General features: G+C 57.3%; 49 protein-coding genes (2 of these 49 running past the window's edge). 36 read left to right on the top strand and 13 right to left on the bottom strand.

Annotated elements, in window-relative coordinates:
* Positions 1-1024: the 3' portion of a lipoprotein-releasing ABC transporter permease subunit gene (locus R5R33_RS17425; RefSeq protein WP_318953966.1), read on the top strand. 245 nt of this gene lie to the left of the window's left edge; 1024 of the gene's 1269 nt are visible here — the last part of the coding sequence; the start codon falls outside the window, past its left edge; its stop codon occupies positions 1022-1024.
* A gap of 131 nt (positions 1025-1155) precedes the next feature.
* On the opposite strand, the gene R5R33_RS17430 is transcribed toward R5R33_RS17425, so the two are convergent.
* Positions 1156-1692, bottom strand: a complete 537-nt coding sequence (locus R5R33_RS17430; RefSeq protein ID WP_318953967.1) for a DUF2062 domain-containing protein — start codon at positions 1690-1692, stop codon at positions 1156-1158.
* A 447-nt stretch (positions 1693-2139) separates the two neighbouring features.
* On the opposite strand from R5R33_RS17430, the gene R5R33_RS17435 reads away from it, so the two are divergent.
* The 12 genes from R5R33_RS17435 to R5R33_RS17495 all read left to right on the top strand — a co-directional run bounded on the left by R5R33_RS17435 (position 2140) and on the right by R5R33_RS17495 (position 15573).
* Positions 2140-2865: a GntR family transcriptional regulator gene (locus R5R33_RS17435; RefSeq protein WP_318953968.1), complete on the top strand. Its 726-nt coding sequence runs from the start codon at positions 2140-2142 to the stop codon at positions 2863-2865.
* Between the two features lie 21 nt (positions 2866-2886).
* Positions 2887-3765, top strand: a complete 879-nt coding sequence (gene prpB / locus R5R33_RS17440) for a methylisocitrate lyase (protein WP_318953969.1) — start codon at positions 2887-2889, stop codon at positions 3763-3765.
* A 143-nt stretch (positions 3766-3908) separates the two neighbouring features.
* On the top strand, positions 3909-5033 hold the full coding sequence (gene prpC, locus R5R33_RS17445; protein ID WP_318953970.1) for a bifunctional 2-methylcitrate synthase/citrate synthase: 1125 nt from the start codon (positions 3909-3911) through the stop codon (positions 5031-5033).
* Between the two features lie 177 nt (positions 5034-5210).
* Positions 5211-7808, top strand: a complete 2598-nt coding sequence (acnD, locus tag R5R33_RS17450) for a Fe/S-dependent 2-methylisocitrate dehydratase AcnD (protein ID WP_318953971.1) — start codon at positions 5211-5213, stop codon at positions 7806-7808.
* Positions 7809-7810: 2 nt separating this feature from the next.
* Positions 7811-8989 (top strand): 2-methylaconitate cis-trans isomerase PrpF, encoded by a 1179-nt coding sequence (gene prpF / locus R5R33_RS17455; RefSeq protein WP_318953972.1) that lies wholly within the window; start codon positions 7811-7813, stop codon positions 8987-8989.
* Between the two features lie 383 nt (positions 8990-9372).
* Positions 9373-10089 carry a cyclodeaminase/cyclohydrolase family protein gene (locus R5R33_RS17460; protein WP_318953973.1) on the top strand — a complete coding sequence of 239 codons (717 nt, stop codon included), beginning with the start codon at positions 9373-9375 and terminating at the stop codon, positions 10087-10089.
* A gap of 90 nt (positions 10090-10179) precedes the next feature.
* Complete coding sequence (locus tag R5R33_RS17465; protein ID WP_318953974.1) at positions 10180-11256, top strand: DUF262 domain-containing protein; 1077 nt, start codon at positions 10180-10182, stop codon at positions 11254-11256.
* Complete coding sequence (locus R5R33_RS17470; RefSeq protein ID WP_318953975.1) at positions 11253-11927, top strand: MAE_28990/MAE_18760 family HEPN-like nuclease; 675 nt, start codon at positions 11253-11255, stop codon at positions 11925-11927. Before R5R33_RS17465 ends, R5R33_RS17470 begins: the two co-directional genes overlap by 4 nt.
* Before the next feature lie 195 nt (positions 11928-12122).
* A complete protein-coding gene (locus R5R33_RS17475; protein ID WP_318953976.1) occupies positions 12123-12536 on the top strand; it encodes a hypothetical protein in 414 nt (137 codons plus the stop codon).
* A gap of 134 nt (positions 12537-12670) precedes the next feature.
* Entirely contained in the window at positions 12671-13357 is a 687-nt protein-coding gene (locus R5R33_RS17480; RefSeq protein ID WP_318953977.1) for a hypothetical protein, read from the top strand.
* 427 nt (positions 13358-13784) lie between these two features.
* Entirely contained in the window at positions 13785-14465 is a 681-nt protein-coding gene (locus tag R5R33_RS17490; RefSeq protein WP_318953979.1) for a DUF998 domain-containing protein, read from the top strand.
* Positions 14466-14589: 124 nt separating this feature from the next.
* Entirely contained in the window at positions 14590-15573 is a 984-nt protein-coding gene (locus tag R5R33_RS17495; protein WP_318953980.1) for a hypothetical protein, read from the top strand.
* Between the two features lie 145 nt (positions 15574-15718).
* Here R5R33_RS17495 and R5R33_RS17500 read toward each other — a convergent pair whose 3' ends face one another.
* Positions 15719-16570 (bottom strand): hypothetical protein, encoded by an 852-nt coding sequence (locus R5R33_RS17500; RefSeq protein ID WP_318953981.1) that lies wholly within the window; start codon positions 16568-16570, stop codon positions 15719-15721.
* A 244-nt stretch (positions 16571-16814) separates the two neighbouring features.
* Here R5R33_RS17500 and R5R33_RS17505 point away from each other — a divergent pair, with 244 nt between their 5' ends.
* The 3 genes from R5R33_RS17505 to R5R33_RS17515 all read left to right on the top strand — a co-directional run bounded on the left by R5R33_RS17505 (position 16815) and on the right by R5R33_RS17515 (position 20972).
* On the top strand, positions 16815-19166 hold the full coding sequence (locus R5R33_RS17505) for a DNA polymerase II (protein WP_318953982.1): 2352 nt from the start codon (positions 16815-16817) through the stop codon (positions 19164-19166).
* A gap of 36 nt (positions 19167-19202) precedes the next feature.
* A complete protein-coding gene (locus R5R33_RS17510) occupies positions 19203-20126 on the top strand; it encodes a M14 family metallopeptidase (RefSeq protein WP_318953983.1) in 924 nt (307 codons plus the stop codon).
* A gap of 357 nt (positions 20127-20483) precedes the next feature.
* Positions 20484-20972: a hypothetical protein gene (locus R5R33_RS17515; protein ID WP_318953984.1), complete on the top strand. Its 489-nt coding sequence runs from the start codon at positions 20484-20486 to the stop codon at positions 20970-20972.
* A 156-nt stretch (positions 20973-21128) separates the two neighbouring features.
* Here the strand turns inward: R5R33_RS17515 and R5R33_RS17520 are convergent, their stop codons facing one another.
* Together R5R33_RS17520 and R5R33_RS17525 are read right to left on the bottom strand one after the other, a co-directional pair.
* Entirely contained in the window at positions 21129-21560 is a 432-nt protein-coding gene (locus R5R33_RS17520; protein ID WP_318953985.1) for a potassium channel family protein, read from the bottom strand.
* Between the two features lie 20 nt (positions 21561-21580).
* Positions 21581-21844: a hypothetical protein gene (locus R5R33_RS17525; protein ID WP_318953986.1), complete on the bottom strand. Its 264-nt coding sequence runs from the start codon at positions 21842-21844 to the stop codon at positions 21581-21583.
* 11 nt (positions 21845-21855) lie between these two features.
* Here R5R33_RS17525 and R5R33_RS17530 point away from each other — a divergent pair, with 11 nt between their 5' ends.
* The gene (locus R5R33_RS17530; protein WP_318953987.1) at positions 21856-22275 is read left to right on the top strand and encodes a M14 family metallopeptidase; all 420 of its coding nucleotides are present in this window, start codon (positions 21856-21858) and stop codon (positions 22273-22275) included.
* A gap of 77 nt (positions 22276-22352) precedes the next feature.
* Here the strand turns inward: R5R33_RS17530 and R5R33_RS17535 are convergent, their stop codons facing one another.
* Positions 22353-22838, bottom strand: a complete 486-nt coding sequence (locus R5R33_RS17535) for a DUF4234 domain-containing protein (RefSeq protein WP_318953988.1) — start codon at positions 22836-22838, stop codon at positions 22353-22355.
* Between the two features lie 321 nt (positions 22839-23159).
* On the opposite strand from R5R33_RS17535, the gene R5R33_RS17540 reads away from it, so the two are divergent.
* Entirely contained in the window at positions 23160-23594 is a 435-nt protein-coding gene (locus tag R5R33_RS17540; protein ID WP_318953989.1) for a GFA family protein, read from the top strand.
* 154 nt (positions 23595-23748) lie between these two features.
* On the opposite strand, the gene R5R33_RS17545 is transcribed toward R5R33_RS17540, so the two are convergent.
* Together R5R33_RS17545 and R5R33_RS17550 are read right to left on the bottom strand one after the other, a co-directional pair.
* A complete protein-coding gene (locus R5R33_RS17545) occupies positions 23749-24228 on the bottom strand; it encodes a DUF4234 domain-containing protein (protein WP_318953990.1) in 480 nt (159 codons plus the stop codon).
* Positions 24229-24399: 171 nt separating this feature from the next.
* Positions 24400-24837, bottom strand: a complete 438-nt coding sequence (locus R5R33_RS17550) for an OsmC family protein (protein WP_318953991.1) — start codon at positions 24835-24837, stop codon at positions 24400-24402.
* Between the two features lie 218 nt (positions 24838-25055).
* Between R5R33_RS17550 and R5R33_RS17555 the strand changes: the two genes are divergently transcribed.
* From R5R33_RS17555 to R5R33_RS17570, 4 genes are all read left to right on the top strand, one after another.
* Positions 25056-26288: an acyltransferase family protein gene (locus R5R33_RS17555; RefSeq protein WP_318953992.1), complete on the top strand. Its 1233-nt coding sequence runs from the start codon at positions 25056-25058 to the stop codon at positions 26286-26288.
* Positions 26289-26476: 188 nt separating this feature from the next.
* The gene (locus R5R33_RS17560) at positions 26477-27613 is read left to right on the top strand and encodes a thiolase family protein (protein WP_318953993.1); all 1137 of its coding nucleotides are present in this window, start codon (positions 26477-26479) and stop codon (positions 27611-27613) included.
* 70 nt (positions 27614-27683) lie between these two features.
* The gene (locus tag R5R33_RS17565; RefSeq protein ID WP_318953994.1) at positions 27684-28247 is read left to right on the top strand and encodes a TetR/AcrR family transcriptional regulator; all 564 of its coding nucleotides are present in this window, start codon (positions 27684-27686) and stop codon (positions 28245-28247) included.
* A gap of 67 nt (positions 28248-28314) precedes the next feature.
* The gene (locus tag R5R33_RS17570; protein WP_318953995.1) at positions 28315-29817 is read left to right on the top strand and encodes a bifunctional 2-methylcitrate dehydratase/aconitate hydratase; all 1503 of its coding nucleotides are present in this window, start codon (positions 28315-28317) and stop codon (positions 29815-29817) included.
* 18 nt (positions 29818-29835) lie between these two features.
* Here R5R33_RS17570 and R5R33_RS17575 read toward each other — a convergent pair whose 3' ends face one another.
* Positions 29836-30285: a GNAT family N-acetyltransferase gene (locus R5R33_RS17575; protein ID WP_318953996.1), complete on the bottom strand. Its 450-nt coding sequence runs from the start codon at positions 30283-30285 to the stop codon at positions 29836-29838.
* A gap of 8 nt (positions 30286-30293) precedes the next feature.
* Here R5R33_RS17575 and R5R33_RS17580 point away from each other — a divergent pair, with 8 nt between their 5' ends.
* The 3 genes from R5R33_RS17580 to R5R33_RS17590 all read left to right on the top strand — a co-directional run bounded on the left by R5R33_RS17580 (position 30294) and on the right by R5R33_RS17590 (position 33272).
* The gene (locus tag R5R33_RS17580; protein WP_318953997.1) at positions 30294-30914 is read left to right on the top strand and encodes a tRNA-uridine aminocarboxypropyltransferase; all 621 of its coding nucleotides are present in this window, start codon (positions 30294-30296) and stop codon (positions 30912-30914) included.
* Positions 30915-30939: 25 nt separating this feature from the next.
* Positions 30940-31644, top strand: coding sequence for an SDR family oxidoreductase (locus R5R33_RS17585; RefSeq protein WP_318953998.1), 705 nt, complete (start codon positions 30940-30942; stop codon positions 31642-31644).
* A 218-nt stretch (positions 31645-31862) separates the two neighbouring features.
* Positions 31863-33272, top strand: a complete 1410-nt coding sequence (locus R5R33_RS17590; RefSeq protein WP_318953999.1) for a M14 family metallopeptidase — start codon at positions 31863-31865, stop codon at positions 33270-33272.
* Between the two features lie 66 nt (positions 33273-33338).
* Here R5R33_RS17590 and R5R33_RS17595 read toward each other — a convergent pair whose 3' ends face one another.
* Positions 33339-33770 carry a hypothetical protein gene (locus tag R5R33_RS17595; RefSeq protein ID WP_318954000.1) on the bottom strand — a complete coding sequence of 144 codons (432 nt, stop codon included), beginning with the start codon at positions 33768-33770 and terminating at the stop codon, positions 33339-33341.
* 172 nt (positions 33771-33942) lie between these two features.
* Here R5R33_RS17595 and R5R33_RS17600 point away from each other — a divergent pair, with 172 nt between their 5' ends.
* From R5R33_RS17600 to speB, 4 genes are all read left to right on the top strand, one after another.
* Positions 33943-34650: an ABC transporter ATP-binding protein gene (locus R5R33_RS17600; protein ID WP_318954001.1), complete on the top strand. Its 708-nt coding sequence runs from the start codon at positions 33943-33945 to the stop codon at positions 34648-34650.
* Positions 34626-37064, top strand: a complete 2439-nt coding sequence (locus R5R33_RS17605) for an ABC transporter permease (RefSeq protein WP_318954002.1) — start codon at positions 34626-34628, stop codon at positions 37062-37064. Before R5R33_RS17600 ends, R5R33_RS17605 begins: the two co-directional genes overlap by 25 nt.
* A complete protein-coding gene (locus R5R33_RS17610) occupies positions 37057-38136 on the top strand; it encodes a lipocalin-like domain-containing protein (RefSeq protein ID WP_318954003.1) in 1080 nt (359 codons plus the stop codon). Before R5R33_RS17605 ends, R5R33_RS17610 begins: the two co-directional genes overlap by 8 nt.
* A gap of 349 nt (positions 38137-38485) precedes the next feature.
* On the top strand, positions 38486-39400 hold the full coding sequence (gene speB / locus R5R33_RS17615; protein WP_318954004.1) for an agmatinase: 915 nt from the start codon (positions 38486-38488) through the stop codon (positions 39398-39400).
* 104 nt (positions 39401-39504) lie between these two features.
* Here speB and R5R33_RS17620 read toward each other — a convergent pair whose 3' ends face one another.
* On the bottom strand, positions 39505-41289 hold the full coding sequence (locus R5R33_RS17620; RefSeq protein WP_318954005.1) for a cytochrome-c peroxidase: 1785 nt from the start codon (positions 41287-41289) through the stop codon (positions 39505-39507).
* A gap of 385 nt (positions 41290-41674) precedes the next feature.
* A complete protein-coding gene (locus R5R33_RS17625; protein ID WP_318954006.1) occupies positions 41675-43411 on the bottom strand; it encodes a cytochrome c peroxidase in 1737 nt (578 codons plus the stop codon).
* 528 nt (positions 43412-43939) lie between these two features.
* Between R5R33_RS17625 and R5R33_RS17630 the strand changes: the two genes are divergently transcribed.
* Positions 43940-46129, top strand: a complete 2190-nt coding sequence (locus R5R33_RS17630) for an OsmC domain/YcaO domain-containing protein (protein WP_318954007.1) — start codon at positions 43940-43942, stop codon at positions 46127-46129.
* 97 nt (positions 46130-46226) lie between these two features.
* Here R5R33_RS17630 and R5R33_RS17635 read toward each other — a convergent pair whose 3' ends face one another.
* Both R5R33_RS17635 and R5R33_RS17640 read right to left on the bottom strand, forming a co-directional pair.
* Positions 46227-49172 carry a M16 family metallopeptidase gene (locus R5R33_RS17635; protein ID WP_318954008.1) on the bottom strand — a complete coding sequence of 982 codons (2946 nt, stop codon included), beginning with the start codon at positions 49170-49172 and terminating at the stop codon, positions 46227-46229.
* Positions 49173-49304: 132 nt separating this feature from the next.
* Positions 49305-50246: a porin gene (locus tag R5R33_RS17640; RefSeq protein ID WP_318954009.1), complete on the bottom strand. Its 942-nt coding sequence runs from the start codon at positions 50244-50246 to the stop codon at positions 49305-49307.
* A gap of 297 nt (positions 50247-50543) precedes the next feature.
* Between R5R33_RS17640 and R5R33_RS17645 the strand changes: the two genes are divergently transcribed.
* The 6 genes from R5R33_RS17645 to msbA all read left to right on the top strand — a co-directional run.
* Positions 50544-53084 (top strand): DNA internalization-related competence protein ComEC/Rec2, encoded by a 2541-nt coding sequence (locus R5R33_RS17645; protein WP_318954010.1) that lies wholly within the window; start codon positions 50544-50546, stop codon positions 53082-53084.
* 181 nt (positions 53085-53265) lie between these two features.
* Positions 53266-54093: a hypothetical protein gene (locus R5R33_RS17650; RefSeq protein ID WP_318954011.1), complete on the top strand. Its 828-nt coding sequence runs from the start codon at positions 53266-53268 to the stop codon at positions 54091-54093.
* 72 nt (positions 54094-54165) lie between these two features.
* The gene (locus R5R33_RS17655; protein ID WP_318954012.1) at positions 54166-54927 is read left to right on the top strand and encodes a hypothetical protein; all 762 of its coding nucleotides are present in this window, start codon (positions 54166-54168) and stop codon (positions 54925-54927) included.
* A gap of 293 nt (positions 54928-55220) precedes the next feature.
* Positions 55221-55841, top strand: a complete 621-nt coding sequence (locus tag R5R33_RS17660) for a MotA/TolQ/ExbB proton channel family protein (protein WP_318954013.1) — start codon at positions 55221-55223, stop codon at positions 55839-55841.
* A gap of 27 nt (positions 55842-55868) precedes the next feature.
* The gene (locus R5R33_RS17665; protein ID WP_318954014.1) at positions 55869-56288 is read left to right on the top strand and encodes an ExbD/TolR family protein; all 420 of its coding nucleotides are present in this window, start codon (positions 55869-55871) and stop codon (positions 56286-56288) included.
* A gap of 74 nt (positions 56289-56362) precedes the next feature.
* Positions 56363-57671, top strand: partial view of a lipid A export permease/ATP-binding protein MsbA gene (msbA, locus tag R5R33_RS17670; RefSeq protein ID WP_318954015.1) — the 5' portion only. Its footprint extends 563 nt past the window's final position; 1309 of the gene's 1872 nt are visible here — the first part of the coding sequence; the start codon lies at positions 56363-56365; its stop codon lies off the right edge, out of view.

The following is a 57671-nucleotide window of genomic DNA, read 5'->3' on the forward strand; positions in this document are numbered from 1 at the left end:
TGACGTGCGCAACCAGGTCGCCGCGGCAGATGGCGTAACCGCGGCGGCAGAGGTGTGGCAGGTCAACGGCCTCGCGCGCAACGGCCTCGACGTGTCACCGCTGCTGGTGCAGGGCGTGAACCCGGAAACCATCGTCAATGTTTCGACCATCGGAGAATTCCTGCAGCCCGGCAGTTTTGCCGCGCTCACCAGCGATCCCGCAGAACCCGGCATCATTCTCGGCAAAGGCATTGCCGACAAGCTGGAAATCGCCGTCGGCGACCAGCTCTCCATCATCGTGCCGCAGAGCGGCAACAGCGAATCCGGCGGCCGCACCGCGGCGCAGCTGGCGGGCTTCAAGGTAGTGGATATTTTCCACTCCGGCACCGCGCTGGATCACTCCCTCGCGCTGGTGGACTGGGCGCAGGCCAAGGCACTGGCGGGCGGCGCCGGTGGCGCCGGCGTGCAGATGCGCGTGAAGAATATGCTGAACTCGTTCGCCGTGTTCCAGAACCTGCTGCGCCAGCTGCCGGTGGAAGGTTTCTACGGCAACGACTGGACCGGTACCCACGGCAACCTGTACCAGGCGATCCAGATGTCGCGCAACCTGGTCAGCCTGCTGGTGTTCCTGATCATCGCCATCGCCGCGTTCAATGTGGTGTCGACACTGGTGATGGTGGTAATCGACAAACACGGCGATATCGCCATCCTGCGCACCATGGGTGCGAGTACCCGGGAAATCCTGCTGACGTTTGTCAGCCAGGGGGCACTGGTCGGCCTTGTCGGTGTACTGGTGGGCGGATTGCTCGGGGTGATCGGCTCGCTGCTGGTGACCGATGCGGTATCCGGCCTCGAATCCCTGTTCGGTATCCAGTTTCTCAAGTCCGATGTCTATCCGGTGGACTATCTGCCGTCTGAACTGCAGTGGGGCGATGTGGCGCTGGTGGTGGGGGCAGGGTTCCTGCTGAGCCTGCTTGCCACGCTGTACCCCGCGTTGCAGGCGAGCCGTGTGCAACCAGCCGCGGCACTGCGCCAGGACTTCTAAACGCCGCCCCCGTCATGCCGGACTTGATCCGGCATCCAATGGTTCAACGTGCATTGTTTGGACTTAGGCTGGATCCCGGATCAAGTCCGGGATGACAAAGGGGAGCGGGATGACGAATCGGTGAGGGCGGATCAACTCCGCTGTTCGATCTGCGCTTTGCGCAATTCCAGTCGCGCTTTCCAGCGTTTCACCACATGCCAGCGCCAGATGGCCTGCATGGCAAAGTAGGCGACGGTGGCGAAGAAAATCCCGCTGATCAGTGAGCCGGAAAACAGCGGCAGCCAGATCCTTCCCACTTCTTCAGTAAGCCATTCCCACGACAGCTCGATTTTGAACGGGATCGGCGGTGTACCCAGTATCCAGGCGCCCAGTTTGTAGGTGCTGTAGAAAATCGCCGGCATGGTGACAGGGTTGCTGATCCACACCAGTGCCATCGACAGCGGCAGGTTGCAGCGGAACCAGAGGGCGAGCACAGCGGCGATAAGCATCTGGCCGGGCAGGGGAAGGAAACTGGTGAAAATGCCCACGGCGAAGGCCACCGACACCGAATGGCGGTTCAGGTGGAACAGGTTGGGGTCGTGCAGCAGTTTGCCAAGAAATTTCAGGCCGTTGTTGGCACGCACTTGTTCGGGAGTTGGCAGCCAGCGCCTGATAACACTCTTAGGCATGATTCAAATCTGCTCACTACTCTCGATTTGTCATTGTCGTTGCGGAAACCGTTCGGTTATGCCGCCTTCTACCTTGTAAGAAGATCGGCCACATAAGGATAGAGTGACCTGACGGCATTGCGTGTGCGCCGGCGACCGAAGGACAGCGCGGGCGCTATTATGCCTACATCACAATTTCAAGACTACCATTCTCATCACCCCTGCAGGATTGGTCATTTTATCCCCTGTAACCAGCGACCCTGAGACCGTGTTTTGCGCGTAAAGCTCCGGCGAAATTGCACAGCTCCGGTGCAAAGCCCGGTGCACAGCGCACTTTTTTAGTCACAGAATGTCAATGTGTTGACATAAATAGCGGTTGACGCTGAAAAAATGGCCATTTAAGCTTCTGCAACCTATAAATTGTCGACAATCCAGAAAGGATGTCGACAAATCATCACGGTGGGGCAGATGGCGATGGATTCCAACACCGCACTCACACATTTGGCGGCAGACGGGGCGGACACGCCCATGGGCACCCGCGGCTCCCAGAGCCTGGCGGACCGCCTGTTCTATTCCCTGCGCAAAGACATCGTCGAAGGGCGCATGCCCGCCGGCAGCAAGATCAGCGAGCCGGAACTGGCCCGCCGCTTCGACGCCAGCCGCGGCAGCCTGCGCGAGGCGCTGATGCGCCTGGAATCCCTCGGGCTGCTGGAGCGTAAGGTCAATGTGGGCGCCCGCGTAGTGGATCTCACCGAGCGCGGTCTGCTGGAACTCTACGACGTGCGCGAAGCCCTCGAAGGCATGGCCTGCCGTCTGGCGGCACAGAACCGCTCGGAAGAAGACCTGGTTGAGCTGAGGCAGATGCTGCACCGCCACGAACAGCAGGAAGAGCTGCAGGCGGGCACCGCCTATTTCCAGCCGGAAGGGGATTTCGATTTCCACTTCCGCATCGTGCAGGCCTCCAACAACGACCTGCTGATCGACACCCTCTGCAACCGACTCTATTACCGCGTGCGTATGTATCGCTACCAGCTGGGTATGGCGAGCCCGCGCGCGCATCGCGCCTTCCGCGAGCACAGCCACATCATCGACGCCATCGAAGCCGGCGACGGTGAGCTGGCAGAAATTCTGATGCGGCGCCATATCCGCGCGTCGCGCACGAACATCGAAAAGAAACTTACCAACACCGATTAAATCGAGAAACAGGGGCAATCCATGAGCAGACCTGAATCCGCCGGCGCACGCTTCCGCCTGGCTCTGAAAGAAAACCAGCCGCTGCAGGTAGTGGGCACTATCAACGCCTACACCGCGATCATGGCCGAGCGCATCGGCCACCAGGCGATCTACCTCTCCGGTGCTGGCGTTGCCAATGCCTCCTACGGCCTGCCGGACCTGGGCATGACCAGCCTCGATAACGTGCTGGAAGACGTGCGCCGCATTACTGCCGCCACCAGCCTGCCGCTGCTGGTGGATATCGATACCGGCTGGGGTGGTGCGTTCAACATCGCCCGTACCATCAAGGAGATGATCCGCGCCGGCGCCGCTGCCGTGCACATCGAAGACCAGGTAGCGCAGAAGCGCTGCGGCCACCGCCCGAACAAAGAGATCGTTTCCAAAGAGGAAATGGTTGACCGCATCAAGGCTGCGGTAGACGCGCGCACCGACGATGACTTCTTCATCATGGCCCGCACCGACGCCTTCGCACAGGAAGGTCTGGAAGCCGCCATCGAGCGCGCCCAGGCGTGTATCGAAGCCGGCGCCGACGGCATCTTCGCCGAAGCCGTGACCGAACTGGAACACTACCGCGCGTTCAAAGACGCACTGAATGTACCAATCCTTGCCAACATCACCGAGTTCGGCAAAACCAAGCTGTACAACAAGGCTGAACTCGCGGAATCCGGTGCCGATATGGTGCTGTACCCGCTGTCTGCATTCCGCGCCATGAACAAAGCCGCGGAAAACGTCTATACCAGCATTCTGGCCAATGGCGACCAGCAAGCAGTGGTAGACACCATGCAGACCCGCGCAGAACTGTACGACTACCTGAACTACCACGAGTTTGAAGACAAGCTCGACGCGCTGTTCAAGAAGTAAAAGATTTAGAAGTATTTGTTCCACCCACCGTCATCCCGGCGAATGCCGGGATCCAGTCCGGAGGCAATCAAAACCTCCGCACTGGATGCCGGATCAGGTCCGGCATGACGAAGTAAAAACTTAAATCGAAAGGGGAATTAGAGATGGCAGAGAAAAAAGTTGGCGGAGCAGGCCTGCGCGGCCAGGTAGCTGGTAAAACCGCACTTTCCACCGTAGGCGTATCCGGCTCCGGCCTCACTTACTGCGGCTACGACGTCAAAGACCTGGCAGAAAACTGCGAGTTCGAAGAAGTTGCGTACCTGATTTTCAACGGCGAACTGCCCACCACCGCCCAGCTGGCGGACTACAAAGGCATCCTGAAAACCATGCGCGGCCTGCCGCTGGCGCTGCGCGAAGTGCTCGAGCGCATCCCCGCCGACGCACACCCGATGGATGTCATGCGCACCGGCTGCTCCATGCTGGGCAACCTGGAAGGCGAAGAGTCCTTCGCCCAGCAACAGGATCGCGCCAACCGCCTGCTGGCCGCATTCCCGTCCATCATCTGTTACTGGTACCGCTTCACCCACGACGGCGTGCGCATCGAAACCGAAACCGATGACGATTCCATCGGCGGCCACTTCCTGCACATGCTGCGCGACGAGAAGCCGAACGACCTGCACGCACAGGTAATGAATGTGTCCCTGATCCTGTACGCAGAGCACGAGTTCAACGCCTCCACCTTCACCGCGCGCGTATGTGCCTCCACCCTGTCTGACCTGTTCAGCTGCATCACCGGCGCCATCGGCTCCCTGCGCGGCCCGCTGCACGGCGGCGCCAACGAAGCGGCGATGGAACTCATCGAACGTTTCTCTTCCGCCGACGAAGCGGAAAAAGAACTGCTGGGCATGCTCGAGCGCAAAGAAAAAATCATGGGCTTCGGCCACGCGGTATACACCGAATCCGACCCGCGCAACGCCATCATCAAGCAGTGGTCTGAAAAACTGGCCGCCGACGTGGGCGACACCGTGCTGTACCCAGTTTCCGTACGCTGCGAAGAAGTCATGTGGCGCGAGAAGAAGCTGTTCTGTAACGCCGACTTCTTCCACGCTTCCGCGTATCACTTCATGGGCATCCCCACCAAACTGTTTACGCCGATCTTCGTAATGTCCCGCGTAACCGGCTGGGCCGCCCACGTGTTTGAACAGCGCGCAGACAACCGCATCATCCGCCCGAGCGCGGAATATATTGGCCCCGAACTGCGCAAAGTGACCCCCATTTCCGAACGTTAATACGATCGGAACTACGAAACACGATGCGAAGGCGCTGATGCCGGGGTCCCCTTTGCAGGACTGTCTGCGAGAGGGATCTCGCGGACAAGCCCCCATGGATGGGTTCACGGCGTGTCCTGCAAAGGGGACCCCGGCAGCAGCACCGCCACTCAACGATCCGACTGCGTGACCTGAGAAATGAACACCGAATACCGCAAAAAACTCCCCGGCACCGATCTCGATTATTTCGACACGCGCGAAGCAGTCGAAAAAATCCAGCCGGGTAGCTATGAAAAACTGCCGTACACCTCGCGCATCCTCGCCGAAAACCTGGTGCGCCGCTGTGAGCCGGAAAAACTCACCGAATCCCTCAAGCAGATCATCGAACGCAAGCGCGACCTGGACTTCCCCTGGTTCCCCGCACGCGTCGTCTGCCACGATATTCTCGGCCAGACCGCGCTGGTGGATCTCGCCGGCCTGCGCGACGCCATCGCAGACCAGGGCGGTGATCCCGCCAAAGTAAACCCGGTCGTGCCCACCCAGCTGATCGTCGACCACTCCCTGGCCGTCGAACACCCCGGTTTTGAAAAAAACGCGTTTGAAAAAAACCGCGAAGTGGAAGAGCGCCGCAACGAAGACCGCTTCCACTTCATCAACTGGACCAAAACCGCGTTTGAAAACGTCGACGTAATCCCGCCCGGCAACGGCATCATGCACCAGATCAACCTGGAGAAAATGTCTCCGGTGGTGCAGGTGAAAAACGGTGTGGCCTTCCCGGATACCTGCGTCGGCACCGACAGCCACACCCCGATGGTGGATGCGCTCGGCGTAATTTCCGTGGGCGTGGGCGGCCTTGAAGCCGAAAGCGTTATGCTCGGCCGCGCCTCCTACATGCGCTTGCCCGACATCGTCGGCGTCGAGCTGACCGGCAAACTGCAGCCCGGCATCACCGGTACCGACATGGTGCTGGCGTTGACCGAATTCCTGCGCCGCGAGCGCGTGGTGGGTGCGTATCTCGAATTCTACGGCGAAGGCGCCTCCAGCCTGAGCCTGGGAGACCGCGCCACCATCGCCAACATGACGCCCGAATACGGCGCCACCGCCGGCATGTTCGCCATCGACGAGCAGACCATCGACTACCTGAAGCTCACCGGCCGCGACGACGCGCAGGTAGCCTTGGTAGAAAAATTCGCGAAAGAAACCGGCCTGTGGGCGGACTCTTTGAAAGACGCCGAATACGAGCGCGTGCTCAAGTTCGACCTGTCTTCCGTTACCCGCAACCTGGCCGGCCCGTCCAACCCGCACGCACTGCTGCCGGTGTCCGAACTGGCGAACCGCGGCATCGCCAAAGAGTGGAAAGAAGAAGAGGGCCTGATGCCCGACGGTGCGGTGATCATTGCCGCGATCACCAGCTGCACCAACACCAGCAACCCGCGCAACATGATTGCCGCGGGCCTGATCGCGCGCAACGCCAACAAGCTCGGCCTGACCCGCAAGCCGTGGGTGAAAACCTCCCTGGCTCCGGGTTCCAAAACCGTAAAAATGTACCTGGAAGAAGCCGACCTGCTGCCGGAACTGCAGCAACTGGGCTTCGACGTGGTCGCGTTTGCCTGCACCACCTGTAACGGCATGAGTGGCGCACTGGACCCGGTCATCCAGAAAGAAGTGATCGACCGCGACCTGTACGCCACCGCCGTACTGTCCGGCAACCGCAACTTCGACGGCCGTATCCACCCCTACGCCAAGCAGGCGTTCCTGGCTTCGCCGCCCTTGGTCGTTGCGTACTCCATCGCCGGTACCATCCGCTTCGATATCGAGAAGGACACCCTGGGTTACGACAAAGACGGCAACCCGGTCACCCTGAAAGATATCTGGCCGAGCGACGAAGAGATCGACGCGATCGTCAAACAGAGCGTCAAGCCCGAGCAGTTCCGCGAGGTCTACATCCCGATGTTCGATTTGGCCAAGGCCGAATCTGAGAAGGGCGACCCGCTGTACAACTGGCGCCCACAGAGCACCTACATCCGCCGCCCGCCGTACTGGGAAGGCGCGCTGGCCGGTGAGCGTGCGCTGAAGGGCATGCGCCCGCTGGCGGTGCTGGGTGACAACATCACCACCGACCACCTGTCGCCGTCCAACGCGATCCTGGCCAGCAGTGCCGCCGGTGAATACCTGGCGAAAATGGGCCTGCCGGAAGAGGACTTCAACTCCTACGCCACTCACCGCGGCGATCACCTCACCGCCCAGCGCGCCACCTTCGCCAACCCGAAGCTGTTAAACGAAATGGTGCGCAACGAAAACGGTGAAGTGAAGCAGGGCTCGCTGGCCCGCGTCGAGCCGGAAGGCCAGGTCACCCGCATGTGGGAAGCCATCGAAACCTACATGGACCGCAAACAGCCGCTGATCATTATCGCAGGCGCCGACTACGGCCAGGGTTCCTCGCGCGACTGGGCCGCCAAGGGCGTGCGCCTCGCCGGTGTGGAAGCGATCGTGGCGGAAGGCTTCGAGCGTATTCACCGCACCAACCTGATCGGCATGGGCGTGCTGCCGCTGGAGTTCCTGCCGGGCACCACCCGCACGACCCTCGGCATCGACGGCACCGAAACCTATGACGTGGTCGGCGAGCGCACCCCGGGCGCAACCCTGACCCTGCTGATCCACCGCAAGGATGGTGAAACCGTAGAAGTGCCGGTGAAATGCCGCCTGGATACCGCCGAAGAAGTTTCCATCTACGAGGCCGGCGGTGTACTGCAGCGCTTCGCCAAGGACTTCCTCGAAGCGGAGGCAACAGCCTGATCATGACTTTTGCACCACAAATCAAAGTGCCCGCCACCTACATGCGTGGCGGCACCAGCAAGGGTGTGTTCTTCCGTCTGCAGGACCTCCCGGAATCCGCACAGGTTCCGGGCGCCGCGCGCGACAACTTCCTGCTGCGGGTGATCGGCAGCCCCGATCCCTACGGCAAGCAGACCGACGGCATGGGCGGAGCCACCTCCAGCACCAGCAAAACCGTCATCCTGTCGAAGAGCGAGCAGCCAGAGCACGACGTGGATTACCTGTTCGGCCAGGTCTCCATCGACAAGCCGTTCGTGGACTGGTCCGGCAACTGCGGCAACCTCACCGCCGCCGTCGGTGCCTTCGCCATCAACAGCGGTTTTGTGGATGCGGCACGCGTTCCAGAGAACGGCATCTGCACCGTGCGCATCTGGCAGGCCAACATCAAGAAAACCATCATCGCCCACGTACCCATCACCAATGGGGAAGTGCAGGAGACCGGTGATTTCGAGCTGGACGGCGTCACCTTCCCGGCGGCGGAAGTGCAGATCGAATTCATGGACCCGGCGGATGGGGAAGGGGCTATGTTCCCCACCGGCAACCTGGTGGACGATTTGGAGGTGCCCGGCGTCGGCACCCTGAAAGCCACCATGATCAACGCCGGCATCCCGACCATTTTCGTCAACGCCGCGGATATCGGTTACACCGGCACCGAACTGCAGGAAGCCATCAACGGTGACGACAAGGCGCTGGCCATGTTCGAAACCATCCGCGCCCATGGCGCGGTGCAAATGGGCCTGATCGCAACGGTGGAAGAGGCAGCCGCTCGCCAGCATACCCCGAAGGTCGCGTTCGTCGCGGCACCCAAGGGCTATGTGGCTTCCAGTGGCAAGCAAGTGGACGCAGGTGAAATCGACCTGCTGGTGCGGGCGCTCTCCATGGGCAAACTGCACCACGCCATGATGGGCACCGCTGCGGTGGCCATCGGCACCGCCGCCGCCATTCCCGGCACCCTGGTCAATCTGGCTGCGGGGGGAGGGGAGCGCAGCGTGGTGAACTTTGGCCATCCATCCGGCACCTTGCGTGTTGGTGCGGAAGCGGAAATTGCCAACGGTGAGTGGACCGCCACCAAGGCCATCATGAGCCGCAGTGCGCGGATTCTGATGGAAGGGTGGGTGCGGGTGCCCGGCGATTGCTGCTAGTCTGCCTAGTGGCAGAAGCCGCTAATAGCTGTCTAAGCTGACTTTGAAGGTCGAAAAAGCGAGCCTCAATTGAGGCTCGCTTTTTTTGTGTTTGAGCAGCTTATTAATGGATCGAGGGAATCCGAAGTTCGATCAATATATTTATAGAAATGATGGGTAACAATCTAAGTCATTGACTTTAAAGGTTATTTAAATACTATCGAACGCCCAATATGGAAAATGAAATGCATATTATAAGTTGGGCTGGAGAAAGTTATACCAAATTGCCGGTACAGGTCGATGTAATGGTACCCATGGAGATTCTTTGTGAGTTTTGCTGGAAAGATTTTCTCTTTGAGCAAAAAAGGGGCTAGCCCGTTATTTAGTTAATTTTGGACGTAGCATTGAAACAACAAGAAATACAAGCGTTAAAGGGGCAAGAAATTCTTGCTAGGCCAGCTAATCAATTGCTGAATGACTTTGGGGCGGGAAGAGCTTCGCCCGGATCGGGTAGTGCCGCCGCCCTTCTGGGGCTTCTGGCATCAAAAATGATAATCACAGTTTGTGATATTAGCCTCAGAAAGAGTGAATGCTCAAAATTCCATAAAGAATTTTCTTTTGTCTTAAGTAGAGTTAAGGAAGAGATAGAGCCAAAGCTAAGAGATCTATTTGAAAAAGACGCAAGAGATTTTGAGACGGTAGTAAACCTTAGGGTTTTGCGTGATAAGTCAGTTGACGCCAATGAAAGATCCAAGTTCGCAAGAGAGTCATTGGATCTTTTGCAGGTGGCCACAGATTATACCTTTGAGGTTGCGGAATCGTCATTATCTTTAATGGAGTATGGGGTGACGATGTTTGAGCATGGCTGGCACGCAATACGTGGAGATTCCGGAGTGGCGATTAGCGCTGCTATGTCCGGTGTGATGTCATCGATTTTTATCATCCATCTAAACTTGAAAACCTTGCGGCGAAGAAATTATTCCAAGGAAAATTTGAATAGAATTCGTACACTTCAGTCCAGGCTAGAGGAGTTACAGACGAAGGCGTTTTCTTGTGTGACATACATCAGCTCGGAGTCACTTGAATCGATTCAGTCAATGCAATTGGAGTTGAGTGAATAATAAGTCGATAAATATCGCCACTTTATTCTGGACTGCATAAGATGTGATTTATCTTTAATTTTTCTTTCAGTTTAAAAATGAGGGTTTTAAATGAGTCTCGAAGATGAAATAAGCGAGCGTATTGGGGAAGTTAGGACAGATACGTTTGATATGAGTTTTGGTGAAATTGTTAATCTTCATTATAACAATGAGCTGGTGATTCAGCCTGAATACCAGAGGTTATTCCGTTGGAGTAATCAACAAAAATCGCATTTGATTGAGTCCATATTGTTGGAATTGCCTGTCCCGCAAATATTCGTAATCGAAAATCAGGACGGTGTTTTAGAATTAATAGATGGGCTTCAGCGAACGAGTACTGTGCTTCAGTTTATGGAACCAGATTCCATAAATATGGATCCGCTATGTTTGGAGGGGTGTACGTTAATTCCTGCTTTAAACGGAAAAACATTTCAAGATCTCCCGCTAAGTTTGAGGCTTTCCCTAAAACGATCTCCGATTAGGACGGTCGTCATAAAAAAACAAAGCAAAGGTTTCCTTAGGTATGAGATGTTTAAGCGGTTAAATACTGGGGGTTCAAATCTGGAACCCCAGGAAATAAGGAATTGTTCTGCGAGAATGATTGGTGAGAACGGTGTTGAATTTTATAATTTTTTGGTTGGCTTGACTGCGTTTGAATCTTTTGCTCGATGTGCTGATTATCTTCCTCAGGCGGAAAAAGATAAGAAAGGGGCTGAAGAGCTTGTTCTCAGATTTTTTGCAACCAAGAACGCTCCAGATTTATTTAAAGGAAGTGTTCGAGATTGGCTAGACAATTTCATGGAGGCTATTCTTCTGCAAGATATTGAGTTTGACTTGGAGAAAGAGGCATCAATTTTTAAAGATACATTTAGTGTTATTTACGACAAGCTGGGTGATAGCGCATTTCTTCGGTATAGGGGAAATACGCCAGTAGGTTCGTTACCTCCTGCATATTTTGAGGCAATATCGGTAGGTACGTATAATTCTTTGGAGAAGGTGAGAGTTAAGGATAGGACCGTACTTCGTTCTGCAATTACGGATCTTGTTCAGTCTGTGGATTTTAGGGCGGTTACTGGGCCGGGAGCTAACTCTAGAGAAAAACTGCAAACCAGGATAAACCTTGTTTCTAGCAAGCTTGAAGAGTTATGAACGATTACGAATCGCAAATAGAAAATGATCTTCTTTGGAGGGAAAAGGAGCTTGCCTCTTTAAAGAGGATGGCGATTACAAGTCGAAATAATCAAATTGCTTATCGGGCTATTCTGAGGGCTTCTTGGGCTACTTTATATGCTCATTTTGAGGGTTTTACGAAGTTTGCTTGGGAGCTTCTTCTTGACAAGGTTGAATCTGAGGCGGTGCCCGCCCGCGAACTAAGCGAAAAATTCAGGGCGCTTGCTCTTGAAAAGCCATTTAAGATTTTAAGGGGTGACGCCAGCTCTGAAAACCTATTGTCTTTTTTTGATTCAGGGATGCAAGAATTTTTACGGAGCCCTGTCATTTTTGATCCAGAATGCAGATTATCCACTGATTCAAATTTGTGGCCGAACGTGTTCGAGAGAGAGTGTGCCAAAATTGGTGTTGCGTCGAGAGAGTTGGATAATGGAAGGGCTAGGATTAAAGCTTTGGTGGCGCGAAGAAATGAGATAGCTCACGGTAAAAATATGACGGTCAGCTCTGTCGATGAATACTCTGAGTATGAGCAGGCGGCGCTTCTCGTCATGCACGATCTGGCTTTGCAGGTTTTAGATATTATCGAAAATCGCGGCTACCGCGTAACTAATTTCCCCGCCCAAACTATTACTGCCGATTCCTCTGAATAATGGGCAGTATCAGATCTTTGTGGAGTTGCAATGCTAGGGAAGCCCTTATCCAATAATTGGGGTCAGATCAACTTTATGGCACTGATTTTACTGATAGTGTGTGATGCCTGAGTTTTGAACGGATCCTAAACTACATTTTGGGAAATTGGCTGGGCGGCGTTCCTAGGATTTGTATTTTCAAGAGTTTGGAAATGTATGAAGTTTCTAGTTTCAAATATTGGTGACCGGAACCATCAGGATATTTTTTCTGGTATTGCCTCTGGTGCGTTTTTTGACCTATCACCAAGGCAGCATGGCTGGAATGATTACTACCAAATTGGTCTAAACGACGTTGTATATGTGATATCAAAAGAGCGTCGAGTAGAGCATGGTTTTCGAGTTCTTGGGATCGTCGACGGCGTGGATCTTGAGGTCGATGATGTATGGGGTGAAAAGGTTAGATCCGTTACCGGCGGAAATCTTCGAGTGCTTTTTGGGCAGCGTGTGGACTATATCGGGATCGATTACTCAGATTTTGTCAGGAACAATGGCATTGTCAGCCCAAAATTGAATCCTGTGACCGGCAAGATGTACCCCGGATTTAATTGCGTGAAGTTTCCCGAAGTTTGAAATTAAAATAAATATTGGGGTCAGAGTAAAGTATTCTGTTTGAATTATTATGCTTCATAGGTTTTTGTTGTAGCACCCACTGAATTTTCCGTCCATTAGTCTATTGCCATAACAAAGAGCGAGGGAGAAGCTTGATGGCCAGATTACCGCGCCTTGGTCCTGCGGGGATTCCGCAGCATGTCATACCGCGTGGCAACAACCGGCAGGTTCGAATTCAGAGTGTTTTTCAAAAAAGGATTGTAAAGTTGAGTTATGTAGAAAGGTTTATAGATGCGATTGACTACACTCGCAGTTTGGGCTTAAAAATCGAAAAAAACCCAATACCGCTTAGTGATAAGATTAAACTTTCAACTATGCAGAATATTTTTCAGCTATGTGGGGATGCGTTATATCACTATGGCTATCAAACTTCAGAAAATTTAGCAGGTCAATGTACACCTGTTCATTTAATGCTGCAGTCGCATCTTAAAAGTGACATGAATATCGATAGCTTTATCACGGTAGGTGATCGATATTGGGCTGATTACATTTACTGTGAAATGTCTAAAAATTCTATAGAAAGTGAGCTTAAAAACCCGAGTATCGGTGGAGGTATTAAAGCTCATGTTTGGCTGACACTTACTGATGGTACGATTTTAGACTGTACCGCAGAAGCACACGCAGATCTACTTTTCAAACGTGGTCTACATCCTGCCCATAAGTGCATAATGCTCGTTGATCCAAACCAAGAAGAAAACGTCAAGATTGGGTATCATAGACCTTACCTGATAGGAACTGGTTTTTTAGAAAAAACAGGCATATATCAGGTTGTTCATCCATAACAAGGCGGGGCAGACAGGCTCAGGGCCTTCGGCCCTCCGTGGGGCAGCGTTCGGTGCCTAGGCTCAACTTAATTAATAAAATGCGTATATGGAAGAATGTAGAAAAATAATAAATGGGGTTAGATCAACATTATGAAACCCTTTTGCTCCCGCTGAGTTTTCCATCCGTTAGTCTATGGCCATTACCAAAAGGGAAGGGAAGGCTTGATGGCCAGATTGCCGCGCCTCGGACCTGCAGGGATTCCGCAGCATGTCATACAGTGGGGCAACAACCGGCAGGTTTGATTCGGTTCAGAACAGGACATGGTCGTATACGCCGGTTGGCTAAAACAGTATGCAAAGGAGTTCGATATTCAGGTACATGCCTGGGTGTTGATGACCAATCACGTGCACCCGCTGGTAACTCCGAACGTATGAGGCTGGGTCCATGCATAGGAAACCACTAGACACGGAAATTGATCACCACACGGCTAAATTCATCGTGGGATTTATCGCCTTGTCACTTGCGATTTTTACCGACTTGCTGACGCCTGGGGTCAGCATTAGTTCGATTAGCCTGTCATATCATTTGACGGATAATGCCCGCAATGTATTCGTTGGATCTCTTTGCGTAATATCGGCTTTTCTCTGGTCGTATAATGGCTACTCTTTGTTTCAAGCTGTCTTGAGTAAAGTCGCAGCAGTCGCGGTCGCAGCCGTGGCATTTTTTCCATGCGATTGTTTTACCGGTAGGGGTGTTGAGGAGGTAGCCAGAGAAGCCACGATGATTGGGATTGTCCATACGGCCTCGGCAATTTCAATGTTCATTATCCTCGCAATTTTTTGTTGGCTGTTTTACCTGAGAGCGAAAGAAAAAGATTCCAAAGAGGCGAAGGTAAGGGGGCTAATTTATAGGATATGCGCAGTCGCTATGGTTGGCGCCATGGCCATACAGCTGCTCGATATTCTGGACTGGGTAGATTTTAGCGGTATTACTCACCGGTTGACTTACTATGTCGAAGCGACAAGTTTGTTTGCATTTGGTGTTGCATGGCTGACAGCGAGCCGAATGTTGCCATTTGTTACCAATGAAGACGAGCGTATAAGAATCGAGCTTTCTGGACAGTAGCCGATTTTATGGGGTTGTGTGCATTTCTCGGTATTGGTTGTTCTCTGTTCTTTTGCGAGTAAATTCAGGGGCGATTCAGTTGCGCCGGGTTAAAAAGCAGGTGTGAATCCAAGGAGGACGCACCATGCGCCAGGTCCCACACCGATTACTCGCCGCTCTTACCATCACTTTGACGCTCGGTGGCTGTGTCACCTACCCAGCAGCTCCGCCGGTGATCGGCGGGGGCACCTATGTCCGCAAGGCTACTCCGGTTTACTCCTATACAGTGATCACCGATCCCGGCTATCGCTACTACGACGCTTCGCTCGGCGTTTACGTATTCTACGACCGCAGCGACGTTTTCTTTCGGCAGGGGCATTACTATCGTTGGTATCAGGACCATTGGATCAGTGCCAGTCACTGGCATGGCCCCTGGTATCCGGCCCCGAATTTTTATGTCTCGGCAAACTTCAATGATCACTGGCATACGCGCTTGCGCCGCCATGGCCAGCACTATGCCGGAGGACACGACTACACACCGCCGCGCCGGCACGATCGTGACGACGGTTACAACCGGCGGGACCGGCATGAAGGCAACGGGCAACGACATGATCGTCGTGAGGAGGGGCGGGATCGCCCAGGGCAGGGCCAGGATCGTGGCCGAGGTGGCGAACAGGGATTTGCTGGCATAGCCGAGCCAAAGCCGCGGGCGCCTCAGGTGGATAACCGAGGCGGGGATCGCCGTAATGAACGCCAGAACCCACGTCCGAATCCAGGCCGGGACGTGCGCGCAGTCAAACTTGCCGACAAGCCAACCGGCATTCGCGACCCGCGAGTTGTTCCTGCGTTAGAGCGTCCGGCAACCGATCGCCGCACGGTGCACGACAGGCGCAAGCCACAAAGCCAGCGCGGCCAGCCCCAACCCCAGCGCAATGCGCCGAATGATCAGCGCAATGCTGCCGCGAAGCCAGCTTCGTCCCAGGAGGGCAAGGAACCTAAGAGTGAGCAACCAAAGAAAAAGACGCAGAAAAAGAAGTCCCAAAAGACAACGGATAAGCGCGATCAGGTAAACCGGGTGCGTGAGCCGCTTACCCACCGGTCCAATGAACCACGCCGTCAGATCGATTGATCCCATTTATTGAAAAAACACCCGCTGGACTGGAAACCAATGTGTTCAGTGGCGTTGTGGTTGACCACCAGGCCGCGGTGGATACGGCTAAATCCAGCCGGGGCCGGGCGTTCGAGTTCACGGATTGATTGGCTCGGTAGGAGTCCTACACCAGGTGGTTGAACGTGCTGCTGCTGCGGCTCTGTTTTCCGTGTTGGGCAACGCGGACGCCAATGGCGGCTTCGATCAGCGCGGTCACATCGTCTTCGATGCCGTGCGCGTCACGCTCGGTAGGCTGATTGGCGTAGAAATGCCATGGCGAGTGATCGCTCTGAGCGAAGTTGCCTACCCCGGAGAGGGTGGTCTTGTAGCACTCCCGCATCCACTCTTCGACCTCAAGCTTGATGGTCGGACGCTTGAACCAGGTCGGACGGGCGGTGCCGCAGAAGGTCCGGAAGTAATTGCGCGCGTTCTGGGAGGCCTGATTGGACACGTTCAGCGGCACGCTGAGCCATTTGGAGATCATCTGAGGCGTCGCGGACACGTCGGTGCCCTGACTGACCTGCTGGAACATCTGGATCCGATCCTGCACTGAGCCCATGCCGTGGGCATTGGTGTGGGCGTTGATCTTGGTGCTCGAGTTCTGGTCGGGGAACTCGATTTCGCCGCCCGCGAGACCCTGCGAGATACGGAAAAACTGCTCGCTGTGGCGGGTCTCGTGGTAGATCGTCGCGCACAGCTCCACGAAGTCCTCGTACATCAGGCTGGCGCTACTGGTGTAGTTGGCGTTCAGCTTCAAGCGCCAGCTGCCCCAGTTGAAGGAGCCGCACAGGCCCGGGCCCAGATGATTGTGGGATATGGTCGGCGTGGGCATGAAGGTCGTCATGTCACGAATCGCCTGCTCGATCGACTGCCGCTGACGGGTTGTCCGGCTTCCGCCGGCGCGGTTCCAGTCCTTCCAGACATTGCGCATGCGGTTCGCGAAGGTTTGCTTCGTCGCTTGGAGATGGAGAGTCATCGTCTTGCCTCCCTGGCTGTTATTAGATTGCCGATGTTTTCTGACTCGGCGGCGCGAACACTCCTGATTCGGCTGCGAGCATTTTTGCTTGCCTTGTCTGATCATTCAAGGATGGCTTGTAAACTCCGCGACGAATGGGGCCGTCAGAGCTCTCTAGTCTAACGCTGGCGATTGCTGATATCTGTGTATTTATCCAGTACAATGGCGCCAGCCTCCAATCCACGCATCAATCAAGAACAGTCTCTTGCCTCAAGGATTTCTCCTCACTCGCCACAGCTTTGATCAGCGCGGTAGCACCTGCATCCACTATTGGCTGGCCACGCCCGAGGGCCCGGTCAAGCTGGTCATTGAAGGTGAGCGCGCGGTCTTTATGGTGAAGGTGGCGGACCGCACCCAGGTGACCGAGGCGCTGGCCGGCGTGCCCTGCGATTGGCAGCAGCTGGGCTTCCAGACCTTTGGTCGCGAGGAAGCGGCCATGCTGTATTTCCCCACCATAGACGCTCATCGCCGTGCCCAGACTCTGTTGCAAACTCGCGGCATCGAGGTACTGGAAGCGGATTTTCGTCTCCACGACCGTTACCTGATGGAGCGCTTTGCCCGGGGTGGCCTCTACTTTGAAGGTGTCGCTCAGGCCAGAGACGGCTATACGGAATATCGGCAGGTGCGCCTCAGGGGCGCCGAGGTGCAGCCGGATTTCAAGGTGGTCTCCCTGGATGTGGAGTGCTCCGGCCAGGGAGAGCTGTATTCCATCGGTCTCTACGGTCATAGCGTGGAAGAGGTGCTGATGGTGGGCAAACCGGAGGCCGCCGACACCACCATCCACTGGGTGGATGACGAGCGGGCGCTGCTCGAGGCCCTGGAGGCCAGAATCAAAGCCCTGGACCCGGACATCATCATCGGTTGGTCTGTGGTGGAGTTTGATTTTCGGCTGCTGCTGAAAAGGGCCGCTCGCCATGGACTGCACCTGAAGCTGGGGCGCGGCGGCACCGATGCCCGCTGGCGCGATGGCGGGGAGGGCAGCCAGGGTTTCGTAACGCTTCCGGGGCGGGTGGTGCTGGATGGCATCGACGGACTGAAGAGCGCCACCTACAACTTTGAAAGCTTCAGCCTGGAATTCGTGGCCCAGACGCTGCTGGGCAGGGGTAAGGACACCGAAGACGTGGACAACCGCCTGGCGGTGATTGAACATGATTTTCGCCATAACAAACCTAAGCTCGCCGCTTACAACCTGGAAGACTGCCGCCTGGTCTGGGATATTTTCCAGCACACCCGCCTGCTGGATTACCTGCGCCTGCGTGCCCAGCTCACTGGCCTCGAGCTCGACCGCAGCGGCGGCTCGGTGGCGGCGTTTACCAACCTCTACCTGCCCAAGCTACACCGCAGCGGCTATGTGGCGCCCAACCTGCCGGCCGATGGCGGCTTGGCCAGCCCGGGCGGCTATGTGATGGACTCCCGGCCGGGCCTGTACGACAACGTGTTGGTGCTGGATTTCAAGAGCCTTTATCCAAGCATTATCCGTACCTTCAAGATCGATCCTATGGGGCTGATTGAAGGATTGGCTGAGGAGCTGGAGGAGGGCGATATCATTCCCGGTTTTCGCGGTGCGTGCTTTTCCCGTGATAAGCATTTCCTGCCGGACATCATTACCAATCTCTGGGCCCAGCGCGACATCGCCAAGCAGGAGCAGGATGCTGCCCGCTCCCAGGCCATCAAGATCATCATGAACTCCTTCTACGGGGTACTCGGAAGCGGGGGCTGCCGTTTTTACGACACGCGCCTGGCCAGCTCCATCACCCTGCGTGGTCACGAGATCATGCAGCAGACGGCGCGCTGGATTGAGGAGCTGGGTCACCAGGTCATCTATGGCGATACCGACTCCACCTTTGTGTGGCTGAGTGGCCGCCCCAGCCTTGAAGAGGCGGATGCGATCGGCAAGAGCCTGGCCGGCGAGATCAACACGCGCTGGCGGAACAAGCTCAAAGATGAGCTCGCGTTGGAGTGCGAACTGGAACTGGAATTCGAAACCCACTACCAGCGCTTTTTGATGCCCACCATTCGCGGCTCGGAGGCCGGCTCCAAGAAACGCTATGCGGGCCTGGTAATAAAAGGGGGCGAGGAAAAGCTGATATTCAAGGGGCTGGAAACGGTGCGCAGCGACTGGACGCCACTGGCCAAGCAGTTCCAGACCCAGCTCTACGGGATGGTGTTTAAGGGTGTTGATCCGTCCGACTATGTCCGCGAGACGGTGGAGAAAACCCGGGCAGGGGAGATGGACGAGCATCTGGTGTATCGCAAGCGGCTCCGGCGCAAGCTGGAGCAATACGTAAAAAACGTGCCGCCCCAGGTGCGCGCGGCGCGACTGGCCGATGAACACCGTCGGCAGCAGGGGCTGGAACCCCGCTACCAGAACAAGGGCTGGATTCGCTACGTGATCACCCTCAATGGCCCGGAGCCAGTGGATCACCGTCAGTCACCGATGGATTACCAGCACTATATCGACCGGCAGCTCAAGCCGGTGGCTGATGCCATATTGCCCTTCATCGATCTGGATTTTGACAGTCTGGTGGATGGCCAGCTGGGCCTGTTCGGGGTGTAGAATGCCTCCCTCGCTCATCATTGGAGAACAAGCGATATGAAACCGGGCAAAGTATTCTATCCAGTCGGTACCCCCGGCATCCCCTGGGGTGACGCGGAACGCGCTGAATGGTTGTCGCGCCAGACCCGCCACCGCAGCTATGCGTCTGAGGTGTTAGACAAGATCGAGCAACTACGCTCGCGCTTTGACGTGGAAGAATACGGCCGCCTGGAATATGGCGATGAAAGCTTTCCGCTGCTGGCGTTCCGCAGCCGCGACTGGCGTGACGATCTGCCAGTGGTGCTGGTGACGGGCGGTGTGCACGGCTACGAAACCAGCGGTGTACACGGGGCGCTGCAGTTTGTGGATCAGCATGCCGCGGACTACGCCGGCCGCGTGAACCTGCTGGTGGCGCCCTGTGTCAGCCCCTGGGCCTACGAGCGCATCCACCGCTGGAACCCGAACGCCATCGACCCGAACCGCTCCTTCCGCGAAAACAGCCCTGCCGAAGAATCGGCGGCGCTGCTGCGTCTTGTGGAACCCATCCGCGACCGTGCGCTGATGCATATCGACCTGCACGAGACCACCGATACCGACGAAACCGAGTTCCGCCCAGCACTGGCCGCCCGCGACGGCAAGCGGTACATACCGGGCGGCATTCCGGATGGCTTTTACCTGGTGGACGACAGCGAGAACCCGCAGCCTCAATTCCAGCAGGCGGTGATCAAAGCGGTGAAGAAGGTCACCCATATCGCCCCTGCGGACGACAATGGCGAGATCATCGGCTCCCCGGTGGTGGCGCGCGGCGTCATCGAATACCCGCTCAAGCAGCTGGGCCTGTGCGCCAGCATCACCAACGCCCGCTACAAGACCACCACCGAGGTCTATCCCGATAGCCCGCGCGCCACGCCCGAGCAGTGCAATAGCGCACAGGCCGTCGCGGTGTGTGCGGCCATCGACTACGCGCTGGCGCACCGGTAACACAAAGAAATACATGTAGCTATAAATAGGGTCGGATCAACGCAAGGGCGTTACTTGCTCCAAAGTAGGTAATGTAAAAAATATTGATCCGACCCGAATATTTTCCGATTTTTGCCGCAAATTAGTCGCGTATACCCACCTAATAAGAACACCATAACGTTTCTGGCAAACTAGGCTGTTCAAATCCTAGGCCGTAGTTTCTTCTCAAGAATATATTCTTGCGGGTGGGTGAATAATCAGATGCTAATGTCCTGGTCGCCTCTAGGTGTCGATGCTTTAGGTGCGATTGTATCCGCTTAAACACTTTTCCTTGAACTGGAACCCGGACGCAGGCCGTCAATTGCGACAGGTAATCAAATGAAGCCAATACTGAGCAAGTCTTCGAAGCTGGCCCGGGATATATTTCACATTGCTTTTTCTATTGCCTTCCTTGCGATCTGCGCGATCATTATTATCTACACAACCTATGGGTTATTCACCTTTCTGTTAAGTCATCAGATTTTTGACGCAAAAAATGATCTTCCCGCAGTCGTTCTGAATGCCATCAGCAACCTGGTGGTTGCGCTGGCAATTTTTGAATTGCAAATGGCCATTAGTATTGAAGCCCGCAAGCCAATGACGTCTGACATTGTTCATGCGCTTAAAATCATCGCGCCAAGATTCATTATGGTTATCAGTGTCGCGCTAATGCTTGAGGGGCTTATTCTGGTGATCAAATATGGGCAGGCCGAAAATATCAGTAACCTCTATTTTCCAGTTGCCGTTATTCTGGGTGCTGGCTTTCTGTTGATTGCACTGGGCACATTCCTGAAGTTGTGCCCAGATAGAGGTATTGAGCTGGAGTGATTTATTCCGTTTGTATGCGCCGAGATAAACATAGCCCGAACCCTACCTTGGGCAGGTGACGCACCAGCACATCAAAAAATTGCATAGGAAGTCGACGGTCGGGCTTCCTCTTCAACGGGCAGGCTCACCGGTAGGCTCTTACACAACCATGCACATTTATTCTTGCGGCTTCTGATAAACCCGCTGTACCACAGCCAGTACTACTGCCGTGGTCCAGCCAAACATGATGATGCCGATGGCCATCTGGAATGAAGACAGCAAACGCAGGCTGCCCTCGAGCACGATGTCGCCATATCCCAGGGTGGTATAGGTCACCATCGAGAAATAGAGGGCGGGCTCTGCTTCTTTGAATGCACCCAGAAACTGGTATACCTGAGCCCAGGTCATCACCTCGACCACCGAGGCAAAAAACATCAGTAGCACAACCGCGGACACCACCATCGGTCTTGCTGTGGGCAGGAACGGATGAGCCGGATGCAATCCCGCGATATGCCGACTCCAGCGGATGGCGATGGTCATCGCCAGCGCGTGGATGATCGTATTCACCACCAGTAACGCCGATGCAATCAACAGCACTTTAATCAGCATTTATCTGCCTTAGTCAGTCGCTATTCACGAAATACCTTACGCCAGCTGCCGGTGCGCTCAAGCATTTCTTCACGGGTTTCCGGTGGCACCAGTTCAGCCGGTGACAGATCTCCACGCACCTGCCAGCCGCCACCCAGCGCTTGGTACACCTGTAAGAGATTGGCGGCCACGGCACCGCGTGTCTGCGTCAGCTGATCCTGCTGGTTGGCGTTTGATGTCAGAGTAGTGATCACCGTATTGAAGTCCACTAGCCCGTTGGTGTATTGCGCGGTGGACAGCTCCACCGAGCGCCGTGATGTATATCGGCCTGCACGAAACCACCGATAGCGACGAAACCGAGTTTCGCCCCGCACTGGCCGCCCGTGACGGCAGGCCGTATGTACCGGGTGGTATTCCCGATGGCTCCTATCTGGTGGACGACAGCGAAAACCCGCAGCCGGAATTCCAGCAGGCGGTGATCACGGCGGTGGAGAAGGTTACCCACATCGCCCCGGCGGATGAAAAGGGCGAGATTATCGGCTCAACAGTGGTCGCCCACGGTGTTATTGAATATCCGCTCAAGCAGCTGGGCCTGCGCGCCAGCATCACCAATGCGCCCTACAAAACCACCACCGAGGTCTACCCCGACAGCCCCCGCGCTACCCCCGAGCAGTGCAATACCGCCCAAGCCGTCGCGGTGTGTGCGGCGATCGACTACGCGCTGGCGCACCGGTAATTACTTACCGGGCGAATCTTTCTGGCAGAAAAAAGGGCGGGGTAGCCCCGCCCTTTTGGTTTATGGGTGAAAAGAGATTACTTCGCGATTGAAGTCTGGCGATCGTCGATAAATTGGTTGATCTTGTACTGTAGATAAATTACGTCGAACAGGAACGTCAATATCGGGCTCAACGGATAGGGGGTTCCGGCGCTCTCGGTCATAAGATCCTTCAGACGATTTTTTACCTTGAACAGGCTTGTAAGCAGAGTCACCAGGTAAATGATATTAATGGCACCTAACGTCCATACCATTTCCGGGAATCTGTACTCCATGACAAAGCTTGATGCCAGTGATATGGCCATCAGGTAGAGCCAGATTGGCGCTAAGGGTTTGGGTTGGATTCTGTTGAGGATCTGGGCGTGGTTGATGATCCAGAAAATCGGGTAAATCCTCAGAGTGACAATAGAGAGTAGAAATACCCACCAGGCACTGAAACGCCTAAAGTTTTTTGAAATAGGGTCATTCGCGGTAGCCGTGAGACACAAGTCGGCGGTTGGTGCACTGTACGGGTTGATTTCCACAGGATCCCCCTTTGCTGTTGTTATTGCTTATGTAGTACCTACCGTTCAATCACTGTAGGTGAACATCATCGTGTGCGCCACATCGTGCGTCGTGCAGATCTTTGCTGGTGGCACATTTTTAAATGTAATCAAACATCGCTACGCCCGCTCTATTCGGGGACACGCTCAATAAGTGCAGTTGGGCCAAGATTGTGGCGTCAATTTGCTTGGGCCGTGTAGTGTCAGCTGGCAGATCCGACTTAAACAGTTTTCGTTGCAGAAGCTGAAAAGCGCAAACTTGTTCTAGCATTGTTGCGTGGCGATTAACCTGAAAGGTGCATCATGAGCAACGAGGATAAGTACAAGGGAAGCTGTTTTTGTGGCGCGGTCCAAATAACCGTCACGGGCGAGCCGGCCGCGATGGGTTACTGCCATTGCGAGTCGTGTCGGCACTGGTCTGCGGGCCCGGTAAATGCGTTCACCCTGTGGAAGCCGGAGGCCGTCCAAGTTACCCAGGGTGCCGATAACATCGGCACATACAACAAGACGCCGCAGAGCTATCGCAAATGGTGCAAAACCTGCGGAGGCCATGTTTTTGCCGAGCATCCGACACTCGGCCTGACGGACGTCTACGCCGCGGTTATACCTTCCTTGCCTTATAAACCTGGCGTGCATGTGAACTACCAGGAAGCCGTGCTGCACATCCACGACGGGTTACCCAAGCTGAAGGATTTTCCGGCAGAGTTTGGTGGTTCCGGTGAAATCGTCCCGGAATAGCACTTTGGCTTCCTGACGTTATGGCACCCATTCTGGTGCTCCAGGCGGCGATCGATTGCGTGCTGGCGCACGGGTAAAAAATCGCGCGGGTATTTCTTTCAGATAGCAAAAGGGCGGGAATCCCCGCCCTTTTTGTTTTAGCGCTGAGGGGGCGTTATACCTCGCCCTGCGGCTGGCTGTTGTCGATGAACTCGTTGATCTTGTACTGCAGGTAGATGCTGTTGAACAGGAACGTCATAACCGGGCTCAGTTCATAGTTAGAGCCGGTGCTTTTGCTCATCAAGCTGTTCAGGCGGTTTTTCACTTTGAACAGGCTTGCTACGTAAGTTACCAGGTAGGTGACGTACAAAATCAGGTAAACAATTCCCTGCTCTGGAAATACAAAATCCGCCACAAAGCTCAGCACCAAGCCGATGGCCATCAGGTTGATCCAGGCGGGCGCAATCTGATCTTCCTGGATACGGTTGACGGTCTGGGCGCGAGTATAAACCCAGTAAACCGGATAGATTCCCAGCGTTACAAACGTGAGCAGGAATACCCACCAGGCGCTGAAGCGCTGGAAGTTGCCCGAAATAAGATCATCGTTGGCGACACTCAGGTCAGCCGTGGGTGCGCTATACGGATTGGATTCCATAGGAAGATACCTTTTAAATCTTGTTATTTTTGTGCCGCGCTGTCCCTCGCTCAAACAAGAGCAATGTTGTAGCGTGCGCCAGAAGCGTACCATATCTTGAGAAAGTACAGGGGCCTTCCGGCCCCCATGCTCAGTGCTGGAAATTCCAGCGATAAACGGTAAACGATACGGTTAATATTTAACCGCCACCTCGGCATTCAGTGTCACCTCGGCATTCAGCGAGTTGGTCACCAGGCAACTTTGCTCGGACTTCTCCAGCAGCTTTTGGGCCTTCTCCAGATCCGTGCCCTCGGGCACTTCCAGCTTCGCATTCACTTCAAACGCGGTGAAGCAGGTCTTGCGGCCGTCTTTGTCCAGGGTGCCGGTGGCACTGCAGTCCAGCGCTGTCCATTCGAGTCCATTGAACTTGGCGATGGCGCGAAACGTGAGGATGAAGCAGTCGGCGACCGCCGCTACCAGCAGATCTTCCGGCGACCAGTGATCACCGGGGCCGCCAAACTGCGCCGGCGGTGCTGAGACCAGAGGAGTGACGCCCTCGGTGGTCAGGGTGATGTTGCTTTCGGCGGTGGCACTCGCGGTGACCAGGTAATGGTGGGGAAGGGCTTGCATGGGGTCTCCAGAAAAATGAGCGGTTTTATCTTGGCAGGGTAGTCTCGACATATCCCCGCCGCCAATGCATGCTGATTTGGCGGATTTTTTTATACCAGAATGCCACGGCTTGTCTTTGATCTAACGCAGGTCAGCTTGTTGTGCGCATTGCGAATCACCGTTTTGCAGTAAGGCCAAGGCGTAATTGTCTAGGCGCATTTGGCTTATGGAGCAATAGCATGGCAACCTCCGAAACCGGGCGTCGATACGATATCGACTGGCTGCGCACCCTTGCATTCACGGTGTTGATTCTGTACCACCTGGGCATGTACTACGTGGCCGACTGGGGCTGGCATATCAAAAGTGCGCAGACCTCAACTTGGCTGCAGAACCTGATGGTCCTCACCGGCCCGTGGCGGATGTCACTGCTGTTCTTTATTTCGGCGATGGCCCTGGCGCTGTTGCAGAACCGACCCAGCACGCGCGGCGTGCTGGAGCAGGTGGGGCGCAGGACGCGGCGGCTGATGGTGCCGCTGCTGTTTGGCATGTTCGTGATCGTGGTGCCGCAGGTGTATTTCGAGGCACTCAGCCAGGATCTGATCGCACCGGGTTATTTCCAGTTCTGGGGTCATTACGTCAATCCGCGCACGGATTTTCTGCCCGAACTCCACACGCCTATCGGCCTGCTGACCTGGAACCACCTCTGGTTCCTGCCGTACCTGTGGGTTTACAGCTTGCTGCTGATTGCACTGCGCGGACCGCTGTATCTGCTGTCGCAAACTAAAACCTTTCAGCGGGTACCACCGTTGCTGGCGATCACCGCGGTGATCGCGGTCCTGGCCGCCATCTGGCTGTGGCTGCATGGCAGGTTCCCGGAAACCCATGCACTGCTCGATGACTGGTACAACCACGGGCGCTACCTGCTGGTGTTTGTCTTCGGTTACCTGTTTGCGCTGCAGCCGCGCTGGTGGCAGTTCGTCATCGATCGGCGCGTGGTGTTCATGTGCCTCGCCATCGGTTGCTATGCGCTGATTGTCGCCGACCGCAATGGCGCTTTCGACGGACTGCATGCGGATGTTGCCGCTCACCCGGCCATGCGCTTGCTGGCTGGCACCGTTGTGGCACTCAACCTGTGGGCGTGGATCTTTGCAGTGGTGGGGTTTGCCGGCTTCTACCTGAATCGCCCGAGCCGGCTACTCAGCTACACCAATCCGGCCATATTGCCCTGGTATATGTTGCACCAGACCTTGATCATCATCTTCGCCTGGAGCCTCAAGTCGCTGACGCTGCCGATCGGGCTGGAGGCGGTGATACTGCTGGCATTGACCGTAGCCGGTTGTTTTGTCGGTTATGAAATCATCCGGCGGGTAAACGCCCTGCGGTGGCTGTGTGGTATGGACGTTCTCAAAGGCGGTATGAACAAAGGCCGTAAGCGGGAGGCGGCGGCATCCGGGGTGATCTCTACACCCTGACGACCTCACAATCCCGCGGCCTTACGCAGTGGGAGCTGGCTCGCCATATAAGCACCTTGTCTCTGATTTTTTCATAAGATCCGGTTATAAGATGATGATCGACATCTATTGGTTATTTTGAATGATGGGCATAATATAGCGCGCGGGCGGCACCCGGCCGCTCATCTGATTGCCACAGGAGCACGACTATGCCGTCTATCGTTATCGCAGGTTACAAGCGCTCGCCGTTTCACTTTGCCCGCAAGGGCGGGCTGGTGGATGTGCGACCGGATGATCTCGCCGCCCAAGTACTGCGCGGTCTGCTGGATTCCCTGGATGTGAACCCGGCGGAAATTGAGGATGTGATCATGGGCTGTGCCTATCCCGAGGCGGAGCAGGGCATGAACATCGCGCGCATCGCCAGCTTCCGTGCGGGCTTCCCACAGCATCTGGGGGGCATGACCATCAACCGTTTCTGTGGCTCGTCCATGAGCGCGGTGCATTATGCCTACGGGCAGATCGGGGCGGGTGCCGGCGAGGCGTTTATCGCTGCCGGTGTGGAGTCCATGACGCGGGTACCCATGGGCGGCTTCAACATATCGCCGAACCCGACACTGCTGGAGAATTTCCCGCAGGTGTACATGTCCATGGGCCACACCGCCGAAGAGGTAGCCAAACGCTACGGCGTCAGCCGGGTGGAGCAGGAGTCCTTTGCGGTGGAATCCCATGGCAAGGCGGCGGCTGCGCAGCAGCACGGTTTGCTGGCGCCGGAAATTATCGCAGTGGAAACGCCGAATGGGCCTGTGTTCGAGGACGGCTGTATTCGTCCCGGTACCAATGCGGAAGCGCTGGCGCAGCTGAAGCCTGCGTTTGATGGCACCGTGACCGCGGGCACTGCCTCGCCCTTGACCGATGGCGCCGCCGCGCTGCTGGTGTGTACCGAATCCTTCGCGCGCAGTCGCGGCCTGGACATCCTCGCGCGGATCAAGGCGGTGGCGGTGGCTGGCTGTGCACCGGAAATCATGGGCATGGGGCCTGTGCATGCCACCCGCAAGGTGCTGGACCGCGCCGGTCTCAGCATTGCGGATATTGGCCTGGTGGAAATTAATGAAGCCTTCGCCAGCCAGTCCATTGCCTGTGTGCGCGAACTGGGGCTGGATATGGCGCGGGTCAACCTGCATGGCGGCGCCACCGCGCTTGGGCACCCGCTGGGCGCGACCGGTGCGCGTATTACCGGCAAGGCAGCGGCACTGTTGCGCGATAGCGATGAGCGCTATGCGGTGGCCACCCAGTGCATCGCCGGTGGCCAGGGCGTCGCGACCCTGCTGGAGCGCGTTGATTCCTGAGTGCAGCGGGGAGTAGGTGTTGTGTGATTTCGTCGTTAATATGACATGCGACATTTGAAGTGAGGGCGCCATGCGCTATTCCAAAGAACACAAGGCCGAAACCCGTCAACGTATCGTCGAAGAGGCCTCGCGGCGTTTTCGCCGCGACGGCATCGGCGCCACCGGTTTGCAGGCGCTGATGAAAGCGCTGGGGCTGACCCACGGCGGATTCTACGCGCACTTCAAATCCAAGGACGACCTGGTGGAAACCGCACTGCAGCACGCGGTGGAAGAGCGCGACGAGGCGGTGGATGAGTTTTTGAGCGCGGACGAGCCGCTGCTGACGCTGATCGAGCAGTATCTGTCGGTAGCACACTGCAAGCACCCCGAGCAGGGCTGCCCGCTGCCGACCATGGCCGCAGAACTGGGCCAGCGCGGCGAACCCAGTGCCACCACGGATCAGCTGGTAAAGAAACGCCTGGAACAGATCGCGGCAGGGCTCGGCGGCGATGAAAACGCGGATGAGCGCAGCGTGCTGGTGTTGTCCGCCATGGTCGGCGCCCTGCAGCTGTCGCGCAGTGTGAAGAACAAGCGACTTGCCGACCGCATTCTGAAAACCACCGGCCAGCTTCTGCAGGAAATGGCCGAGCCGTAAAAGCAGGTCCAAGCGCTCAGCGTAGCGCCGTGGCTATCCTTGTGTGAGAGATCCACGAGGAGCCCCAGTGAACGAGAGCTATACCGTCGCCCGCAATATCCGCCCGGATTACGACCAGGTGATCCAGGATATTGCCGACTATGTGCTGGATTACCGCATCACTTCCGATGAGGCGCTGGATACGGCGCGCCACTGCCTGATGGACAGCCTCGGCTGCGCGCTGCTGGCACTGCAATTTCCCGAATGCACCAAACTTCTGGGGCCGGTGGTTGAGGGCACGGTGGTGCCGAACGGTGCCCGTGTGCCCGGCACCGATCTCTGCGTGGATCCCATTAAGGCTGCGTGGAATATCGGTTGCTGTGTGCGCTGGCTGGATTTCAACGACACCTGGCTGGCGGCGGAGTGGGGCCATCCGTCAGACAACCTCGGCGCAATCCTCGCGGTCACCGATTACCTGTCGCAGAAACAACTCGCTCAGGGCCGGCCGCCATTCAAAATGCGTCAGGTGCTGGACGCGATGATCCGCGCCCATGAAATCCAGGGTGTGCTGGCACTGCAAAACAGCTTCAACCGGGTAGGGCTGGACCATGTACTGCTGGTGCGGGTGGCCTCCGCCGCCGTGGCCACCATGTTGAAGGGCGGTAACCGCGAGCAGGTGATGGCGGCCGTGTCCCAGGCCTGGGTGGATGGCGGGGCGCTGCGCACCTATCGCCACGCGCCCAACACCGGTTCGCGCAAATCCTGGGCGGCCGGTGATGCCACCAGCCGCGGTGTACAGCTGGCAGAAATCACCATGCGCGGAGAAATGGGTATTCCCGGTGCGCTCAGCGCCAAGCAGTGGGGCTTTTACGATGTGCTGTTCAGCAGGACCGTCGCCAACCAGCAGCTGAAGCCTGAAGCCGAGCGGCAATTCACCTTCCCTCAGGGCTACGGCAGCTACGTGATGGAAAACATCCTGTTCAAGCTCTCGTTCCCAGCGGAATTCCACGCGCAGACCGCGTGTGAGGCCGCCGTGATCCTGCATTCACAGGTCAAGGAACGGCTCGAGGACATCGAGCGCATCGTAATCACCACCCACGAATCCGCCATTCGCATCATTTCCAAATCCGGCCCACTGGCGAATCCCGCCGACCGCGATCACTGCCTGCAATACATGACGGCGGTGCCTCTGATTTTCGGAGACCTGCAGGCCGAGCATTACGCAGACAGCTTCCATCGCGCCCATCCAGAAATCGACCAATTGCGGGAAAAGACGGATGTAGTAGAAGAAGCTCGCTACTCGGCCGACTACCTGGACCCGGCCAAGCGCTCCATCGCCAATGCGTTACAGGTATTTTTTGCCGATGGCACCGCCACAGAGAATGTGGTTGTGGAATACCCGGTAGGGCATCGGCGACGCCGCGCGGAGGGGATTCCGCTGCTGGAGCAGAAATTCAGGGCCAACCTCGCCACGCGCTTTCCGGCGGAACGCTGTGAAGCCATCTATGCGCGGTGCAAAGACCAGACGGCCCTGGAAAACACTCCAGTGAATGCGTTTATGGATCTGTTTGTAACGGAGGGTGCGGGTTAACCCGGGGAGGGCAGTAGACTAGGGCAGCACCTGAAAGTGCATCAGCACAATATCGCGCCCCTGTTTTTGGTAGGTGTGAAAGCGATCGATAATCGCCGAGGGCAATCCGGCCTCTCCCACCTCCTCATAGCCCAGGGATTCGTAAAACGGCACCAGATGCCGGTAGGGGAAGGTGAAGGTGCTGTCGTCATAGGCTTCCGCCATACGAGCCAGAAGAAACCGCGCCACGCCGCGGCCGCGATAAGCTTCCGCCACCCCGACACCAGCCAGCAACTGGCTGTCCGTCAGTTTGCGCAGCGAGCCACAGGCAATAATCTGGTTCTTACCGTCACGGATCACCATACAGGGATCGTGCCGCCGCGCTTTGCCGCGAAAATTATGGGTGCGGTAGAATTTGTTGGCTAACGGCATTTCCGCATCGGAGAGCCACTGGGCAGTCAACGTATCAGTAGAAAAATCCGGTTCCATATCACCCTATGCCACGCGAAATCTGCCCAACTTGCCAACGCCCCCTCAAGGTCTGCTACTGCAGCGCGCTGGTGCATATCCCCAATCGGATAAAGGTGCTCATCATACAGCACCCCCTGGAACAGAAGCACCCGTTCAACACCGGGCGCATGGCGCACCTGTGCCTGGATAACAGCGAATTGATTGTGGCGGAGGCGCTGTCGGACGAAGAGCTGGCACAGCTGCTGAAGTCCAGATCTGCACTGCTGTATCCCTCACTGAGCTGGTTGCCGGAAGTGGAACAGCTGAAGCCCGGAACGCCGCAGGCCGAGTCGCTGGAGCAGCTGGTGGTGATTGATGCGACCTGGCGGAAGTCCAAGAAAATGCTGCATTTGCATCCGGTATTGCAGCGATTGCCGCGTGTGAGCTTTGAGGGGCAGCTGCATTCCAATTACCAGATTCGCCACTCCTCGCTGGAGAACAGCCTGTCCACGCTGGAAAGTATTGTGGTGGCGATGCAGGAACTGGAGCCTGAGCATGATTTTGCGCGGATACTGGAACCATTCCAGAAAATGATTTCACTGCAGACCAATCTCACGGGAACCGAAAAACCAGAAATGGAAAATCGTTCCGAGCCGTTCGCAAAATAGAAATTAAATTTGAGGAGCTATGGCCGTGACCAGACAGAAAGTCGCCGTGGTAACCGGTGGTGCACAGGGTATCGGTAAGGCAATTTGTGATGCGTTTGCGGAGCAGGGTGTTGCCGTGTGTTCGATCGACCTGCAGGGCGGTGTCTACTATGTGGGAGATATTGCCGATGAAACGGTGCTCAGATCTTTTGCGGCTAAAGTCATCTCGCAATACGGGGCAATCGATTATCTGATCAATAACGCCTGCCTGTCGCGGGGCGGATTGAACAGCTGTTCCTATGAAGATTTCAATTACGTACTGCGGGTTGGAGTGGCGGCGCCGTTTCTGCTGAGCCAGTTGTTTATGGAGCACTTCAATAGCGGGGCGTCCATTGTGAATATCTCGTCGACCCGCGAGCACATGAGTCAGGCGGATACCGAAAGCTATACCGCCGCCAAGGGCGGTATTGGCAGCCTGACCCATGCCATGGCGATGACCCTGCGCGGAAAGGTCCGGGTGAATGCGGTTTCCCCGGGCTGGATTGATACCTCAAATACGCACTTCACCGGCGCCGATGCCAGCCAGCACCCCGCTGGCCGTGTGGGTAATCCGGCGGATATCGTCAATGCGGTGATGTTCCTGTGCGATCCGAAAAACAGTTTCATTACTGGCCAGGACATCACAGTGGATGGCGGTATGACAAAGCAGATGATCTACCACGACGATCAAGGCTGGGCGTATAACCCGTAATCCTGGCAGGAGTTGTCTCAGGCCTGGTTCGTTGGAGCGGCTATTCCGCCAGTCGCCACTTGGCTAATATCCGGCCACTTTGCCATTTGCAGATAATGGCGAAATTGCCAAGTGGTTCCCCCTGATCTTTTCCCTATCGCATTGCATTCGCTGTACCAGTTGTGGAATATTTTATTCGCGCAAGCCTCTGCTAAATCAATAACGAATGAGTGTGAACCATGGCCAGACGACTTTCCCTGCTGCTGGGTGTATTCCTTTCCGTATCCAGCCCCTCGCTGTTGGCGGCGGACGAAAGTGATTCTTACCTGAATTACAAGATTCCCGGCCTCGATAAGCCAGCCATCCGGCAGGGCGACATACTGCCGCTGCTGCAGGGATTGCAAAAATCCCCACTGCTGCGCGTCGAGGAAATTGCGCGCTCCTATGAAGGTCGGCCGATTTCCAGCGTGAGTATCGGCAGGGGCGATACCCGGGTGATGATGTGGTCGCAGATGCATGGCGACGAGCCTACCGCAACGACCGCGCTATTCGATCTGCTCGCCTTTATCACAGCACCTGAGCAGGCACAGTGGCGCGAAGGATGGATGGACGACCTCACCCTGGTGATGGTTCCGATGCTCAATCCGGACGGCGCCGAGCGCGTTACTCGCCACAATGCACAGAGCTTTGACGTGAATCGCGATGCGAAGGCGCTGCAGTCGCCGGAAGGGCGCGCATTGATGAGCCTGGCCAAGTCCTTCAAGCCTGAATTCGGATTTAACCTGCACGACCAGAATCGTCACTATGGGGTCGGGCAGACGGACAAGATGGCCACCATTTCGGTATTGGCTCCCGCCTATAACGAGGCGCGCGAGGTCAATGCCAGTCGCGCCCGTGCCATGAAGCTGATTGGCCTGCTTACTCAGCGCATTGGCCCAGTTATTGGCGATCATATCGCCAAGTACGATGACACCTATGCGTGGCGTGCCTTTGGCGACACCTTCGCGGAAATGGGCATCAGCACCATCCTGATCGAATCCGGCGCTCACCCCAATGATCCCAACCGCCAGGTTGCGCGCCGCATGAATTTCGAGATGTTGGTGGCGGCCATCGACAGTATTGCCAGCGGCAGTTACCAGCCGGTGTCGGTGGGGGTTTACGATGCGATTCCGTTTAACCGCGATGAGGCTTTTGTCGATGTAAAGATCGACAATGTACGCGCGGGGGATGGCGATAAAGCCTATCGGACTGATATCGCGATCAATCATCGCTATGGGTCTGTCAGCGTGGTTGATGTGGGCGATCTATCCAATAAACATGGAGCGTTGAGTGTCGATGCTGGCGGTGCTCACTATCAGGCAGCCAAAGCCTTTCAACTCGAGAAGACCCTGGAGTTGACGGACCGTCGCTATCTGGAGCTTCTGCGCAGTGGCTACGGGTATTTCGTCGGCGACAGTGAATTGCTGGTGAAGGAAACCCAGTGGCCGGTGGTGGTGAATCCGGCAAACCTTGAGGGTGAACGTCCCGCACGCCGTCAAACCGCAACCTTCCTGCTTAAGGATGAGGCGGGTGTGCGTCTTGCCGTGCTCAATGGGGGGGTGGTGGATGTGCGCAATGGCACTCTTTTGGCGCTGGATCTAGAGCCGTAATCTACGGCCTAGAGCGGAGTCTGGGCGCGCGGAACACCTCAGGTTCCGCGCGCGTGTGCGCTTCTGTCAGAAGCGCAGGCGAACACCTAAAGCGCCATCCACGTTAAAGCCTTCTTTGTTGTCGTTGTCACTGAAGGCGAAGTTGGGCACCGCCTGAATATAGGCCTGCAGGCTGGGGGCAATGCCGAAGGACAGACCTACCGGCAGGCGCACGCCGGCTTTGTCGTTGTAGCTGTCACGTCCGCCATCCTCGTAAAAGAGGCCGCCGTCGATATACGCGTGCAGGGTTCTGCGATCATTGCTGAGGTTCTGCAGGCGGAAATCTACCGCCAGAGCGTCACTGTTGACGAAGAACGAGGTCCCGCGAAATTGTGCGGTCACGCCGGTGCCCAGATCGTAGGCCAGGCCGATACCGAAACCGGAATTATTGCTGTAGGCGAGCGATGGAGCGCTGATAAACGCCGCCAGCAGCGGCAGGGCGATACGGAGCAGTTTCATAGGTACCTCTAGGTTGGGTGGCTTCAGGGCGGCGAGTATAGAGCAGCTGTGGCGTTATTTGTTGCGGCATATCACAGTGTGCCGAGCCTGGTCTCATTGGCACTTGAAGGTCGCCGGGTAGCCTTTGGTTGTCTCAGCGCCCGGTGCGATAGACTTGTTGGCGAACCCAGCGATGAGTCTGCCACGGCGCCCTATGAACGATGCCCTGATACAAGCCCGGAAACTCAGCAAGTCGTACCACAATGGCCGCGAGCAGATCTGCGTGCTGCGGGGCGTATCCTTTGCGCTGCGTCGCGGCGAGGCGGTGGCGGTGATCGGGCCTTCGGGCTCAGGCAAGAGTACGCTGCTGAACCTGCTCAACGGCCTGTTGGCACCGGACAGCGGCGAGTTACGGGTGTTTGGTAACCCGCATACCGCGCTGACCGAGGGCGACTGGGCCGAGTTCCGCCGCACCCGCATTGCCACGCTGTTCCAGGATGGCAACCTGATCCCCACGCTCACCGTTGCCCGCAATATCGCGTTTCGCGCCGGGCTGGCTGGCCTGCAACAGCACGCTGGCGAGGCGCTGTTGCAGCAGCTGGGTATTGCCGACACCGCGCAGCGTTATCCCGATCAACTCTCTGGCGGCCAGCAGCAGCGGGCGGCGCTGGCCTGTGCCTTTGCCATGCAGCCGCAGCTGATTCTCGCCGATGAACCCACCGGCAGCCTCGACTACGCCACCGCCCAGCGGGTGGCGCCACTGTTTTTCGATGCCATCCGCGAGCGCGCGGTGGGCGCGTTGATCGTCACCCATAACCCGGAACTGGCCGAGCGCTGCGACCGGATTCTTGAACTGCGGGAAGGAGACCTGCGTCCATGGGACTCGGCAGTGTCTTCCTGAGCCATTACCGCCGCCATCCGGGCCAACTGCTCGGACTTCTGCTGATCCTGGTATGCGCCGCGATGCTCTGGAGCGGGGTGCGTTCGCTGACCGGCTCGGCGGAAAGTGCGGTGGCCCGATCCCGCGCGGCGCTCGAGCCATTGCTGAGTGTCGCCCGTGAGGATGGGCGCCCACTACAAGTAGAAGATTTTGCGCGGCTGCGGCGGGCGGGGCTCTGTGCATCGCCACGGCTGGACGTGCGTTTTGCGGGCAGCGAGGCTCCCGATGTTATCGGGCTCGACCCATTTACCAGTGCCTGCCTGCGCCAGTACCGGGCACCGGAAGAGTCCACGCAGGCGCAGGGCGAGGATTCCTATGCGACGGTGGTGGCGAGACTGATCTCGACGCTCGATCGGCCACTGCTGCTGGGGAGTGCCGCGGATTACGCCCGCTGGCAACAGCTGGCGCTGGCGGGTACCGGGGATTTCCAGTTCGAGCAGCTCGAAGGCCTGCCGCGCGGGCAGCTGTTCACCGATATCTCGGTCGCGGCAGATCTCGCCTCCAGCGGGCGCGCAACTCTCGCCATTCTGCTGCCGGCGGCGGAGCTGGAGAAATTGCTGCTCCCCGAGGGCTACCGCACCGAGGTGGAAGACTATGGGGTGGAGCCGGACCCGCTGGTGGATGCGTTTCTTCTCAGCCTCAATGCCCTCGGCGCACTGACATTGCTGGTGGCGGCGCTGCTGGTGCGCAGCGTATATCGCTTTGCCCTCGAACAGCGGCGTCGCAGCCTGGAAATACTGGTGCGTTTTGGCGTGCCCCCCGGCAAGTTGCGCATCGCACTGCTGGCGGAGGTGCTGCTGGTCGCACTGGTCGGCGGCAGCCTTGGGCTTTGGCTGGGCGGGCGCTTGGCATCGGCGATGGCGGCGGGTTTCCAGGGAACCCTCAATGGCCTGTTCAATGTCGATACCCTAATCCAGGGCGCACCTACGGCGGAAGCCTGGCTCGGTATGGTGCTGATTCTTGTGCTGCTGGTGGGGTGGGCCGGTATGGACCTGCTGATTCTGCGGCGGGTGCAGTGGGGCGCAGCGGCGGCTTTCGGGCAAAGCGCGGGCAGGGGCGGCGCCCGCAACTGGCGTATTGTGGTGGCGTTGCTGCTGGTAGTGGCGTCACTGCTCGCGCTGTTGGCGACCGATGCGTTGTGGCTGATTTTCACCGCCACCATGGGCTGCCTGATTGGCGTCGGCATGCTGTTACCGGAGTTGTTGAACAGCCTGCTGGCGCGCGCCGAGCGCCACGCCCACCGGCCGCTGCTGGAGTGGTCCTGTTCCGAAATGCGTACGTTGTGCCGGCTGCTGGACCTGCCGCTCACGGCACTGGCGTTTGCCATTGCCACCGCCATTGGTGTGCAGGCCATGGTCACCGGTTTCGAATCCACCTTTGCCCGCTGGCTCGACCAGCGCCTGCAGGGCGATCTGTATATCGACCCCGGCCAGCGAGTCGCGACCAGTGAGTGGCGGGAGCAACTGCAGCAGCTGTCCGGCGTAAACGCGGTGTTGCCGATGGTGCGCGGGCGGGCCTTGTTGGAAGTATCCGACGTGGATGCGGCGTGGGGCGAATTGCCGGTGGATGTGTTCGCGGTCGATCCAGCCTCGCCGTTGCTGCAGGAGTGGCCCTTCCTGTCTGCGATCAAAGACCCTTGGCCGCAACTACAGACGCGCGGTGTGCTGATCAACGAGCAGCTGGCACGCCGCCAGTCCCTGGCGCTAGGTGATCGCATCCGGTTTCGCCTCGGTGCCGAATCCGTGTCGCGGGAGGTGATCGGCATCTATGCCGATTACGGTCGCCCCGAGGGCGAGCTGATGTTGCCGCTCGCACTGGTGCCGGATTCACTGCCCAATCGCTATTCCACCTTTGTGCTCGGCGTGAGCGATGCGCAAAAAATCCACTGGCAGGACTGGCCACAGCAATATGCGTGGATGGCCGAAAGCCGCCTGCGGGATCAGACGGGCCTGAAGAGTGCCGCCCGCGCGGCCTTTGCGCGAACTTTCCAGATGACGCGGATGCTGAACGGCCTGACGCTCGCACTGGCGGGCACCGCGCTGGCATTGATGGGGCTGGTGATATTCCGTCTGCGGCAGGGGAGTTACACCTTGCTGCATGTGTACGGGGTGCCGCGCACAAGCCTGCGCCGTCGACTGATTGCCCACAGTATGCTGGTGACCGGTTTGCTTGCACTGCTGGCGACGCCGCTGGGGATTTTCCTCGGCTGGGTACTGGTGGCGCGGGTTAATCCCGCCGCGTTTGGCTGGGCGCTGCCGCTGCATCTATATCCTGGGTTCTGGTTTCAGGTGTGGCTGGTGTGCCTGCTGATCGGCGCGCTGGTGGGTGTGTTCGTGGGCAACCCGGTGTGGCCGGAGACACTAAAGAATGAATAGAAAAAACACCGCACTGCGGCGGGTATGTTTCGTTCTTTTTCTCCTCGCCGGTTGTGCAAAAGAAACTTCGCCGGAGAACTCACTCGGGGCGCTCAGTGATCCTCCGGAGGGTTTCCGCCAGGCGCAAGCGGGGATGACCATCAGCCTGCCGCGGGATCTCGGCGCTCACCCCGAATACCGCCTGGAGTGGTGGTACCTCACCGCCAATCTGCACAGTGCGGATGGCGAGCAATTCGGCGTGCAATGGACGCTGTTCCGCAATGGCGTGAAACCCGGTCCCTACGCGGAGACCGAACCGGGCTGGCAGCGCAACGAACTCTGGCTAGCCCACGCGGCACTCAGCCGCCCAATTGATCACCATTTTGCCGATCGTGCCGCCCGCGGCGGTACCGGGCAGGCCGGGGTAACCGCACAACCGTTCAAGGCATGGATCGATCACTGGCAGCTTGAAGCCATCGATGCCGATAACTGGACTCTGGCGGTGGACGGTGAGGACTTCCGCTACCACCTGAAACTGCAGCCGCGCCTGCCGGTGATCCTGAATGGCGAACAGGGCTTCAGTGCCAAATCCGCCGCTGGCGGTGGCTCCATGTATTTCAGCTATCCGTCACTGTCGATTAAAGGCGAGGTGGAAGTCGGCGGTAAAACATTTCAGGTAAGCGGGCAGGGCTGGTTCGACCGCGAATGGAGCAGCCAGTACCTGAAGCCGGACCAGCAGGGCTGGGACTGGCTGGCCCTGCACCTGCAGGATGGTCGTCATCTGATGGCATTCCGGGTGCGCGGCGCCGATGATTTCTACTCCGCCACCCTGGTCGCCGCAGATGGCAGCGCGCAAACCCTGGACGCCCGCGAATTCACTCTCAGCCCCATCCAATACCGCGACAGCCGCTACGGCGAGGTACCCGTGGTCTGGCAGTTGAAAGCGCCCGCGGCGGCAATCGACCTCCAGATCCAGTCCTGGCCTGGTGATTACTGGAACAGCGGTGTCATGCGTTACTGGGAAGGGCCGGTCACGGTTGGCGGAAGCCATGTGGGGGAGGGCTATCTGGAGATGACTGGTTACGGCGATTAAGGTTTTCTTATGCTTGCTCTATGACGCTCAATATACGTGTGCAGTTGTGGTTCGGAGCTGCCCCAACTGGTCACAAATTATTTGTTTTGGTGGGCTCCGGGTGCTTGCAAGTGAAGCTTCTTCGGGCATACTGCGCGGGCGGTTGAGTCCGCCGTCGCAAACATCACGACAATTAAACTTGATGTCCGTTCTGGGTGCTGGGATCCCACAACGAGAGTGTTGCCAAGGCATCTTCTCGTACCCAACGCACCGCCTCTGGTTCGCATGCGAGAGACCCCGGCATTAGTCCCTTTTTTTTATCCGCGCGTTGACTGATTGATCGTGGCCGGATTGGACTCAGGAACCTCTCATGACTGATACCCGTTTCTTAGCTGAATTCTCGAACACCTACGCCAATATTTTTTCGTTCTGCGGCCTACCGTTGACCCGTGACCTCGACGGAGCGGACGCCGTGGTAATGGGTGTACCTTTCGATCTGGCCACCACCGGCCGTTCGGGTTCCCGTTTCGGGCCCTCCGGCGTTCGCCAGGCTTCCGCGCAGCTGCGCTGGGAGAACAAGCGCTGGCCTTGGACTTTCGCCCTGGGCGACCGCCTGAACGCCATCGACTACGGCGACATTGTGTTCCGCGATGGTGACAGCGCGGCGATGGCGGCGCTGGTTGAGCAGCATGCGGACCATATAGTCTCGGCGGGTAAGACCCTGCTGACCCTGGGCGGCGACCACTTCATCACGCTGCCTCTGCTGCGTTCCCATGTGCGCAAGCACGGTCCGGTGGCGCTGCTGCATTTCGATGCCCACACCGATACCGAAGCGACAGATTACGTCTACAACCACGGTGCCATGTTCCACCACGCGGTACAGGAAGGCCTGCTCGATACCGAGCGCAGCATCCAGGTGGGCATCCGCACCGAGTACACGGCGGAAACCCACAAGTTCGAGGTGCTGGACGCGGCCTGGATGAACAACCATTCACTGGAACAGAACCTCGAGCGCATTCGCGCGCGGGTAGGGGGTGCGCCGGTTTACCTGAGCTTCGATATCGACTGTCTGGACCCGGCTTTCGCCCCCGGTACCGGTACCCCGGTGATGGGAGGCCTGACCTCCGATCGCGCGCTGCAGATTATTCGCGGTCTCGGTGATCTGAACATCATCGGTATGGATGTGATGGAAGTGGCTCCGGCCTACGACCACGCGGAGATCACCAGCCTGGCCGGTGCCACCCTGGCGCTGGAGATGCTGTACCTGCTGGCTGCACGAAAGTGAAGTAATCCGGTTTGCGGCGATTGAAGTGGCCGTGAACGGGTGAAATACAAAAAAGCGCTGGGCTGCCTGGAGATAAACGGCCCAGCGCTTTTTTTTGCGGCTTCCTATTCCAGACTGCTCCAGTCCTCGCCCAGCAGACTCATGGCTTCATCGAGACTGATACAGTCATCGCTGGTCGTGCCTTCATCGCAGACCAACGTCCCCAGGTCACCGGAGCCGAGTTCTCCGGCGAGCGGGTTCACCACACCGAATTGCAGTAGTACGGGCGGCTTTGCGTTATGCGAATCGCTCAGTGTTTCCATGTAGGCCACCAGCGCTTCCTCGTGCGCTTCTGTTACCGGCATATCCGGTGTGCCCAGACCGCCGGCGATGAACGGCGGTGTTGCGCCGCGCGGAAACTCCGGTGTTGGCCAGCAGTTGTTTGCCAGCGCTACTTCTTCGGTTAATGGCGTTCCCTCAGCAATATCACCTGCCGCCATCAGGTCTTCGCATTTAGGCAACGTGTCGCGGGTGACATAGAAGTGGACCAGGCTCTTCAGGCTCTTGAAATAGCCGTTATGCGAAAATGCTTTGGTAAAGTCACCGGTTACGCCTTTCGCGACATTGCGTACCGTCAGTACCCTGAAGAAGCCGTCGCCGTGAGTTTGGCTACTGGTGACCGCACTGAGGCCCACATCCAGAAGGTTGTTGGGTTTGGGAATATCGGGATTCATCGGTACGCCGATATTGTGGAAGCCCTGGTCGACGTAAATCTGCTCCAGTTCAGATCCATCGTCGCTGTCCGGATTGTCGCTATGGCAAAAGGCGCACTGCATCGCGGGCAGGTCGTCCCGTGCCAATACACCTTGCGGTGCTGGTGATCCGGGTGGGCCAAACGCCGGGAACTTCCAGTTGTAAAACAGATCGTGCCCGAGATTTTCCTGTTCGGTAAACAGCACCAGTGGGAATTTCCCGTATTGCTTATCCGGGTTAGTTTTCTGAACCGCCTTCACCATCTTGCAAACTGCGGAATCCTTGTAGTCCTTATAAGTACTGTCGATGCAGGCGAGTTCGGCGCGGAGTGCCAGGTCGCGCTTGGAGGAGAAGGAGTTGATATCCGGGGAATGCTGGTAGGCGCCAACCGCAAACATCAGCCGCTTGAAGCTGATATCGACAAAGGTCTCGTCGCCGGTAGCGATATCGGTATTGCAGTTCAGGTCGACCCCCCAGGCCTTCTTATAAATCCACGCATAGGCGGAGTTGGCCACGGTCTGGCACACCAAATAGGGTGACATATCCTGCTCGGCAGTATTCGGGATAGGGTTGAATGCCTGGTCCGAAATCGCGCTGATATATTTTTTATATTTTTGGGCACGTTGTTTTTTGATGTTGTAGAAAATCTCTTCGCCGATATGCTCTGTTGCGCCCATTATCAGGTCGAGCAGGGATTCCTCTTCGGTGACGGCCCGCCCCATGGCGCGGCCGTCATAGAAGTTTCCACCGCAATAGTTCTGGGCGCCCGTGCCTCTGAGGGCAGCGCCACCGCGGTTGCAGGGTTGCAGCGGAATGAAAAAACTCGCATAGGTGTTGGTCGGTGGCTTTCTTCCACCGACTTCCAATCCGTTCGCACTGGTGACGGCGACTTGCAACAGGTTGGTCTCAGAGTCGCCATTGGTGCCACCCGCAAATGGCTCGTGGCAACTCACACAACCCATCTCACCGGAACTCGACAGACTCTTGTCAAAAAATATGTGCTTGCCCAGCAATTTCAGGGCGTGGTCTTCACCGAGTTTGGCATTGGCTGATCCAGCGCCTGCGGCAAATAGGTTACTGCTCAGTGCGAGTGCTATGGGGGCAAAAAGTAGTGATGGCGCCGTGAAATATTTCGGGCGCCGTAGATTCCAGTCCATTGATTACATCTCCAAAGTGCAACTTAGCCGTATGGGATTGCTGAAATCACTCGAGGCCTAGCGATCCCGCCGAATTTTATTCGCCCCCGTTGCTACGTTTGTCGATGGAGGGGGATCCCTATCGATAGGTGTCGCGCAGCTCTCACTTATTCGAATTACTGCTGTCGTGATGTTAGTGCGAGGGGAGTTGGCTGGGGGCGTTTACCAACAGATTTTGATACTAGGAGAGTTTGAAAAACATTCAGGTGGGATTGCTGCCTGGAAGGCGATTGAAGCGCCGTTTTTTGCACTCGCGTACCAACTAGCGGGTGAGATAGTTGGCATGATGAAATTGACGTGCAAAAAAGGGGGCCATCGGCCCCCTGGTATTTCCAATCTACCGATCTTACTGATCGGCGCTCAGCCAGTCTTCTCCGAGCAATTGCATCGCCTCTTCGAGACCGACACAGTCACCCCTTGTCGCACCTTCGTCGCAGATCATGCTGTCGAGGTCATCTCCACCGAGTACCGATGCAAGCGGATTTCGCACGCCAAACTGCAACAGCACCGGAGGTTTCGCATCGTGGGTGTCGCTCAGGGTCTGCAAATATGCCACCAAGGCGTCTTCATGTTCTTCAGTTACCGGTTGTTCCGGTGTGCCGAGCCCGCCGACCAGATTAGTGGGACTCGCGAAAACGGGAAACTCCGGCGCCGGCCAGCAGTTGTACTTCAGTGCGACGGCCTCGGTAAGTGGGGTATCCAGCGGCAGAGGTAGTCCCGCGTCATCCAGTAAATTCCCGTTGGCCAATCTAGTGTTACAGGAGTCACCCAACGTGCTACGAGTGACATAGAAGTGCACCAGGCTTTTCAAGCTCTTGAAGAAGCCATTGTGGGTATAACCCTTGGTGAATTCGTCACTGGCTCCCTTGGCGGTATTGCGTAGCGTCACTGCGCGGAAGAATCCATCGAAATGGGTCGGTCCATCGAGGCTGCGTGTGATCTTCGCCACGCCCACGTCTTGGCCGGCAAGGGCCGGGATTTCCGGGTTTGGTGGCGTGCCGATATTGTGGTAAGCGCGATCTGAGTAGATCTGTTGCAGTTCGGTGCCGTCGTCCAACCCGGGATCGTCGCTGTGGCAGAAGGCACACTGCGTCGCTGGCAGGTCCGTGCGCGTTCTCTGTATCCCCGCGAATTGCACATTGTAGAAAAGATCGTGGCCGAGATTTTCCTCGTCGGTAAACAGCACCAGCGGGAACTTACCATACTCCTTGTCGGGGTTGGTTTTCTTCAGCTTCCGCACCATTCTGCACACTGCCGGATCCCTGTGCCTCCGAAGGGTTTTATCAACACAGGCGAGCTCGGCGCGCAACGCCAGATCGCGCTTCGACGAGAAAGAATTTTTATCCTTCGAGTGCTGGTAGGCGCCAACCGAAAACATCAAACGCTTGAAGGTGATATCGACAAAGGTGTCATTACCAGTGGCAATGTCGGCGCTACAATTCACGCGGACACCCCAGGCCTTTTTGTATAAAAATGCGTAACTGGAATTAGCTACGGTCTGGCACACATCGTAACGCGACATGTCCTGTTCGGCGTCATTGGGGATTGGGTTGATGGCCTGATCCGAAATCGAGCTGATGTATTGTTGATAGCGGTTTGCCTTCCGCTGCTCAATATTGTAAAAAATCTCTTCGCCGATGTGCTCTGTGGCTCCGAGGATCAGATTGAGAAGGGATTCATCTTCGGTTTTCATGCGCCCCAGGGCGCGTCCGTCCCAAAAATTACCACCGCAGTAACGTTTCCCGGTAATCCCTTTCTCTGTATCGGTGATTGGGCTTGGACCGCCGCGATCGCACTCTACGAAGGGGCCAATAAAGCTGGCGTAGGTGTTCGTCTGCGGTTTTCTTCTCCCAAGGTCAACACCGTTCGCACTGGTTACCGCTACCTGCCGAGCGTTGATTTCCGAGTCACCATTGGTGCCGCCGGCGAATGGCTCGTGGCAACTAACGCACCCCATCTCACCGGAACGCGAAAGGCTCTTGTCAAAGAACACATGCTTGCCCAGCAATTTCAGCGCGTGGTTCTCACCCAATTTGGCATTATCCGCGTCTTTGCCGTGGCCAAAGGCGGTAGTGCTGAGCACCAATATCGCCGACGCAAGAACGAGAGGTGGTGCCTTGAACAACTTCCGATGCCGTTTACTACATTCCATTTTGTACCTCTAAAGTGGAATTTCCCGCAGCGGGGTAACCGAATTGACCGGTGCTCCCGAAGTGCAAGACTGGGAACTCTGGCCCGTCCATCTACTAGAAAAACTAGAAGGTGATCAAAATGTGGCCAATTTGTGCGTGAGGTTATGTGGATTGTCGTGTCTATTTTTTGTGCGCAATTTCAAATTTAGGGGCGCGATTTTTGGTTTGGTGATTTGGGTGCGCGTATTTACTGGTGATATTGAGCGAGCCAAAAGAAGTGGGCCTACTCCTTGAGTAAACCCAAAAGGTGAGCTGTCGCGCCAGATGCAGTCCGGCAGTTTTTGGACTGCCAGCAGTTAAAATTACGTGCGAATCTTTCGACATTCAGGTCCAGAATATCGAGACAATCCCGGCAAAAGCTGGATAATGCCGCGCCTCAGGCTATTGCCCGCCACGTTCCCCAATCCCGGTAGTGCCAAATGGAAATCAACGTCAACTTCCTCGACAACCTCAGACTTGAAGCCAAGTTTGACGACTTCACGGTCATCACCGACCAGCCCATCCGTTACAAGGGGGACGGCTCGGCGCCGAGTCCGTTTGACTATTTCCTGGCGTCTTCCGCGCTATGTGCGGCGTATTTCGTGCGGGTGTACTGCCTTTCCCGCGATATCCCCACCCACAATATCCGCCTGTCGCAGAACAACATCGTCGATCCGGAAGACCGCTATAACCAGATCTTCAAGATCCAGGTGGAGCTGCCTGAGGATATTTCCGAGAAAGACCGGCAGGGGATTCTGCGCTCCATCGACCGCTGCACCGTCAAGAAGGTGATCCAGACCGGACCGGAGTTCCAGATCGAAGAAGTGGCGAACCTGGCGGAAGACGCGCAGGCACTGCTGATGGTGCAACCGGATGCGGAGCACCAGACCTATATCGAGGGCAAGGATCTGCCGCTGGAGCAGACCATTGCCAACATGACCAAGATCCTGGCGGATCTCGGGATGAAGATCGAGATCGCTTCCTGGCGCAATATCGTGCCGCACGTTTGGTCGCTGCATGTCCGCGATGCCGCGTCACCGATGTGCTTTACCAACGGTAAAGGCGCCACCAAAGAGGCGGCGCTGTGCTCCGCGCTGGGCGAATTTATTGAGCGCCTGAACTGCAATTTCTTCTACAACGACCAGTACTTTGGCGAGGAGATCGCCAATGCCGAGTTCGTGCATTACCCGAACGAGCGCTGGTTCGAGCTGGATGAGGACGACGAATTGCCGGAAGGTATTCTCGACGAATACACCTTGGCCATTTACAACCCGGAAGGGGAGTTGGCAGGGTCGAACCTGATCGATACCAATTCCGGTCGTATCGACCGCGGCATCTGTTCGTTGCCTTTTGTGCGTAAGTCAGACGGGGAGGTGGTGTATTTCCCCTCCAACCTGATCGAAAACCTGTTCCTCAGTAACGGTATGAGCGCGGGTAATACCCTGGCGGAAGCTCAGGTCCAGTGCCTGTCAGAAATCTTCGAGCGCGCGGTGAAGAAGGAAGTGATCGAACAGGAAATCGCGCTGCCGGACGTACCGCGTGATGTGCTGGCCAAATACCCGGATATTCTCGAGGGCATCAAGGAGCTGGAGAAGCAGGGCTTCCCGATCCTGGTGAAGGACGCATCCCTCGGCGGGCAGTTCCCCGTCATGTGCGTGACATTGATGAATCCGCGCACCGGCGGAGTATTCGCGTCTTTCGGCGCACACCCGAGCCTGCATGTGGCATTGGAGCGGAGCCTTACCGAACTGATGCAGGGGCGCAGCTTCGAGGGCTTGAACGACGTGCCGCCGCCCACCTTCAACAGTTTGGAAGTCACTGAGCCGCACAATTTTGTCGAGCACTTTATCGACTCCACCGGCGTGGTGTCCTGGCGTTTCTTCAGCGCCAGTGCGGATTACCAGTTCGTGGAGTGGGATTTCTCCGGAAACCATCACGACACCAATGACACCGAAGCCAACCGCCTGTTTGCGATCCTCGAAGACATGGGCAAGGAAGTCTACATGGCGGCTTATGATGACCTGGGTGCACCGGCCTGTCGGATTTTGGTGCCCGGCTATTCCGAGGTGTACCCGGTGGAAGACCTGATCTGGGACAACACCAACAAGGCGCTGGATTACCGCGAGGATATCCTCAATCTGCATATCCTGGACGACGATGCGTTGGAAGATCTGGTGGAGCGGCTGGAAGAGAGCCAACTCGACAATTACGAGAAGATCACCACCCTGATTGGTGTCGAGTTTGACGAGAATACCGCGTGGGGTCAGTTGACCATTCTCGAGCTGAAACTGCTGATTTTGCTGGCGTTACAGCGTCACGAAGAAGCGCTGGAACTGGTTGAAACCTTTCTGCAGTACAACGACAACACCGTCGAGCGCGGACTCTTTTACCGTGCGGTGCAGGCGGTGCTTGAGATTGTTTTGGAGGACGATCTGGAGCTGGACGATTACATCGTCAACCTGTGCCGCATGTTCGGTGACGAAACTATGAGTGCCGTTGTGAGCTCGGTCGATGGCAGTGTGCGTTTCCACGGTCTGACCCCGACCAACATGCAGTTGGAAGGCCTGGACAAGCACCTACGCCTGGTCGAGAGCTACAAAAAACTGCACGCGGCGCGGGCGGCGAAGTGACTTTGCTCTCATCTGGCTCTGATATCTAGAAGATTAAGAAACTAAAAAAGCCCGCTAATTAGCGGGCTTTTTTGTTGGTGTATTTGGCGGGGTAATGTCAGAGGCTAGCGGATGTCTCCGCTTCAGGGGTTTCTTCGGCTTCTTTCACGTAACCGTCTTCGTCCAGCTCGACAATCGGCATGCCCAGTGCTTCCACATCCTTGCGAATACTTGCCGCATCGCCGACCACGATAATTGCGAGGTTGTCGGGGTCGAGCATGTCGGTGATGACCTTGTTGAGGGTCTTGCGATCGGTTTCCTTGAGGATTGCGTTCTGCTGCGAGCGGTAGTCCAGCGGCAGGTTGTAGCGCATGATCGAACCGAGTAGACCCAGCTTGGCACCTGGTGTCTCGTAGCTGCGCGCTTCCTGCTGACCAATGGAGGAACGCATATAGCTGAATTCCACATCGGTCATGCCGTCGCGGTCATAGGCGGCAAGCTCCTTGAGGGCTTCGCTCAGTGCGTCTGCGGTAGCTTCTTTTTTCACTTCCGAGCTGAACACATACATACCTTCTTCGGGCTCGCCCTGCAGGTAAGTGCGAGCGCCGTAGGTGTAGCCCTTGTCTTCGCGCAGGTTCAGGTTGATGCGGCTGTTGAAGTTGCCACCCAGCGGGAAGTTACCCAGGTTGGCCAGGTAGTAATTGCCGAGCGCGTCGTAGGGCATCGCGGGCTGGCTCACCAGCAGGCTCGACTGGGCCGCGCCCTCCTTGTCCACCAGGTATACCGTGCGCCCCTTGATTTCCGGCTTTTGGAAAGCGATTGCCGGGTGTACCGGCTGCGACACCTTTAACTTGGCAAGGCCATCCAGTGCCTTGACGATGGTGCCATGGGGCAGGCTCGTGCTCACTGTGATTCCGCTCAGGTGCGCGGGGAAGTGGGCCTCGTAGTAGCCCTTGATATCTTCAAGGGTGATTTCGGTAACGGTACGAGGGATGCCGCTGGACGGGAAGCCGAGCGGGTGTTCCGGCCCGCGCATTACCGCACCCAGGGCGCGAGTGGCGAGACCTTGTGGGGTCTTGCGCGCTTGCTGGAGGCTTTCGATGGTCTGTTGCTTGATACGGGCGAAGTCCTCTTCGGTGAATGCCGGCTTAAGGATGCGCTCCATCATCAGCGCCATGCCCTCGTCGAGATGCTTGGCCAGTACGTTGAGGTTCACGGTGGTCTCGTAGTAGCCAGATCTGACGCTGATGCTCGCACCCAGCCGCTTCAGGGCTTCGGTGAACTCGGCGGCGTCGCGCTCGGTGGTGGCTTCACTCATGAGGTCGGTCATCAGTGAGGTCAGGCCGGCCTTGCCGTTGGGTTCGTCGCGCTGGCCGAAATCGAACACGGCCTGCACGGTGACGGTGGGTGTTTCGTCGTTTTGTACGGTCAGCAGGCGCACGCCATTTTCGAGTTTGCCGTCATTGATCGCGGGCAGTTCCACCTGCGGGTTCACCCCCGGGGTGGGCTGTACGCTGCGGTCAAAATTGTCTTTCAGCGGGCGCAGTGCCAGTTCTTCTTGTTTATCGGCGAAGCTCTCGGGCAGGGTACGCTTCCAGGTAAAGTTCTGCTCGGCGGCCGCCAGTTCCGGTTTGCCGTTGGGCACAACGCTGAGTAGTACCGCCGGTTTGCCCGCGATGTACTGTTCGAATACGCGGGTAACGTCGTCGGTGGCAACAGACAGGTAGGACTTGATCTCTTCGTCGATGCCTTTCGGGCTTCCGGTAAAGGTTTCAAATGCCGCCAGGGTGGATACCTTGCCGGCTACCGACTGCAGGCCGAATACACGATAGGACTCGTAACCCGCCTTGAATTTCACCAGGTCATCTTCGGTCACACCGCGCTTGGCGAACTCGGTGAGGGTTTCGCGCACGGCCTTTTCCATTTCCGCCAGGGATTCGCCGGATGCGGGGTTCTGGATCACGATAAACCACATCTCACAGGCGAGCTCTTTACACGAGTGGGACACGCTCGCGGAAACCGCACGACCCGTCTGTACCAGGCGCTTGTACAGCATGGAGTCCTGACCCTGGCCGAGTATTTCCGCCGCCGCATCCAGTGCGGGTTCATCCACGTGACCGGAATAAACGGTAGGGATCATGACCGCCAGCGCGGGCAGGTGGATGTTGTCTTCCAGGGTGAGGTAGCGGTCGGCGGTGAGGGTTGCGGGTTGCTTGGGCAGGTTTTTGACTTCCGGGCCTGCGGGAATGGAGCCGAAATATTTCGCGACCCATTCCAGGGTTTTTGCCTGGTCGATGTCACCGCCGATGGTCACTACCGCATTGTTGGGGCCGTACCAGCGCAGGAAGAAACGTTTCAGATCGTTCACGTCAGCGCGGTCGAGGTCTTCCAGCCAGCCGATGACCGGCCAGGAGTAGGGGTGGCCGTCCGCATAGGTGGCGGCGAACATGGTTTCCAGGGCGCGGCCATAGGGGCGGTTGTCTACCCGCTGCCCGCGTTCGTTTTTCACGGTCTCGCGCTGGACTTCAAACTTTTCTTCGGTGACGGCTTCCAGCAGTGCGCCCATACGGTCCGACTCCAGCCACAGCACAGTTTCGAGCTGGTTGGCCGGTACGGTTTCGTAATAGTTGGTACGGTCGGTGTTGGTGGTGCCGTTCAGGGTGCCGCCGGCCTCCTGAACGAGGCGGAAATGCTCTTCATCCGCCACGTTCTTCGAACCCTGGAACATCATGTGCTCGAAGAAGTGGGCGAAGCCGGAGCGGCCGGCATCTTCGCGGTTGGAGCCCACATGGTAAGTGACATCCACATGCGCCAGCGGGTCCGAGTGATCTTCGTGCAGAACCACCGTCAGGCCGTTGTCGAGGACAAACTTGCGATAGGGGATTGCGATTTCCGCGCCGTCCCCGTTGAACGTTTCTACCAGGGTGACGCCCGCGGGCAGCGTGATCTGGCTGTTGGAAGCTGCATCTTGCGGGGTTGCTTGCGAGGCAGAATCCTCAGTTCCCTTGCTGCAGGCTGCGAGCAGCGCAGCGGCGAAAATCAATGAGATTTTGGTGCGGTGCATGTCGGTCGATAGCTCACTTTTTATTTATGCGGAGCCATCGATGCTAGCACATACGACAACATGAGGCCGGGTCGTGCCCCAAAACAAAAAGGGCGCAACGAATGTTGCGCCCTTTGCGTGCTTAAGTTCAGATCAGAACTTGAACTCGGTGCCGACACCGAAGTAGCTGCGCTCGTAATTGTCTGCAGCGGTTTCATCGGTGTAGAAGGTGAAGACCTTGGCCGCAGAAGAGAGCTTGTAGTCCAGTCCCAGGCTGAAGGTTTCGCCGTCGGTCTTTACGATATCGGACTGGCCGTACTGGGCTTTTGCGGTCCAGTTGTTGATTTTGTAGGCGACGGAAGTCAGCCAACCGTCCTGCGTGCTGCTGTCGGCTTTTTCCTGCTCTTCGTACAGTCCGCCGACTTGCAGGTTGCCGAAGGTGTACTGGGCAACCAGGCGGTTTACATTCCAGTCATTGGCTTCTACGTCCTGGTCAAAGGCGTAGGCGAGGTAAATGCCGTTGTTGTCGTAGGCGAAAGACACGGAAGTGCCGTTGTCGCGGGTATCGATCAGGTTGCCTTCGGCGTCGAGAATTTCGGCGTCCTTGTGGCTGATGTAGGCAGTTGCGACCTTGAAGCCTGCAAACGACGGGGTGGTGTACTGCAGGTTGTTGGATTCGCGGTTGTCACTCTTGGTGATCAGGCTCTTGATATCGCCTTCCAGGTCGTTGAACAGGTCGACCTTGTTCTGGGCCTCTTTCAGCGGGGTGTCGAATTTGCCGCCGATGATCTGACCGAAGCCGCCTTCCAGGCCAGCGTAGATGTTGCGCTGGCTGAAGGTTTCCTCTGCCTCGCCATCGATATCTACTTCGAATTCCATCTTGTAGATACCTTTGATACCGCTATCCAGCGGCAGCTCGCCTTTGACACCAACGCGTGAGGCGTTGCTCTTGATGTCGGTAACGGCGCCGTCGCCCTCGTCATTGGACTGGAAGGAGGCATTGGCCTTGCCGTAGAAGGTGATCGCATCTTCTTGGGCAAAGGAGGTGGCAGGAAGCACGGCGGCCAGTGCCAGGGTGATCGCGGTCTTATTCATGGTCGGTCTCGTATTTGGCTATTGGTTTGAGCCGTAGCTCGTATGCCGCGCATTTTGCTTCTGATTTGTTACAAATATGTGAAAGATGAAAGGTTGGTGTAAGTTTTATTGCAGTGGGGGGTGTAATAAATAGCGGTATGACAGGTTAGGCGTGTCTGTGGCCGCGATTCGGGCCCTTGAACCGGGCTAACGCCTTCGTTTTAATGCCATTTGGGGCATATGCACCAGGAAGGTGTGCCGATCGCCGCTTTGTGCAGCGCAAGCGGGAAAGGGAATTCAGGGGGCTCGGTGAAGGGAGTGAGCAGGCTGGTGGCCGCTTTGTGGTCACTGGCGGTTGGCATTGGCCAGGTAGCCTTCTGGCCCGTATTGCCGTGGAATGCGGATTTCGCTGCGGCGCTGCTGCTCGGCCTTGTGCTGTTAGCGCTTGTGGCCGCCATTGGTGGTAGCTTCTCCCGACTCCCGGCAGTGCCGCGATATGTGGTCTGCTATCTGCTGCTGCCATTTGCACTGGGGAGCTGCTGGGCGCTCGGCGCAAACCATCATTCGCTCGCTGCACGTCTACCGCTGGCCCTGCATGGCACTGATCACCGGGTTACGCTCGAGATTGACGATCTGCCGCAGACCGCCGCCGCCGTTGCCAGCTTTGGTTCTCCCCGGTCCGTCCACGGCTATTTCGACAGCCGGTTTCGCGCGCGGGTACTGGAATCAGACCTACCGGACTTTATCGGCAAGCGCCTGTTGCTCAGCTGGTACGGGTTGCCGCCCGATTCTGCCGCGACACTGACTCCGGGCAGCCGCTGGAGTATGACGCTCCGCCTGAAGCGCCCGCGCGGCAGCATCAATCCCCATACCTTTGACTACGAAGCCTGGCTGCTGGAGCAGGGCATTTTCGCCACCGGCTATGTCCGTGACCGGGTTACCGCACCCGAGTATCTGGCGGCGGGAAACGGTATCAGCTCGGTAGTTAACGGCATCCGCGAACGCCTCCGTCAGCGCATAACGGGCGCCTCCAACGACGCCAGCGATATGGCCCAGGAAGCCCTGATCCGCGCGCTTTTGCTCGGGGACAAAGGCGGCATCGATACAGCCACACAGGATCTGTTGCGCAGGACGGGTACCGCCCACCTGTTGGCTATCTCCGGGCTGCATGTAGGCATGGTTGCCGGCTTCTGCCTGCTCATCGGTGGGCTGCTGAGCCGGGTGGTTGGTGTATTCCGTCCGCATAATCCGGTGTTGTTGGCCGCAGCGCCAGGGTTGCTGGCTGCACTGGCTTACACACTGCTTAGCGGCGCGTCGCTGTCCGCCCAGCGGGCGCTGGTCATGACGGCGATCGCCATCGCGGCCCTGGTATTGCGGCGCAGGGTCAGTGCGGGCCTGGTTTTTGTTGCGGCACTGAGCTGTGTGCTACTGATGCAGCCACTGGCGGTTTTGAATGCGGGTTTCTGGCTTTCGTTTATCGCGGTGGCGGCATTGTTGCTGCGATTTCGCGGTCGCAGCAGTACCGACAGCAACGGATTTGATGAGGGGCGGTCTGGCCCGGATCAGGGCCGTATCGCGGTCCTCGTTCACTCAATGTGGCGCTACTTCCTCAGTGCCATTCATAGCCAGTGGGCCATTCTCGTCGGCCTGTTGCTACCTTCGATCCTCATATTTTCAGGGGTGAGCGTCAGTGGATTGCTCATCAATCTTATTGCAATACCCTGGGTGGGGCTGGCGATTCTGCCGCTTATTTTCCTGGGGGCGATGGTTCCCCATGGGCTCGGCACAATACTGTGGCGCCTGGCGGATACCCAGCTCGGCTGGCTGCTGGAGTTTCTTGCTGCCGCAGACCAGGCACTTCCCGGATGGCAGGCCATTCCCAATCCTGCACCTGTAATAGTGGCGCTCGCCGTTTTGAGCAGCCTGGTGTTGTTGATGCCGAGGGGAACACCTGGTCGGGTGTTGGGCTGGTGTCTGTTTCCGGTATTAGTGGTGGGATTGTCGCCATGGCAGCGGCCACAGGACCCTTATTTGGCGCTGACCGTGCTCGATGTGGGGCAGGGACTAGCGGTGGTGGCGGCAACGGAGGGGCGAACCATCGTATTCGACACCGGCGCCAGCACCGGCACTGGCTGGAGTGCGGGTAGCAGTATTGTCGCTCCGTACCTGCTGGCGGAAGGTCGGCCGCAACTGGATGCGCTGATCGTCAGCCACGGGGATCGCGACCATGCGGGCGGTGTATCCGGGGTGATGGCGCAGTTGGAGGTGGGCAGATTGTTCGCCCCGGGCCAGTTGCCGCAACGACTGGCCGATTTGGGCGCGCCGGGATTCGCGGGTCCCTGTGTCGCCGGTCGCAGCGAATCCTACGGGGAACTGGAGCTCACCTGGCTGTGGCCGGGGGGCGAAGGACTGAGCGGCGAGGAGAACGATCACAGTTGTGTGGCGTTGCTCGAATGGCGCCATGTACGCGTTCTTCTTACCGGTGACATCAGCGAGGACACTGAGCGCCGGCTTGTCGTGCAGTACCCCGGTTTCGCACCGATCGATGTGTTGCTCGCGCCACACCACGGATCTCGCACGTCTTCTTCTCCAGTGCTGCTGGACTGGGCAAACCCTGCGCAGGTGGTGTTCAGTACCGGTTTTCATCATCACTTCGGACATCCGCATGCCGATGTTGTGGCGCGCTACGCCGCTCACCGCGTGCCCATGTTCAATACCGCTGCCAACGGAGCAGTCACGTTCCGTTGGCGAGATGGACACTTGCCACCGGAGATTCGCTGCGCGCGCAATGCGGGTAACTTCTGGTTGTCCGAGCCTGATCCTGCTGAATCACCGCAAGTGCGGTACCCCTGTCAATAGCAGTGTGCGCCAGTTGCGCTTTCGCCTGCGAGCGGTGCAGGGGGCCAATATGCGGCATGGTTTCAGATTGCGAAAAATCCGGCCAACCTTATGTAAAGCTGAGACTTGAGTCTGGTTTTTGCGCTCACCATCGGTGCTAAGGTCGCCATAATTTCAGCAATCTGAGGTACTGGTGAGTTGCATGAAAACTAATCACATCCTGAATGCGGCCCTGATCGTCGCAAGTCTGTCCAGCGCGGGCGCGGTAGCGGCCGGTGACTGGAAATATTCCCTCGGCACCGACATTAGCAGCGGTGACTACGGCGACGTTGCCGAGACGGAAATCGTCTCCATGCCGTTTTCGGCCAGCTTTTCCCCCGATGACCGCTGGACCTTCAAAGCCTCTCTGCCCTGGACCCAGATTGAAGGCCCGGGCGGGGTCATTCCCGGTGGCGATGGCGGCCTGGTTCTGGGCCCGGGTAATGGAAATGGCAACGGTAATGGCAACGGCAACCAGGGCAGCGACGAAGTTGTCATGACTGACGAGGCTGGTCTGGGCGATCTGTGGCTGACCGGCAGCTACAGCCTCGATCCGATTGCCGGGCAATATTTCGTGGACCTGTCGGCGAAATACAAGGTGCCACTGGCGGACGAAGCTAAAGGTCTGGGCACTGGCGAGGCCGACTACACCCTGCAAACCGAGGTCTTTACGTCGATCGGGCAGTACACCCCATTTGTGACCCTGGCGCGAAAGTTCAAGGGCGACCTGCCCGAGGTGGAATTGCGTGACGTCTGGTATACCTCGGTGGGCAGCGGTTACCGCCTCAACGATACCTCGAGTATTGGAGCGTCGCTGGATTATCAGCAGGCGGCAACCGATACAGCGGATGCACAGACTGAATTGTTTGGTTACTTCAGCCACAAACTGGATAACCAGTGGAGCGGAATGGTGTACGCCTATCTGGGGCTTTCCGATGGCAGCCCGGACCAGGGGTTTGGCGTACAGATCAGTTACCGTCCGGCAAACTGATTTTTGGCAAAAGATGAGAGCTACAGGTTGTTTAACCGGTAGCCAATTTATGTTTAACAGGAGAAATCGGCGATGAAAATGCCATTCAAGTCCACTGCCATAGCGGCGGCGTTGGTCGGAATCGTGAGCGTGCCGCTGGTGTGGGCGGACGATGTAATTTCACACACTGAAACTACCGATGCCGAAGTGGTAGAAGTTGCAAACAGTGTTCCCGGCGACCGTATCGCAGGCTACTTCAGTGATTTCTTCGGGGACGAGCAATACTCCAAGACCGTCGTTGCCGGGCTGCGTGACGGCAGCATCCACTATGTAAAACCGCTGCCGGAAGGCACCGAGGAAACCGGTTCCGAAGGTGATTCTGCCACTGAAACCTCCGAAGAGACCCCCGAGCTGGTAGAGAGCACCGAAGGCCACAAGGGCATGGGGTACGGCAACGTGCTGATTACCATGGCGCTGGCCGAAAAAATGGCAGCTAGTTCTGCCGCTGCCGCCCTGGAAGGGGAGACGGGGATGACTGCCGACCAATGCCTGAATGAAGTGCTGCGCATGCGTCAGGTAGACGGCATGGGCTGGGGCGAGATTGCCAAAGCAATGAAAGTGAACCTGGGTGAAGTCATCAGCGGTATCCGTTCCAACCGTCCGGAAAAGGCCGATCAGTACGCCAGCATGGATGACAAAAAGACCATGCGTGCCGACGCGCGTGCTGAAAAACACGCGATGCGCTCTGAGGGTGCCGAGCGTGTGGCCAAGGCTGAGCGCCCGGCAAAACCGGAGCGTGCCGAAAAGGCCGAGCGCCCGGAAAAGCCTGCGCGTCCTGAGCGCCCCGGAAAGTAAAAGCATTCCGCTGTGTTGCTTGTTGTAAGCCGCCTTCGGGCGGCTTTTTTTTGTGCGTACAGGTTTTGCGTCTCGTCTGCTCTTTTCGGCCTCGCAGCTTGAGATGTGCGGTTGGGGCGGGGGGCTGTGGCCGCGGGGACTGGATTTGCAATCCTGTTCACAGGGATGAAATTCATGCCCCGGCAGCGCTTAGCCGTGGCCAATACCTGTGGTAGAGTCTCAGGCCTTGAACTGAAGGCCCGTTGGCCAGTAACTCAACAGATTCCGTTCCGCTGTTTTGGGGCATTGAAAAAGTGTTAGAAATAATAAAATCCGGCGGCTGGCTGATGCTGCCAATTCTGCTTTGTTCCGTAGCTGTAATCGCAATTTTTATTGAGCGTTTGTGGACGTTGAATGCGCGCAAGATCGCCCCTCGGGCATTGCTCGGCGAAGTTTGGACCAGCCTCAAAAACAACCAGCTGACCACGGAAAAGATCCGCGAACTGCGCGATTCCAGCCCGCTGGGTCGCATCTTCGCCGCCGGACTGTCCAATTCGAAACATGGCCGCGAAGTCATGAAAGATAGTATCGAGGAGGCTGCCAGTCAGGTTGTTCACGACCTCGAGCGCTTCCTGAATGTACTGGGCACCATTGCTGCGGTAGCGCCGTTGATCGGTCTGCTCGGCACCGTAGTGGGCATGATCCAGGTATTCACCGCAATCATGCTGGAAGGTACCGGTAACGCCGGTGTACTCGCGGGTGGTATCTCCCAGGCCCTGATCACCACTGCGGCGGGCCTGAGCGTGGCAATTCCTGCGCTGATGGCGCATCGCTACTTTCAGCGCCGGGTGGACTCCATTGTGGTCACCATGGAGCAGGAAGCGGTCAAACTGGTGGATGCCCTGCACAGCGACCGTCGCGTCGAAGCAGCCTGAACATAACCTCGGATTCAGGAGCGTACGATGCAATTCCGTCGCCAGAGCATAGAGCAGGAGGGGGTAAACCTCACGCCACTGATTGATGTGGTGTTCCTGCTGCTGATCTTTTTTATGGTATCTACCACCTTTACCAAAGAGAGCCACCTCCAGCTGAACCTGCCGGAGGCCGCCGGCCCCCAGGCGGAGAGCCCGCCGTCTACTATTGAGATTCTGATCAATGCGGACGGCTCCTACTCGGTAGATGGGCGCGCGCTCATCAACAAGAAACTGGCCACGCTCAAATCTGCACTGTCGGAAGTGTCGGGCGGCGAGTACAATCGCCCGCTGATCATTACCGCGGATGCCACCGCACAACATCAGGCGGTGGTTCGTGCGATGGATGCCGCCGGCCAGCTGGGATTTGTCCATCTCAGCATCACCACGCGGCAGCCGGACGAACAGTAATCTATAAAGTGTTGAACGCCGGGCGTGTGCACAGCCGCGCCCAGTTGCCATCTACCGCGCTACAGGCGTGGTAGATGGCGATTCGCGGAGGACACGCTGCCAAGAGTTATATGGAAAAATCTTCCCAGCCGGTGCTGAAACCCGAGCACGGCGCCCAGACCTATCGTCGCCTTCTATCCTACGCCATTCCCCAGTGGCCGCTGTTCGTAATAGCGGTGTTTGGTTTCATGCTGTTTTCCAGCATGGAAGTGTTGCTGATCGCCGTCACCGAGCTGTTGCTGGATGCTGTGGGTGTCGGGATCGAGCAGGGGCGGGGATTCCTGTCGCAGTTTGTGGCGAAGTTCTTTGCCGGCGGCGTTATGCCTCAGGAAACGGCGCGCTGGCTGGTGCCACTGGTGATGTTGGTGATTATCGGCCTGCGCGCGGTTGGCAATTTTGTCGGCAGCTACGGCCTTGCGTATGTGGCGCGGGCGGTTATCCACCAGCTGCGCACCGAGCTGTTTGAGCATATCGGGCAGTTGCCCAGCGCCTATTTTGACCGTTATACCGGCGCCTACCTGATTTCCAAGGTGGCCTACAACGTCGAGCAGGTCACCAACTCCATTACCAAGTCCCTGAAGGTGATAATCCGCTCCTCATTCACCGCCATCGGTCTGCTGACCTATCTGCTGGCTGTGAACTGGAAGCTGACTCTGACCTTCTTCCTGTTTGTGCCGATCATTGCCGCCATCGTCAGCGTGGTGGGAAAACGCTTCCGCAAACTGAGCCACCGCATCCAGAACACCATGGGCGACGTCACTCACGTCACCCAGGAAGCGATCAACGGCTATGAGGTAGTGCGCATGTACGGCGGGCGCAAATATGAAAACGCCCGCTTCCAGGCAGCCAGCAACGCCAACCGCCAGCAGTTCATGAAACTGGTGGTGGCCGACAACGCCAGTGTCTCGGTAATCCAGATCATGGTGGGGTTGGCGACAGCGGTACTGGTGTGGTTTGCGCTGGCGCCGGGCATGGTGGAGTCCATGACACCGGGCGTGTTTGCATCCTATATCGGTGCTGCCGCATCCCTGGCAAAGCCCATCCGCAACCTCTCCGAGGTGTACGCGGAAATCCAGAAGGGCATCGCCGCGGCGGAGAGTATTTTCGAGGTGTTCGATGCGCCCAAGGAGCCGCTCGGCGGCACCCTGGCGCTGCCGAGCCCGGTCACCGGTGCGGTGACGTTCGAGCACCTCGGCTTCCGCTACAGCGAAGACGGCCCAGCGGTACTGAGTGATATCGACTTCAGTGTACAGCCGGGGCAGACCGTCGCACTGGTCGGCGCCTCCGGCTCCGGCAAGAGCACACTGGTCAGTCTGCTGTCCCGTTTCTACGAGCCGACATCCG

The organism is Microbulbifer pacificus (assembly GCF_033723955.1).
GTDB lineage: Bacteria > Pseudomonadota > Gammaproteobacteria > Pseudomonadales > Cellvibrionaceae > Microbulbifer > Microbulbifer pacificus.

Coding starts and splice junctions, on each gene's coding strand:
- R5R33_RS17430 (WP_318953967.1), bottom strand. CDS start 1,692: ATGCCTAAGAGTGTTATCAGGCGCTGGCTGCCAACTCCCGAACAAGTG.
- R5R33_RS17435 (WP_318953968.1), top strand. CDS start 2,140: ATGGCGATGGATTCCAACACCGCACTCACACATTTGGCGGCAGACGGG.
- prpB (WP_318953969.1), top strand. CDS start 2,887: ATGAGCAGACCTGAATCCGCCGGCGCACGCTTCCGCCTGGCTCTGAAA.
- prpC (WP_318953970.1), top strand. CDS start 3,909: ATGGCAGAGAAAAAAGTTGGCGGAGCAGGCCTGCGCGGCCAGGTAGCT.
- acnD (WP_318953971.1), top strand. CDS start 5,211: ATGAACACCGAATACCGCAAAAAACTCCCCGGCACCGATCTCGATTAT.
- prpF (WP_318953972.1), top strand. CDS start 7,811: ATGACTTTTGCACCACAAATCAAAGTGCCCGCCACCTACATGCGTGGC.
- R5R33_RS17465 (WP_318953974.1), top strand. CDS start 10,180: ATGAGTCTCGAAGATGAAATAAGCGAGCGTATTGGGGAAGTTAGGACA.
- R5R33_RS17470 (WP_318953975.1), top strand. CDS start 11,253: ATGAACGATTACGAATCGCAAATAGAAAATGATCTTCTTTGGAGGGAA.
- R5R33_RS17475 (WP_318953976.1), top strand. CDS start 12,123: ATGAAGTTTCTAGTTTCAAATATTGGTGACCGGAACCATCAGGATATT.
- R5R33_RS17480 (WP_318953977.1), top strand. CDS start 12,671: ATGGCCAGATTACCGCGCCTTGGTCCTGCGGGGATTCCGCAGCATGTC.
- R5R33_RS17490 (WP_318953979.1), top strand. CDS start 13,785: ATGCATAGGAAACCACTAGACACGGAAATTGATCACCACACGGCTAAA.
- R5R33_RS17495 (WP_318953980.1), top strand. CDS start 14,590: ATGCGCCAGGTCCCACACCGATTACTCGCCGCTCTTACCATCACTTTG.
- R5R33_RS17500 (WP_318953981.1), bottom strand. CDS start 16,570: ATGACTCTCCATCTCCAAGCGACGAAGCAAACCTTCGCGAACCGCATG.
- R5R33_RS17510 (WP_318953983.1), top strand. CDS start 19,203: ATGAAACCGGGCAAAGTATTCTATCCAGTCGGTACCCCCGGCATCCCC.
- R5R33_RS17515 (WP_318953984.1), top strand. CDS start 20,484: ATGAAGCCAATACTGAGCAAGTCTTCGAAGCTGGCCCGGGATATATTT.
- R5R33_RS17520 (WP_318953985.1), bottom strand. CDS start 21,560: ATGCTGATTAAAGTGCTGTTGATTGCATCGGCGTTACTGGTGGTGAAT.
- R5R33_RS17530 (WP_318953987.1), top strand. CDS start 21,856: ATGTATATCGGCCTGCACGAAACCACCGATAGCGACGAAACCGAGTTT.
- R5R33_RS17540 (WP_318953989.1), top strand. CDS start 23,160: ATGAGCAACGAGGATAAGTACAAGGGAAGCTGTTTTTGTGGCGCGGTC.
- R5R33_RS17545 (WP_318953990.1), bottom strand. CDS start 24,228: ATGGAATCCAATCCGTATAGCGCACCCACGGCTGACCTGAGTGTCGCC.
- R5R33_RS17550 (WP_318953991.1), bottom strand. CDS start 24,837: ATGCAAGCCCTTCCCCACCATTACCTGGTCACCGCGAGTGCCACCGCC.
- R5R33_RS17555 (WP_318953992.1), top strand. CDS start 25,056: ATGGCAACCTCCGAAACCGGGCGTCGATACGATATCGACTGGCTGCGC.
- R5R33_RS17560 (WP_318953993.1), top strand. CDS start 26,477: ATGCCGTCTATCGTTATCGCAGGTTACAAGCGCTCGCCGTTTCACTTT.
- R5R33_RS17565 (WP_318953994.1), top strand. CDS start 27,684: ATGCGCTATTCCAAAGAACACAAGGCCGAAACCCGTCAACGTATCGTC.
- R5R33_RS17575 (WP_318953996.1), bottom strand. CDS start 30,285: ATGGAACCGGATTTTTCTACTGATACGTTGACTGCCCAGTGGCTCTCC.
- R5R33_RS17580 (WP_318953997.1), top strand. CDS start 30,294: ATGCCACGCGAAATCTGCCCAACTTGCCAACGCCCCCTCAAGGTCTGC.
- R5R33_RS17590 (WP_318953999.1), top strand. CDS start 31,863: ATGGCCAGACGACTTTCCCTGCTGCTGGGTGTATTCCTTTCCGTATCC.
- R5R33_RS17595 (WP_318954000.1), bottom strand. CDS start 33,770: ATGAAACTGCTCCGTATCGCCCTGCCGCTGCTGGCGGCGTTTATCAGC.
- R5R33_RS17600 (WP_318954001.1), top strand. CDS start 33,943: ATGAGTCTGCCACGGCGCCCTATGAACGATGCCCTGATACAAGCCCGG.
- R5R33_RS17605 (WP_318954002.1), top strand. CDS start 34,626: ATGGGACTCGGCAGTGTCTTCCTGAGCCATTACCGCCGCCATCCGGGC.
- R5R33_RS17610 (WP_318954003.1), top strand. CDS start 37,057: ATGAATAGAAAAAACACCGCACTGCGGCGGGTATGTTTCGTTCTTTTT.
- speB (WP_318954004.1), top strand. CDS start 38,486: ATGACTGATACCCGTTTCTTAGCTGAATTCTCGAACACCTACGCCAAT.
- R5R33_RS17620 (WP_318954005.1), bottom strand. CDS start 41,289: ATGGACTGGAATCTACGGCGCCCGAAATATTTCACGGCGCCATCACTA.
- R5R33_RS17630 (WP_318954007.1), top strand. CDS start 43,940: ATGGAAATCAACGTCAACTTCCTCGACAACCTCAGACTTGAAGCCAAG.
- R5R33_RS17635 (WP_318954008.1), bottom strand. CDS start 49,172: ATGCACCGCACCAAAATCTCATTGATTTTCGCCGCTGCGCTGCTCGCA.
- R5R33_RS17640 (WP_318954009.1), bottom strand. CDS start 50,246: ATGAATAAGACCGCGATCACCCTGGCACTGGCCGCCGTGCTTCCTGCC.
- R5R33_RS17650 (WP_318954011.1), top strand. CDS start 53,266: ATGAAAACTAATCACATCCTGAATGCGGCCCTGATCGTCGCAAGTCTG.
- R5R33_RS17655 (WP_318954012.1), top strand. CDS start 54,166: ATGAAAATGCCATTCAAGTCCACTGCCATAGCGGCGGCGTTGGTCGGA.
- R5R33_RS17665 (WP_318954014.1), top strand. CDS start 55,869: ATGCAATTCCGTCGCCAGAGCATAGAGCAGGAGGGGGTAAACCTCACG.